The organism is Stutzerimonas stutzeri KOS6, from assembly GCF_000307775.2.
GTDB classification, from domain to species: Bacteria; Pseudomonadota; Gammaproteobacteria; order Pseudomonadales; family Pseudomonadaceae; genus Stutzerimonas; species Stutzerimonas stutzeri_B.
Map to the genome: position 1 here is coordinate 1 of NZ_KK020676.1, position 57,671 is coordinate 57,671.

The following is a 57,671-nucleotide window of genomic DNA, read 5'->3' on the forward strand; positions in this document are numbered from 1 at the left end:
GCCCTGTCAGCGCGGCGCATTCTACTCGAATCCGCCATCCGTGCAACCCTTTTTTTCGCTAACCTTTTGATTTACAAGAGGTTTTGCTTAAGGACTGCGCCGGAAGTGGTGCGCATTATAGGGGCCTGAGAATCAACGTCAACCGTTTATTTCAGTTTTATTCCATTCTTCATTCTGCTGCGCATACCGACGAGCGCGGCGCCCACGACCGGAATACGCGATACAAGCAACAAAGCGGCAATCCCCGCATAGAGGAACCAGCGCGCAGCATCCGCCCGCACCACCCAGAGCATATGCAGCAACGCCACGATCACAATGAGGTAGATCAGCCGGTGCAGGCTTTTCCAGCGCTTCCCGAGGCGGCGCATGCTCCACCGAGAGGACGTCATGGCTAGGATAGTCAGCCCGACAAACGCAAGGGCCCCAACGAAAATGTATGGTCGGTCGCGCAATTCCTCGCCTAAACGCCAGAACTCGCCTCCCAGCAGGAAGAATAGGTAACTCACCAGATGCAGCAGGGCATACGTAAAACACCAAAGTCCGAGCTGACGGCGCACGGCAAGCCAGCCCCCCCACCCCGTCAGCCGCTGCATGGGTCTCATAGAAAGCGTCACGAGCAACAGAACCAATGCGCCCTGCCCAAGATAGTCGACCAGAACCTTTCCGGGATCTGGACCCAACGCGAACTGCCAGGCCAGATACAGCCAGCTCAACGGGACGCTCGCAGCGCAAACGAATACGGCTAGTCGCCACCACGGATAACGCATCAGTAATCCCGGGCGAGATCCATTGAGCTATATAGCCCCGCCACCTGCTCAGCGTATCCGTTGAACAGCAACGTTTCACGGAGGTTAGGGCTGAACAGGCTTCCCGGAAGCCGACGCTCGCGTGCCTGCGACCAACGCGGATGGGACACCTGCGGATTGACGTTCGCATAGAAGCCGTATTCTTGAGGCGCCATCGACTGCCAGGTCGTGGCCGGCTGGTCACGCACGAAACTGATGCGCACGATTGACTTGATGCTCTTGAAGCCATACTTCCAGGGCACCACCAGCCGCAGGGGCGCTCCATTCTGATTGGGCAACACGCGTCCATACATGCCAACGGCTAACAACGTCAGCGGATGCATCGCTTCGTCCATTCTCAAGCCCTCCACATAGGGCCATTCGATCAATGCAAATCCGGAACGGGTGCCTCGCATTTCTTCGGGCCTGTAGGCCGTTTCGAAGCGAATGAACTTGGCTGAGGAGCGTGGCCGGAACTTGCGAATCAGGTCCGCCAGGGGAACCCCCAACCAGGGAATGACCATCGACCATGCCTCTACACAGCGCAGCCGATAGATCCGCTCCTCAAGCCGGCTTTCCGAGAAAAGGTCCTCCAGGGAGTAACGCCCGGGCTGGTCGACCTCACCGTCAATCAGCACGCTCCATGGTTCCACTTTCAAAGCCGAGGCATGACGCGCCGGATCCCCCTTATTGGGGCCGAACTCGTAGAAGTTGTTGTACTGAGAGGCGTCGACAAATGGTGTGATGGCTTCGCCTACCGGAGCCACCGCCTGCCAACGGGCGCTGGCCAGTTTGCCAGTGAACCATTCCGGCGCTGGCGCCCCGGCAACACCGGGATAACGCTCGGTGGCCCTGGCGAGAGCAGGCATTCCGGCGGCAACCCCCGGAAAGCATCGCCCCACCAAGAACCTGCCGGCGACTCAAGTAAGCCGCCTCCGTCGTTACCTCTGACTCCCGGCACTCGCCGGAAGCGGGAATCCTGATAAGCATGGGCTGCTCCGCGTATTGTCTCCGATGGAGCAATACGCGCAGCCGATTCGAAAATCAACCCTCGACACGCTTGCGACGGCGCGACTGGATCAGATACTGCACGGGGCCAGAAACCGCATAGGCGAGGAAAATCAACAGCAGGATGCGTGGCGGATCGCTGAATACGACAGCGAATACGAGCACGACCACCAGAATGGCGACGAAGGGAACGCGCCCTTTCAGGTCGAGATCCTTGAAGCTGTAGTACTTGATGTTGCTGACCATCAGCAGACCGGCGGCCGCGACCATCAATGCAAACAGCATGACCAGCACCAGCGGCAGGTCACCACCACTAATCCCCGCTTCATCAAGCGCCCAGACTGCCCACACCCAACCGGCAACCACACCCGCCGCAGCCGGGCTCGCCAGGCCGATGAACCAGCGTTTGTCCACCTTGCCGATCTGTGTATTGAAACGCGCCAGGCGCAGCGCCGCGCAAGCGACATAGATGAACGCGACGGTAAGACCGACGTTCCCCAGCTCCGACAGCGCCCATTCGTACGCGAGTACCGCGGGTGCCAGGCCGAAAGCCACCATATCCGACAACGAATCGTACTCGGCGCCGAACGCGCTCTGGGTATTGGTCAGGCGCGCCACGCGCCCATCCAGACTATCGAGGACCATGGCAACGAATACGGTAGCTGCAGCCACGTAGAAGTTGCCGTTGATAGCCGTGATGATCGAAAAGAATCCTGCAAAAAGGTTGGCCGTGGTGAACAGGTTCGGCAGGAGATAAATGCCACGATGGCGCACCTTGCGACCATCAGGCTCCTGGGTTTCCTCGACATGCTCATCGATCGGCAGAATGCTCTCTGGCTCGACTGGCTTGTTCGGCTCTTCGGGTTGTTCACTCATGCGCAATCACCTTCTACAACAGGTACGAATAGGTTTGACCAGATCGATAGACCTGCGGTTCAGCCTGGCCAAACCCACGATTTATACCAGAACCCTGGCAGCCGGAATGAAAAAACGCGGCCGTAGCCGCGTTTTCTTGAGCAGGAGAGCGATCAGTTCTTGCTCTTGTCGACGATCTTGTTGGCTGCGATCCAAGGCATCATCGCACGCAGCTTCTCGCCAACCACTTCGATGCCATGGGCCGCGTTGTTGCGGCGGTAGGCTGTCATGGATGGATAGTTTGCTGCGCCTTCGGTGATGAACATCTTGGCGTATTCGCCATCCTGAATACGCTTGAGGGCGTTGCGCATGGCGGCACGAGACTCGGCGTTGATCACTTCAGGGCCAGTCACGTATTCGCCGTATTCTGCGTTGTTGGAGATCGAATAGTTCATGTTGGCGATGCCGCCTTCGAACATGAGGTCAACGATCAGCTTCAGCTCGTGCAAGCACTCGAAGTAGGCCATTTCCGGCGCGTAGCCAGCTTCGACCAGAGTTTCGAAGCCGGCCTTGACCAGCTCGACGCAACCGCCACAGAGAACGGCCTGCTCGCCGAACAGGTCGGTTTCGGTCTCGTCCTTGAAGGTGGTTTCGATAATGCCGGTGCGACCACCGCCGACGCCGCAGGCGTAGGACAGGGCGACGTTGCGGGCATTGCCGGAAGCATCCTGATAGATCGCGATCAGATCAGGGATGCCGCCGCCCTTGACGAATTCGGAACGCACGGTGTGACCTGGCGCCTTCGGGGCGATCATGATCACGTCCAGGTCCGCGCGCGGCACGACCTGGTTGTAATGGATCGAGAAGCCGTGGGCGAAGGCCAGCGTTGCACCATTCTTCAGGTTCGGCTCGATTTCGTCCTTGTACAGGCGGCCCTGGAACTCGTCCGGGGTCAGGATCATCACCAGGTCGGCGGCGGCAACAGCGGCCGGCACGTCACTGACCTTCAGGCCATGAGCCTCGGCCTTGGCAATGGAAGACGAGCCCGGGCGCAGGCCGACGGTAACGTCGACGCCGGAGTCCTTCAGGTTGCACGCGTGCGCGTGGCCCTGGGAGCCGTAACCGATGATGGCGACCTTCTTGCCCTGAATGATGGAGAGGTCGCAGTCTTTATCGTAAGAAACCTTCATGAATTACCCCTGTTGCCGGCCTCGTGGGCCATCTATAAAACGTTGCTGACTGGCGAGACGACACGTCCGACAGCCCGTTAGATACTCAGCACCTTGTCACCACGGGAGATCCCGGTGACGCCACTGCGCACAACTTCCAGGATCGAAGCGGTGCCAACGGCCTGGATGAAACTGTCCAGTTTGTCACTGGTTCCAGCCAGCTGAATCGTATAGACGCTGGTGTTCACGTCGACGATCTGCCCGCGGAAGATGTCGGTGGTGCGCTTGACTTCGGCGCGCTGGGCGCCAGTCGCCTTGACCTTGATCAGCATCAGTTCACGCTCGATATGAGCGCTCTCCGACAGATCAACCAGCTTGACCACTTCCACCAGCTTGTTGAGGTTCTTGGTGATCTGCTCGATCACTTCCTCATGGCCCACAGTGGTCAACGTCAGACGCGACAGGGTCGGGTCTTCGGTCGGCGCCACAGTGAGGCTTTCGATGTTGTAGTTGCGTTGCGAAAACAGCCCGACCACACGAGACAGTGCACCCGGTTCGTTTTCCATCAGCAGGGAAATGATATGTCTCATGATCAGGTCCGCTCCGTCTTGCTCAGCCACATGTCACGCATCGCGCCATCCTTGATCTGCATCGGATAGACGTGTTCGGCGGTATCGACGGCGATATCCAGGAAGACCAGGCGATCCTTCATGGCGAACGCCTCTTCCATCATCGGCTTGAGATCCTTGAGGTCGGTGATGCGCATTCCGACGTGACCATAAGCCTCGGCGAGCTTGACGAAGTCTGGCAGCGACTCCATGTAGGAGTGCGAGTAGCGACTGTTGTACACCATGTCCTGCCACTGGCGGACCATGCCCAGCGCACCGTTGTTGAGGTTGATGATCTTCACCGGCAGGTCGTACTGCAGGCAGGTGGACAGCTCCTGGATGTTCATCTGGATGCTGCCCTCGCCCGTCACAACCGCGACATCGGCTTCGGGGAAGTTCAGCTTCACACCCATGGCCGCCGGCAGACCGAAGCCCATGGTGCCGAGGCCGCCCGAGTTTAGCCAGCGGTTGGGCTTGTCGAACCTGTAGTACTGGCAGGCGAACATCTGATGCTGACCGACATCCGAGGCTACATAGGCCTGGCCCTTGGTCACTTCGCAGAGCACCTCGATGGCGGCCTGTGGCTTGATGATCGAACCATCGCCCTCGTTGTAGGGGAACAGCCGGCCATTGCCGCGCCATTCGTCGATCTGTTTCCACCAGCTGGCGACCGTCTCGGCATTCGGCGCCTGACCAATTTCCTTGACGATGGCGACCATCTCGGTCAGCACACTGTCGACCGGACCGACGATCGGGATGTCGGCCTTGATGGTCTTGGAGATGGACGCCGGGTCGATGTCGATATGGATGATTTTGGCGTTCGGGCAGAACTTCGCAGCACCATTGATCACGCGGTCATCGAAGCGCGCACCGACCGCCAGGATCACATCGGAATGGTGCATGGCCAGGTTGGCGGTGTAGCTGCCGTGCATGCCGAGCATGCCGACGAACTGGCGGTCACTGCCCGGATAGCACCCCAGGCCCATCAGGGTGTTGGTCACCGGCAGGTTGAGCATTTTCGCCAGCTCGGTCAGTTGCGCCGAGGCATTGCCCAGGACCACGCCGCCACCGGCGTAGATAATGGGCCGCTTGGCTCCCAGCAGCAGCTCAGCCGCCTTGCGAATCTGGCCCGAATGCCCGCGCACGGCCGGGCTGTACGAACGCAGCTTGGCCTTCTTCGGATAGACGTATTCGAACTTTTCGGCCGGGTTGGTCATATCCTTCGGAATATCGATGACAACCGGCCCGGGACGCCCGGATTCGGCAAGATAGAACGCCTTCTTCATCACCTCGGGGATTTCCGAAGGATGCTTGATCATGAAGCTGTGCTTCACGATGGGCCGGGAGATGCCGATCATGTCGGTTTCCTGGAAGGCATCGGTGCCGACCATGGTGCTGGGCACCTGACCGGAGATGACCACCATCGGGATCGAGTCCATGAAGGCAGTGGCGATACCGGTGATGGCATTGGTTGCCCCGGGACCGGAGGTCACCAGCACCACGCCAGCCTTACCGGTCGCGCGCGCATAGCCATCGGCCATGTGGGTGGCGGCCTGCTCGTGACGAACCAGAATATGCTCGATGGACTTTTCCTTGAAAAGCGCATCATAGATATGCAGAACGGCACCGCCCGGGTACCCGTAGATGTACTTCACGCCTTCGTCACGCAGGAAGCGGACGACCATTTCAGCGCCGGATAAGAGTTCCACGTTGTTCACCTCTGAAACGCCAGATAGCGATTCCAAGTCGGAGCCGCCAGAAATAGGTTTACTGCCAGCAGGGCATGAGCGACGGTGGTCGCCGACTACGTCAGCCACTGACTGAGCCAGTATTGGAAGAGACCCTGGTGTCGCGGGCTCTCCACCCAGCGCGAGGTAACGCGTTGCGGGTGATGCAGGTCGGCGCGGGTAGCACCTCATGTCTGTCTAGACTGAGCCGGTATCGCTTGCGGCAAGGCGACTCAGGACAGCAAGCCTCGAATTGTTCGGATTCAGCACCAGCAAGTCAAGCTTGCCGTTGTATTTGAGCAATCCTGAGCTGTGACAGGGTGCAGAAGCAGTGCTTCGGCTTTTGGGTATAGTGGCCGCCAGCATCCCACTCCAGCGAAGGTAACAGCATGCGATTCAGGTTTCTTGCGGGCGCCCTGCTACTGGCGCTGTGCGGCGATGTCACAGCCGCACAGGTGTTCAAGTGGGTGGATGCCCAAGGGGTCACGCACTTTGGCGCACAACCGCCAATGGGCCAACAGGCGGAAACCGTCGATACGGTGACCGCGCCAGCGAAAGCCCTCGCCTCGCCAGCGCCCGCCCCGCAGGGTGAAAGCGGGACGGGAGCCGATCAGCAGACCATCGATCGCCAGGTGAAGCAGCAGGTCGCTGCGCAGGAGGCCGAACGCAAGCGCTACTGCGAAACGATGCGCACCAACCTGGCCCAACTGCAGAACAACCCACGCGTACGAGTCGAAGAGAAAGGGGTAACACGGCGCATCAGCGAGGAAGAACGCCAGGCTCGGATTGGCGAAACACGCGAGAAAATCGCCGAAAACTGCGATTGATTCGACATTAGACACCGCATCCGGCAGCAACCGGGTGCGCTAGCAGGTCTCGATCAAGTCATCGAAACGACGCAAGGCCGCCAGCAGGCCTGCCATCTGGGTTTCGCGATAGACAACCTCTGCCATGGCGCAGATTCCGGAAGCCGCCGGCAACGGCCGATCAGCTTCCACGATGGTTTTCATTCGCGGCAGGAAAATCCACTGAAGCCATTGCTCGAACCGAAGCGTATCCACGCAGAACGGCTCGACACTGGCCAGCGCCTCCGGCGTCGGCAACTCGTCATCCCACAAGCCCGACATCCTCAGCTCACGCTCGATCAAGAGCAACTGCTGCGCGACCGCGGGCAGACGCGGATCCATCACAGGCTGACCTTGGCACGCTCACGGGCCTGCGCGGCACCTGCGCTATCACCCTGCCGCTCACGTGCCTGGGCAATCAGCTCCCAGAGACTCGCCTGCAGAGCAGGGCGACCACTGGCATAACTCAGCGCACGCCGCGACAACTGCTCAGCCTGGGTTGCATCCCCCTGAGCCAACCGGACCTGGGCCAGACGATAAAGCACCTGCGGCTCGCGAGGAGCAATACGCTGTGCGCGCTCGAGGCTGGAAGCAGCGCCGTTCAAGTCGCCACCACCCTGCTGCTGTTGCGCGGTGGTCAGCAAGGCAAGCACAGGGCCGTCAAGCTGCTCGTCGGCGGCCAGGCCGCTGCCAGAGGAGGGAATACCGCTGGGCATGCTCGGCTGAGGCGCGCCGGCAGGCGCGGAGATCGATGGCGCAGGCTGCCAGGTGGGCTGTTCCCCGCCTGGAGTGCTGGTCGCCCCTGAAAACGGCACGTCCGGCGCGGCGAAGGTCTCAAGAGGCGCTGAGCGGGTCTGCGGCACCATGACCACCACCCCGGCGTCATCCTGCTGCTGCGGCGCTACCGCGGGTGCCGGAGCCCGATATCCCTGGCGCGCGGCGACCTCTTCAGATACGGGCGCCCCGGCATCGACGACAGGGATCGCCCGCCGATCCACGGAAGCACAGCCCTGCACCAGGACCATTGCCACTACAACAGTCAACCACTGCTTGTTCACCAATTCAGACCTCTTCACTTAGAAAGCACGAGATGCGCCAAAGGCCAAACGGCTACGGCAACCAGCCGCGCACCCAATCCATGACCGACTCGGCCGGCGCCTGGATACCACAGCCAGGGCCGGGAGCCGGTTCGCTGCCGCGAATATAGGGCATCTGCACGGCATCGGGGCAGCGCTGGTCTGTGCCCAGGCCACTTCGCGCATCCACCCAGGCATAGGTCACATTGTCAGGCACCGGCATCTGCAGCGGCAGAGGATCGGCCCGACGCATGAAGTCGGTCCATACTTGCAGCGCGCCCGTGGCGCCTGTCAACGATGTCTTGCCATTGTCATCCCGACCAAGCCAGACCACCGCCAGCACATCCTGGCTGAAACCCGCGAACCAACTGTCACGCGAGTCATTGGTGGTCCCGGTTTTGCCGGCGAGATCGATCGACTGCGGCAGACGATTATATGCAGAGCGCCCCGTCCCCTCGCGCATGACGCGCTGCATGGCGTACTGGGTAAGGTAGATGGCGCCCGGATCGAAGCGCTGCTGAATCTGGAACGGATAGCGCTTGAGCGGCTCGCCATCCGCAGTCAGCACACTGCGGATGCCTCGCAAAGGCGTGTTGAAGCCACCGTTGGCCAGGGTCTGATACATGCCGGCCACCTCGATCGGCCGCAACCCACCGGCCCCGAGCAGCATCGACGGATAAGCCGGCCACTGTGGCGACGCACCTAGCCGCTCAAGTGTCCGGAGCACGTTCGGCACTCCCAGGTCCAGCCCGAGTCGCGCCGTGGACAGGTTGTAGGAATGGGCGAGCGCCTGGTACAGGTAAACCGTACCGTGGGCCTGGCGACCATAGTTTTGCGGCTTCCAGACCTGGCCATCGGCGCCCTTGACCGAGAAGGGCTCGTCTTCCAGCAGGCTCGTCAGGGTGTACTGGCTGGGCTTTTCCAGCGCGGCCAGATAGATCGCAGGCTTGATCAGCGAACCAATCGGACGAGACGCATCGAGCGCCCGGTTGAATCCCGCATAACCTGGCTGGCGGCTGCCCAGCAGCGCCTGTATCTCGCCGGTTTCGGGGTTGGTCACGATCATGGCGCCCTCGACACCCTCGGTGCTCTTGCCAAGCCGTTTGAGGGTTTCGCTCATCGCCTGCTCGGCCTTGAGCTGCAGAACCGGATCAAAGCTGGTGAACACACGCAGCCCCTCTTCAGTGAGGTCCTCCTCGCGATAGTCTTCACGCAGCTGGCGCTTGACCAGATCGAGGAACGCCGGATAGGAGCTGTCCGCCATGCTGCCGCGCTGGGTGACGCCCAGCGCGGCCTGCTTGGCCCGGGCCGCATCTTCGGCGCTGATGACCTGCTGCTCGGCCAGCAGGTCGAGGATCAGATTGCGCCGCTCCAGCGCCCGCTCCGGGTTGCGCCGCGGGTTGTAGTAGGTCGGCCCTTTCACCATACCGACCAGCAGTGCCACCTGAGGCAGCTTCAGCTCGGCCAGCGGCTGTCCGAAGAAATACTGGCTCGCCAGGCCGAACCCATGCACGGCGCGGCGCCCGTCCTGGCCGAGGAAAACTTCGTTCAGATAGGCCTCAAGGATTTCTTCCTTGTCGTAATGCAGCTCCAGCAATACCGCCATCATCGCCTCGGTCGCCTTGCGACTGAGACTACGTTCGCTGGTCAGGTAGAAGTTCTTCACCAACTGCTGGGTGAGGGTACTGCCACCCTGGCGCACCTGGCCGGCTGTCAGGTTGACCCATACGGCGCGCGCGATGGACCTGGGCGACACACCGAAGTGATTGAAGAACTCCCGATCCTCCACCGCGACCAGCGTTTCCACCAGATAGGGCGGCACCTGCTCCAGCTTGATCAGGATGCGGTCCTCGTTGTGCGCCGGATACAACCCGCCGATCAGCACCGGCTCCAGGCGAGCGACCGGCAGGGCGCTGCCGCTGCCGTTACTGAGGCCCGCGACGAAATCGCCGGAGAAGCGCACCCGCATCCGTTGTGATTGCTCGGCACCTTCATAGAACTGGAAGCCGCGGGTGTGCAGCTCGATGTCATTTCCGGCGACCGACGCGCCACCCGGACCGCTGACCGCCCGTTCACGGCGATAGCCCAGCGCGTCCAGTTCGGCCAGAAAATCATTCTTGTCCAGCTTCTGCCCGACGAACAGCTCCAGCGGCCGCGCATAGACTTTTGCCGGGATCGTCCAGCGCTTGCCGGAGAATTTCTCCTGCACAACGGCATCCAGATAGATAGCGAAACCGGCGAGGATCACCAGGCCGACGATGGACAGCTTGAGCGCCCAGCCCAACCAGGGGCGAGCGCCGGCAGAGCGGCGCCGGGGGCGTGTACGAGGGGAGCGAGGTTTAGTCATGGCGGCGCATTATACGCACTTTGCAGCCGGGGACAGACGGCCTCTCAGCGGTTTGCAGCGCAACGCTCAGCGGCCATAATGCCAGCGACTTTTCGACTGTGTGGACTGCTTCGCAGTGGACTCGCACGCCCCGTTCAAGAAATTCAACAAGGAATGACCGTGAGCCAAGCACTGATCGCCGCCCTGCAGAATCCTGCCCTGTACTCGCACCCCACCGCTGATTTTCGAGTCATCGAAACCCACATTTCCTGGGTGATTCTCACCGGCCAGTACGCCTACAAGATCAAGAAGCCGGTCGATTTCGGCTTCCTCAACTTCACCGATCTCGCCTCGCGCAAGCATTTCTGCGAAGAAGAGCTGCGACTCAACCAGCGCATGGCGCCGGAGCTCTACCTGCAAGTACTGCCCATCACCGGATCGCCGGACGCGCCCGAAATCAATGGCTCAGGCGAGCCCTTCGAATATGTATTGCAGATGCGCGAATTCCCCCAAACGCAACTGCTGGCTGACGTGCAGGCACGCGGCGAGCTGACGGATGCGCACATCGACGCATTGGCCGAGCAGATCGCCCGTTTTCACCTGCATACCCCGCAGGTTCCCGCAGGCCATGCATTGAACAGCGCCGAAGCCATCGTCGCGCCGATGCGACAGAACTTCGAACAGATCCGCCCACTGCTCAACGAGGCGGCAGACCTGCAGCAGCTCGATGCACTGGAAGACTGGAGCGAAACCAGCATCGCGCGCCTGCGGCCGCTGCTCGAACAACGCTGTCAGCAAGGCTTCGTTCGCGAATGCCACGGCGACCTGCATCTGGGCAACGCCACGCTGATCGATGGCAAGGTGGTACTGTTCGACTGTATCGAATTCAACGAGCCGTTCCGCCTGATCGACGTCGCCTCGGATGCCGCATTCCTGGCCATGGATCTCGAGGACCGCGGCCTGAAATGCCAGGCCCGGCGCTTCCTCAATGGCTGGCTGGAGCACACTGGCGACTACGCGGCTCTGGCCCTGCTCAACCTGTACAAAGCCTATCGCGCGCTGGTACGCGCCAAGGTCAGCCTGTTCCGCCTGTACCAGGAGCAAGATGCCGTGCAGCGCAAGGTCATCCTGCGCCAGTACCGCAGCTATGCCAATCTGGCCGAAAGTTACAGTGCGATTCCTTCGCGTTTCCTTGCCATCACCCATGGCGTGTCGGCGGTGGGCAAAAGCCATGTCGCGTTGCGCCTCGTAGAAGCATTGGGCGCGGTACGCCTGCGCTCGGATGTCGAACGCAAGCGCTTGCATGGCGAGCAGCCCGAAGCACAGCAAGGCCAGCTCGATGCCGGCATCTATAGCCAACAGGCCAGCGATGCGACCTATCAGCACCTGCACCGCCTCGCCACGAACGCTCTGCAGGCTGGTTTTTCCGTGGTGATCGACGCGGCATACCTGAAACGGCAGCAGCGTCAGGACGCCTGGCAGGCGGCGGAATCCACCGGCGTGCCGTTTCTGATCCTCGACTGCCAGGCGCCCGATGCGGTGATCGCCCAATGGCTGGCCCAGCGTCAGGCCGAGGGCCTCGATCCATCCGATGCGACCATGGAGGTCGTGCATGCCCAGCAAGCCAGCCGCGAAGCACTGAGCGACAGCGAACGGCTGCACAGCCGCCGCGTCGATACGCAGGATGCCAGCAGCCTCGACGAACTGGTCGCTCACATCCGCCAGCAGCTGCCCGGCCTGTAAGCACAAGGCACCGCCGCCGGCAGACCGTGGCGGTGCCTCTATACTTCGTCGGTAGGCCAAACATGGAAAACCGATATGTCTGCAAGCGAATCACGTACACCTGCGCCGGGCAGCGATAGCGTCCAGCTGTTTTCCAGCCGTTCCGATGACTATGCGCGCTATCGACCGACCTACCCCGACGCGCTCTTCGCCTGGCTCGCAGAACAGTGCGAGAGCACCGACACGGCGCTGGATCTCGCTGCAGGCAACGGCCAGGCCAGCTTTCCGCTGAGACGACACTTTCGTCGCGTCCTGGCGTGTGACGCCAGCGCCCAGCAGCTCGAAGCAGGAGGTAACTGGCCGAAGGTGCAATGCTTCGTAGCCGAAGCCGAGCGACTGCCGCTACGCAGCGGCCAGCTCGACCTGCTGGTGGTCGCGCAGGCCTTGCACTGGTTTGCCACGCCGGATTTTTTCGCAGAGGCACGACTCGCCCTGAAGCCACACGGGCTGTTCTGCGCATGGTGTTATAGCCTGCTGGAGGTCTCGACAGATGTGGATGCGATCATCCAGCAGCTTTACACAGATACCCTCGGCGGTTACTGGCCTGCCGGGCGCTCCAGCGTCGATGCCGGCTATCGGGACATCTGCCCGCCCTTTGCCCGCATCGACACCCCGGCGTTTGCGCTCGAGGCGCATTGGAGCCTGACGGAGCTGTTGGGCTATCTGCGCACCTGGTCGGCGGTGAAGAAATGGCAGCAGCGCCATCACCGCGACCCCGTCGCGATGCTTGAACCCCAATTGCTGTCGGCCTGGGGCCCGGCCGAACGACGGCGCCTTGTCGGCTGGCCTTTGCACTTCCTGACAGGCTTCCCAAACCGCTAGTACCGCAAGGACGCCGCCATGCACGACGAACTGCTTTCGCTTCGCAATCTAGGCAAGACTTCGGTCCAGTGGCTGCACGCATCGGGCATTCACACCGCTGCCGATCTTCGGCGCCTGGGCTCGGTCAGTTCCTATCGTGCGGTGAAGGCCCGCGGATTTGGCGCATCGAAGGTGCTGTTGTACGCGATAGAAGGCGCGCTGCGGGACATGCCCTGGCAACAACTGCCGTCGCCTTTGAAGGAAGAACTGAACCGGAACCTGAACGACGCGCACGACAACTAGAGCCAGCTCACAACCTCTGCTCGGCAGGATTTACTCGCTTCGCCAGCCCAGCCTATTGTGCGTCAACGCTTTCTGCCAATCGCCTGCCGCTCGTTCAAGGATTACCGATATGTATTTACTCGGGGAACAACCGGCGTATGCCGATCACCTGACCAGCCGGCTTCAAGCCATTCCCAGCCAGTTGCTGGAGGGCCTGCAGCCATCGGGCCCCAACCTCAAATTCAAACACAGCGACGACCTTTGTGCGGCACTGCCACCCCAGCAACTGTTCATCATCGAGAGCGGCCTGCTGCATGCGCGGGTAGACAGCAAGGCGCTGTTCTACCTTCAGGAAGGAGACCTGGTAGGCCTGCGCCAGCCGGGCGACCAGCCCGAGTGCCGCTACAGCAGCGACGAGCCCGTCAGTCTGGTGCCGTATTCACGTAGTGCGGTGTTCCAGCACATTTATGCCGATGCGCAGCGCCAGGAACTGTTCACCCAGTACCTGATCGGCCATACCGCCTTGCTTGGCGACGCCCTTGCCCGCCTGAAGCAACCGGACATTCGCCCGGCTACCGGCTTCAGGCATTTTGCCGCGCGAGAGGAACTGATCCGTCAGGGTGACGAAGCGGACAATGTGTTCATCATCATCGAAGGCCACGCCGAGGCCATCGTCGACGGGCAGAAGGTGGGGGACGTCCAGAAGGACGAGATTTTCGGCGCCATGGCGGTCTTTACCCGCGAGCGTCGTAGCGCAACGGTGATCGCCTGCGAGCCCTGCAGGGTCATGGTGATTCCCAAGGAGCAATTTCTCGGCCTGACGCAAAGCAATCCACGCATTGCCCATAGCCTGATCGAAAGCATGGCGCGCCGGATCGACCTGCTGAACAAGGAAGTCACCCAGCTGCGTATCGACGTTGCCGTGTAGAAAGAATCCAGCATTCGCAGCGCACGAGTATTTTCACGAAAGGCGGTTGACTCACGAATGAGAATTGTTATTATTATCGCAACTGGTCGCGAGATCAGCCGATAGCTGAGGGCTCAGGCAGTCGATCCTTCAGCTTATCTCCTCATCAGGCTAATCACGGTTTTGACCCGGCTCTGCCGGGTCTTTTTTTTCCCAAAAAAGCCACTGCCTACTGCTTGCGCCTACGCAGCTCCTCGCAATGATCCCGTCCCGACTGTGCTGCCGTGTACCAGACGAAGTCGGCTTGCGCGGCAGTTACCTTCTCCCCCGCCTCGGCCAGCATCAACACGCCGACCGGCATCGTCGCCAGATCATCCACATGCAGCGGAACCCCGAGATCACGCCGCACATGAAATGCGCCTGCCAATAGCATCGCCGGCTTCGGCGCGGCAAGCAGGCGCTCGGCCATCCGCCGGTCACGCTGCTGCTGCACGGCAAGCATCGCCGGCAGTTGCGAGGCGGGCAGCATCCCGCAATGGGAAGTTTCGATCTGAGCGAGCAGCGCGTCCCGCACCGGGGCAGCCGTAGAGGATCGTCCCTCAAGCGCGGGAGCAGATCGATAGACCGACATGACTTCGTCCGGGCCGAGGTTGGCGTGCAGTAGCGGATACTTCTGCGCGAGCGCATGGCTGACCAGCGGCCCGTACAGACTCCAGTCCCAGCCCTTCTGCCAGCCCAGCGCCTCAGGCAGAGCCGAGGGTCTGTGGCCATTACGCATTTCGGCACTTACCGAATCGACGCGCTGCTGCTGTTCAGGCTCGAGCATCTCCAGCAGCAGGCTGCCCTGTTCGCGCTGTCGACCCAGCGCCTGCAGCAGCCAGAGTTGCAAGGCGTGATGGTCCGGATTGTCATGCCGCTCCCCCACCAGCACACCATCATATGCCTGGAGCGCCCTGACCAGTTGCCCTGGCGTCAGGACATGTCCGCTGCGCAGGTCGACAATCACACCGAGGTCGGGATGTTCCCGGCCCTCAGGACTTTGCCAGGCCGGGAGCGGAGGCAGCGACTGGCATCCGCTCAGGAACGCCAATGCAAGCAGCAGAACGATGTGCATGAAGAACTCCTTCAACGGGCAATGATCAGCGGATGACCGCGCTCGGGGTGACGCTCGACCAGTACGTCCAGACCAAACACCGCGTGCAGCGGATCGGCCCGCAAGACCTCGGCCGGCGCGCCTGCAGCCTGTGGAATACCGTCCTTGAGCAGCAGCAGCCGATCACAGTAGCGGGCGGCCAGATTCAGATCATGCAGGATGACCAGCACGGCACACCCCTGCTCGGCGAAACGCCGGATGGCCAGCAAGATGCTGTGCTGATGGGCAGGATCGAGCATTGAAGTGGGCTCGTCGAGCAGCAAAACCTGGTCGCTTCCACCCGGCCACAACTGCGCCAGCACTCGAGCGAGATGGACCCGCTGGCGCTCGCCGCCGGAAAGACTCAGGTAGCTGCGCGAAGCAAGATGCGATGCGTCCGCAGCGGCGAGCGCAGCCCCGACGATACCGGCATCGGCCTCGCGGCCACTGCGGTGAGGCAGGCGCCCCATCGCCACCACATCCGCCACCCGAAAGGCGAAGCCGAGCGTCGAGCTTTGCGGCAGCACCGCCAGGCAGCGTGCCCGCTGCATGTCCGGCCAGTCACGAAGCGGCCTTCCATGCAGAGACACGTTGCCCGCGTAGCACTCCAGTTCGCCAGACAGCGCCCCGAGCAGGGTGCTCTTGCCCGCACCATTTGGTCCGAGCACGCCGAATACCTGGCCAGGGTGCAACTCGAGCGACACGCCCTGCAGTACCCTGCGGGTGCCACGGCACACCACCAGATCCGCGCCGATCAGCATCACACGCGCTCCCGCAGCAGCAGATAGAGGAAGAACGGCGCACCAAGCAACGCCGTGACGATGCCGATCGGCAGTTCGGCTGGCGCGATCAGCAGACGGGCCGCTACGTCGGCAAGCAACAGCAGGCTGGCACCGGCCAGAGCCGATGCCGGCAGCAGCAGACGATGATCCGGCCCCACCAGCAAGCGCATCAGATGCGGCACAACCAGTCCGACGAAGCCTATCAGGCCCGCGGCAGCCACCGCAGCCCCGACGCCCAGCGCCGTACAGATCACCAGCTCACGCTGGACGCGCTCGACATCGAAGCCCAGATGACGCGCCTCCGACTCACCAAGCAGCAGCGCGTTCAATGCGTTGGCCCGTTGTGGCAGCCAGAACGCCACAGCCCCGGTAATCAGCAACAGCGGCCAGAGCCGCGCATAGCTCGCGCCATTCAAGCTGCCAAGGTTCCAGAATGTCAGCGAGCGCAGCGTCGTGTCATCCGCCAGATAGCTGAACAGCCCGACCATGGCACCAGCCAGCGCGGTCAGCGCTATGCCCGCGAGCAACATAGTAGCGACGTGGGTGCGCCCGTCTCGCCGGCCCAGGCGATACACCGCAAGCGTCACTCCAAGCCCACCGACGAAGGCGAACGCGGACAGCACATAGGGCTCCCAGGCCACCGGAAGCTGCGGCAGCATAGTGCCGCCGACAATGGCCAGCGCCGCACCGAGTGCCGCGCCACTCGAGACGCCGACCAGTCCGGGGTCTGCCAGCGGATTACGGAACAGTCCCTGCATGGCAACCCCGCAGAGCGCCAGCACCGCCCCCACTGCACAGCCAAGCAGCGTGCGCGGCAGGCGGATCTGCGCCAGGATCAGCTCGGCCTGCTCCAGACCGTCTCGCTCGACGGGTACTCCGATTAGACGCAGCGCAGCCGCGAGACTATCCCCGAGGGCCAGATTCAGCGGCCCCGTCGCCAATGACAGCCAGATCGCCATCAGCAACAGCAGGCCGAGCATCGGAAAGAGAAGTCGCACGGAAACCAGAGAGCCCATCGGGAGCGACGCCAAGCGGTATGAGCGGCGAAGAATAAGAGGCCACCGCCAGCATCGCCAGTGCGCGGCGGATTATTCGGCTGCACCAGGACGAGCACTGCGGGATAATCGCGGTTCATGCCGGAGGGGCCAGATGATCCGATTGTGTGCGACATCCGACTTGCTCGAGGGCCAGAGCCGAGGCTTCACCCTGGGCGACCTGAAACTGTTGGCGGTCCGCAGGGACGGCCAGGCGTACCTCTACGAGAATCGCTGCCCGCACCGTGGCGTGCCGCTGGAATGGTTGCCCGACCGGTTTCTCGACGACAGCGGCAGCCTGCTTCAATGTGCGACACATGGCGCACTCTTCCTCATCGAGTCGGGCGAATGCGTGGCCGGGCCATGCGCCGGCCAGGCGTTGCGGCGGCTGGACGCGGTCGAGCAGGACGACAGCATCTGGTTGCAAACCGATCGCCTGCGCGGCAGTTGAACGCGGGCACCGCGAGCCAGGCTTGGTTATCATGCCGCCACCGCTTTACCGTGAGATTGCCATGCGTCGCCTGCTGACCCTGCTGCTCCTGCTCTTCGCAATTCCCGCCAACGCCGGCCTGTTCGACAACAAGCCCAGCGTCAGTTTCGGCGGCGCGCTGAACAACAGTGCCGATTTCCTGCCGGTGCGCGAGGCGTTCCGGCTGAGCCTGGTCGAGACGACACCCCAGCAGATCAGACTTCGCTTCGTCGCAGCCGAAGGCTACTACCTGTATCGCCATCGCTTCGCCTTCCAGGCCAGCGAGGCGGACATCAGGATCGGCGAGGCCCGACTACCCGATGGCGTGCCCAAGGTCGACGACTACTTCGGGGAAATCGAAGCCTACTACGGCATCATCGATATCGAACTGCCGGTGACCAACCCGGACAACCGCCCCTTCGTCCTGCAGGTTTCCTATCAAGGCTGTGCCGACAAGGGGCTGTGCTATCCGCCCGAGACCGAGTCGATCCCCATCGGCGAGGGTGCCGCCCCGCCAACCACAGCCGCGACGCCCGGCCAGGCGACCGAGCGCGAACTGTCCTGGCGATCCATTGCCTTGTTCTTCCTCGCCGGTCTCGGCCTGACGTTCACGCCCTGCGTACTGCCAATGCTGCCGATCCTCACTGGCGTGGTCCTGCGCGATCAGCCAGGCGGAACGCGCAGCCTGCTCCTGTCGCTGGCGTACGTTTTGCCTATGGCCGGCGGATTCGCCGTACTGGGCGCCTTGATGGGCGTGTTCGGCGCGGAACTGAATCTGCAGGCTCGCCTACAGTCACCCTGGGTCCTGGTGCCCTTCGCACTGTTCTTCGTCGCGTTCGCGCTGTCGATGTTCGGCGTGTTCGAATTGCGTCTGCCGCAGGCGCTGAGCAGCCGCCTGGACCGCCTCGCTGGCAGCGCGCGCGGAGGCTCGTTCACCGGCGCGGCGCTGCTCGGCGCAATCTCCAGCCTGCTAGTGTCGCCATGCGTTTCGGCGCCCCTGGCCGGTGCGCTGCTCTACATCAGCGCCAGTGGCGACGCACTGGGCGGCGGGTTGAAGTTGTTCGCGCTGGGCCTGGGCATGGGGGCACCGCTGGTGCTGTTCGCCACTGGCGGCGGCGCGCTGCTGCCCAAGAGCGGCCCCTGGATGGTGAACGTGCGCAATACCTTCGGCGTACTGTTGCTGGCCGTCGCGGTATGGATGCTCGAGCGCGTCCTGCCCGGCCCGATCGCGCTGGCCCTGTGGGGCCTGCTGGCCGCAGGCAGCGCGCTGTTTCTCGGCACTCTGGAACTCACCGACAAGTCGCCGCGCCAGAAGCTCGCCCAATTGCTGGGGCTGGCCCTGCTGGTCTATGCGTTGGCGGCCTGGGTCGGTGCGCTGCAGGGCGGCTCCGATCCACTCAGGCCACTGCCCACTGCCGTTCATTCGGTGCCAGGCGATCCGTCGAGCGAAGGCTGGCACAGCATATCGACGCCCGCCGAGCTCGACGCCCAGCTGTCCGCTGCACGTGCCGCCGGTCAACCGTTGATACTCGACTGGTACGCCGACTGGTGCATCAGCTGCAAGGTCATCGAGCGGGAAGTCTTCGCCGACCCACGGATTGCACCACGTCTAGCCGACTATCGCCTGATCCGCTTCGACATCACCGAAAGCAACGCCGCCCAGCGCAGCCTGTTGGACCGCTACAAGCTGTTCGGACCGCCGGCCATCCTGTTCTTCGATCGCAGCGGGGACGAGTTGAGCGAGGTCCGGGTGATCGGCGAGATCGACGCCGCCGGCTTTGGCGAACGCCTGGATCAGGCCGCGACGCTGCTCTAGCACCGGCTCTCGGCCACGGCGGCAGCGGCCGTCATCGCGACCACCGACGCCGCCGCATCATTGCGGCAATCTCCAGACATAATGCGGGCATTTACCGCGATCGCGACATGACTGGACAGTCAGCCCATGCTTGGGGCATAGTTTTTCCTTTCTCGCCACCCAGCCTGTAGCGCGGGTCGGCGCACCTAGAAAAACAAGGAACATGCATGGCCACGTTTCTGGTCCTCCACGGCCCGAACCTCAATCTGCTCGGTACCCGCGAGCCAGGCGTCTACGGCGCCGTCACGCTGGCCCAGATCAATCAGGATCTGGAGCAGCGCGCCCGCGATGCCGGACATCATCTGCTGCACCTGCAGTCGAACGCCGAATACGAGCTGATCGAACGCATCCATGCCGCGCGCAGCGAAGGCGTCGACTTCATCCTGATCAATCCCGCAGCCTTCACGCACACCAGCGTCGCGTTACGTGACGCATTGCTGGCCGTGAGCATCCCATTCATCGAAGTGCACCTGTCCAACGTGCACAAACGTGAACCTTTCCGCCATCACTCCTATTTCTCCGACGTAGCGGTAGGGGTGATCTGCGGCCTTGGCGCCAGCGGCTACCGGCTGGCCTTGGAGGCCGCCCTGGAACAACTCGCTGCTTCCTGAGGGACACCACCGAGTGTCTTGAAGAAGCGAGCAGCAATGCCCTTTGAACTTACCTGGGAGTCAATGCTTCATGGATATTCGCAAAGTCAAGAAACTGATCGAACTGCTGGAAGAGTCCGGTATCGACGAACTGGAAATCCACGAGGGTGAAGAGTCGGTACGCATCAGCCGCCACAGCAAGCAGGTCGCGATGCAGCAGCCGATCTACGCTCAGGCTCCGGCCGCACCGGCACCCGCCCCGGTAGCTGCTGCCCCGGTTGCCGACGCTGCGCCCGCCGCGCCCAAGCTGAACGGCAATGTGGTCCGCTCGCCGATGGTCGGCACCTTCTACCGTGCATCCTCGCCGGAATCCAAGGCGTTCGTCGAAGTCGGTCAGAGCGTTAAGAAAGGCGACATCCTCTGCATCGTCGAAGCCATGAAGATGATGAACCACATCGAGGCCGAGATCAGCGGCACCATCGAATCCATCCTGGTGGAGAATGGTCAGCCGGTCGAATACGACCAGCCGCTGTTCACCATCGTTTGAACCGCGGAGAGCCAGCGATGTTGGAAAAAGTACTGATCGCCAACCGCGGCGAGATCGCCCTTCGAGTCCTGCGCGCATGCAAGGAACTGGGCATCAAGACCGTGGCGGTGCACTCCACTGCCGACCGTGACCTGATGCACGTGTCGCTGGCCGACGAGTCCGTGTGCATCGGCCCGGCCTCTTCCGCCCAGTCGTACCTGAGCATCCCGGCGCTCATCGCCGCCGCCGAGGTAACAGGGGCCGATGGCATCCATCCCGGCTACGGCTTCCTCGCCGAAAATGCCGACTTCGCCGAACAGGTGGAGAAATCCGGCTTTACCTTCATCGGCCCGACCGCAGACGTCATTCGCCTGATGGGCGACAAGGTGTCCGCCAAGGACGCGATGAAGCAGGCCGGCGTACCGACCGTACCCGGCTCCGACGGCCCGCTGCCGGAAGACGAGCAGGAAGCACTGCGCATCGCCCGCGAGGTGGGTTATCCGGTGATCATCAAGGCCGCCGGTGGCGGTGGTGGTCGCGGCATGCGCGTGGTGCACAAGGAAGAGGACCTGATCGCCTCGGCCAAGCTGACCCGCAACGAAGCCGGCGCAGCCTTCGGCAATCCGATGGTTTACCTCGAGAAGTTCCTGACCAACCCGCGCCACGTGGAAATCCAGGTGCTGGCCGACGGCCAAGGTAACGCCATCCACCTGGGGGATCGCGACTGCTCGCTGCAGCGCCGCCACCAGAAGGTGATCGAGGAAGCCCCCGCCCCGCTGATCGACGAAGAAGCCCGCCGCAAGGTCCAGGCCCGCTGCGTCAAGGCCTGTATCGACATTGGCTACCGTGGCGCCGGCACCTTCGAGTTCCTCTATGAAGACGGCAACTTCTACTTCATCGAGATGAACACCCGCGTGCAGGTCGAGCACCCCGTTACCGAGATGGTCACCGGCATCGACATCGTCAAGGAGATGCTGCTGATCGGCGGCGGCCAGAAGCTGTCGTTCAAGCAGGAAGACGTCGTCATTCGCGGCCATGCCGTCGAATGCCGCATCAACGCCGAAGACCCGCGCACCTTCATGCCCAGCCCGGGCAAGGTGAAGCACTTCCACGCCCCGGGCGGCAATGGTGTGCGCGTCGACTCGCACCTGTACGACGGCTACACGGTACCGCCGCACTACGACTCGCTGATCGGCAAGCTGATCACCTTCGGCGCCACCCGCGACGAGGCCATGGGCCGCATGCGCAATGCCCTGGACGAACTGATCGTAGACGGCATCAAGACCAACGCCCCGCTGCACCGCGACCTGGTTCGCGATCCAGGCTTCTGCAAGGGCGGCGTCAACATCCATTACCTGGAGAAGAAACTGGGTATGGACAAGCACTAAGCTGCAAGCTGCAAGCTGCAAGCTGCAAGCTGCAAGCTGCAAGCTGCAAGCTTATGATGCACACCTCTGGAGCGGCCTCGGCCGCTCCTTCTTTTTATTCTTGCAGCTTGAGGCTTGAAGCTTGAAGCTGCTCCCTAAGGGAGCCTCCCATGTCCTGGCTGCAGATTCGACTCGCCATCACCCCCGATCAGGCCGAAGCGCTGGAAGACCAGCTGCTGGATCTCGGTGCGGTTTCCGTGACCTTCATGGACGCCGAGGACCAGCCGATCTTCGAGCCGGACCTCAACACCACCCCGCTGTGGTCGCACACACACCTGCTGGCATTGTTCGAAGCCGACACCGACCCGGACGCCCTGCTCGCCCATCTTCAACTGTTGCGCGGCGGCGAGTTGCCCGAGCATCAGGTCGAGGTGATCGAAGACCAGGATTGGGAACGCAGCTGGATGGACAACTTCCAGCCGATGCGCTTCGGCCGCCGCCTGTGGATCGTGCCGAGCTGGCATGCCGCGCCGGAACCGGATGCCGTCAACCTGCTGCTCGACCCCGGCCTGGCGTTCGGCACGGGCACCCACCCCACCACCGCGCTGTGCCTCGAGTGGCTGGATGGCCAGCACCTCGACGGGCAAACGCTGCTGGACTTCGGCTGCGGCTCGGGGATTCTTGCCATTGCCGGCCTGCTGCTGGGCGCCGCTCACGCGGTCGGCACCGATATCGATATCCAGGCTCTGGAAGCCTCGCGCGACAATGCAGTGCGCAACGGCATCGGCGAGCAGCGCTTCGCGCTCTACCTGCCGGAACAACTGGCACCACAGCCGGCCGATATCGTGGTCGCGAACATACTCGCCGGCCCGCTGGTTACGCTGGCGCCCCGCATCACAGCACTGGTCAAGCCGGGCGGGCGTCTGGCGCTCTCCGGCGTTCTCGCCGAGCAGGCCGAAGAAGTTCGTGCGGCCTACGAACAAGCATTCGAACTCGACCCGACCGCCGAGAAGGATGGCTGGGTACGCATCAGCGGCGTGCGCCGCGCCTGAGCTTGCGACGCTGTCCGCACGGTTGCGCGCCAGCGCCTGCCAATCACTGCCGCTGGCCGACCCGCATGCGCTAGACTAGCCGGCACATTCGCGCGGAACCACGCATGACCAGCTTCATCACCCAGTGCCCCCACTGCAGCACCCGCTTTCGCATCGGCCGCAGCCAGCTTCGCGCTGCGCGTGGAGCAGTCCGTTGCGGGGCCTGCCTTCAGGTGTTCAATGCTGCCCACCAGTTGCTGCGCGATGAGCTCGACCCGACCCGCCCCCTGAGCACGCCACCCGCGGCCCGCAGTGTGTTGCCCCCGGAGCAGAGCGCCAGGCCAGCGGACGTCACCCCTGTATCGCACACACCGGATGACACGCTGTGGATCCATGACGACCTGGATCTGGACAGCCTTGACCTCGACGAAGAACTGGCCAAGCTGGAGCGCCAGGAGCGCGAGCTGTCGAACGACCTGAACGCGCCGGAACGCGACGACGGCACCGCCCTGCCCCTCGAGGCGCAGCCTGCTGCCGCAGCCAGACTCGACGAAAACCGGACCGAACCCCTGCCCGTCGAGCGGAGCGCCACGCAGCCCTCCGCGAGCCGGAGCGACGACACGGTCACCTTTGCACCGGTCACCGCGGATGCGCCCCAGCAACCGGCCCCACTGGCGATGAATGCCCGCCCGCTGTCCGCTGCCAGGGCGCAACAGGCGCATAACGAGCGGATCGAGCCGCAACTGGTGCTAGCGGAACGCGAGCCGCAACCTGCCGAAGCGGTCGCGCCCCTGCTACACGAACCGGACCTGCGCGAGGAACCGCTGTTCGAACTTGACGACGAGCCGCTGCAACTGGACTGGCAGGAGCGCAAGAGCCCATGGCCACGCCGGCTTGGCTGGGGCCTCCTGAACCTTCTTGCGTTGCTCGCGCTGGGCGCCCAGTACGTCATGTACAACTACGACGCGCTGTCACGACAGGCCGAGTATCGCCCGTGGTTCGAGCGGATCTGTCCGACGCTGGGCTGCGAACTGCCGGCATTGGTCGACATCTCGCAGATCAAGAGTAGCAACCTGATCGTGCGCAGCCATCCGGACTTCACCGGAGCACTGGTGGTCGACGCGATCCTTTACAACCGCGCCGCCTTCGCGCAGCCCTTTCCGCTGCTGGAGATCCGCTTTGCCGACCTGAACGGCAAACTGCTCGCCAGCCGCAGCTTCAAGCCCAGCGAGTACCTGTCCGGCGAAATGGCCGGCCAGGCGCAGATGCCACCCCAGGTTCCGATCCACATTGCGCTGGACATTCTCGATCCGGGCGCGAAAGCGGTGAACTACAGCCTGAGCTTCCACTCCCCGGAGTGACGCGATGCCATCCCAGCAAGATCAGACCCGCGACCATTCGACGAGTCGCCGGTCAGGGCCGGCAAACTCCTGGCGATAAGCCCGGCGCTGTTCAGAATTTGTTCAAAACAGCCTTTAACCCGTCATGCGGAGCGGGTATTATGCCCACCCTTTTTTGTAGTCCCGATCGACCAAAGAACCTGTTCAGGATCTGCTGCGCGTCGGCCCTGCTGCGTTAAAACAGGCTTGGAATGCTCATTACATCAGTAAAGTCGCCCGCGACTCCGACCATTCCTCGCCTGTTGATTCGCTGGTGCTCATCCTTCGGCTGTTTCTCCCGTTGGTCGTTGCGCCTTGCAGGACGCTAGCTCGCTAGTTCGTACAGGCTCTAACAAGCAGGCCCCAAGCAGGGAATCTTCATGTCAGCGGTACGCATCGGCCCTTACACCTTGACGAACCGGTTGATCCTCGCGCCCATGGCGGGTGTGACCGACCAGCCGTTCCGCCAGTTGTGCCGCCGCTTCGGCGCAGCCCTGGTGGTCTCGGAAATGCTCACCAGCGACGTGCGCCTGTGGAACAGTCGCAAGTCGCGCCTGCGCATACCGCACGCCGACGAGCCCGAACCGCGCTCGGTGCAGATCGCCGGTGGCGACCCGCAGATGCTGGCCGAGGCCGCACGGCGCAACGTGGAGCTGGGTGCGCAGATCATCGACATCAACATGGGTTGCCCGGCCAAGAAGGTCTGCAACAAGGCCGCCGGCTCGGCGCTGATGCGTGACGAGCAACTGGTCACGCAGATCCTCGAAGCCGTGATCGGTGCCGTGGACGTCCCGGTGACGCTGAAGATTCGTACGGGTTGGGACCGGCAGAACAAGAACGGCCTGGCTGTCGCCCGCATTGCCGAGCAGTCCGGCATCGCCGCGCTTGCCGTTCACGGCCGGACACGCGCCGACCTGTACACCGGCGATGCCGAATACGACACCATCGCCGCCATCAAGCAGGCAGTGTCGATCCCGGTGTTCGCCAATGGCGACATCGATTCGCCGCACAAGGCCGCCCAGGTACTGCGGGCAACCGGAGCGGATGGCCTGCTGATCGGCCGTGCGGCGCAGGGTCGCCCGTGGATCTTTCGCGAAGTGGAGCATTATCTGCGCACCGGCGAGCTGCTGGCGGCGCCGACGCTGGACGAGATCGAAGGCACCCTGCTCGAGCATGTGCAGGCGCTGCATGAATTCTATGGCGAGGTGATGGGAGTCCGTATCGCCCGCAAGCACGTGGGCTGGTATCTCGCAACACTGCCGGGCGCGGGGGACTTCCGCACCCGTTTCAATCATCTGGAAGACAGGGATGCACAGGGCCTCAGCATTCGGCAGTTCTTTGCCGAACAACGCTCAGGGCCTGGCTCGGTGGATGGAACAGAGGTGGCCGCATGACGCTGTTGAATGAAACATTGGTAAGTGGAACAACATCCGTGAGTGACAACCTGAACCTCAAGCAGCACCTGAACACGCCGAGCGAAGCGGGGCAGACGCTGCGAGGCAGCGTCGAGAAAGCGCTGCACAACTATTTCGCCCGCCTCGAAGGTGCCGACGTCACGGACGTTTACAACCTCGTACTCTCCGAAGTGGAAGCACCACTGCTGGAAACCGTGATGCACTACGTCAAGGGCAACCAGACCAAGGCTTCCGAGCTGCTGGGCCTGAACCGCGGCACCCTGCGCAAGAAACTCAAACAGTACGACCTGCTCTGACGCGGCAGCTGGCAGGCGCGGCTGTCCGCACCTGCCGGTTTCGCGGACTCAAGCCTGTAGCCTCTAGGAACCGTCAATGACCGACCAAACCACCCGCCTTCCCGTGCGCCGCGCGCTGATCAGCGTGTCCGACAAGACCGGCGTCGTCGACTTCGCCCGCGACCTCGAAGCCCTCGGCGTCGAGATCCTCTCCACCGGCGGCACCTTCAAGCTGCTGCGCGAGAACGGCATCGCTGCCGTCGAAGTCGCCGACTACACCGGCTTCCCGGAGATGATGGATGGCCGGGTGAAGACTCTGCACCCGAAGATTCACGGCGGCATCCTTGGTCGTCGCGACCTGGACGGGGCAGTGATGGCCGAGCACGGCATCGCGCCGATCGACCTGGTGGCGGTCAATCTCTACCCCTTCGCTGCCACCGTGGCCAAGCCTGGCTGCACCCTGCCGGATGCCATCGAAAACATCGACATCGGCGGCCCGACCATGGTCCGCAGCGCGGCGAAGAACCACAAGGACGTCGCCATCGTGGTCAATGCCGAAGACTATGCGTCGGTGATCGAAAACCTGAAGAACGGCGGGCTGACCTACGCCCAGCGCTTCGACCTGGCGCTCAAGGCATTCGAGCACACGGCCGGCTACGACGGCATGATCGCCAACTACCTGGGCGGCATCGACCAGAGCACCGAGCAGCTCAGCACCGAAGGGCGCAGTCTGTTCCCGCGCACCTACAACATGCAGTTCATCAAGGCGCAGGACATGCGCTACGGCGAGAACCCGCACCAGCAGGCGGCCTTCTATGTCGAAAAGCCGGAAGAAGCCTGCGTCGCCACCGCCAGGCAACTGCAGGGCAAGGAACTGTCGTTCAACAATGTGGCCGACACCGACGCCGCGCTGGAGTGTGTGAAGAGCTTCACCAAGCCGGCCTGCGTGATCGTCAAGCACGCCAACCCCTGCGGCGTCGCGGTGGTGCCTGACGACGAAGGCGGCATTCGCAAGGCCTACGACCTGGCCTACGCCACCGACAGCGAATCGGCTTTCGGCGGCATCATCGCCTTCAACCGCGAGCTGGACGGCGAGACGGCCCAGGCCATCGTCGAGCGCCAGTTCGTCGAGGTGATCATCGCGCCCAAGGTTTCCCAGGCCGCCCGTGACGTCGTGGCCAGCAAGGCCAACGTGCGCCTGCTCGAATGCGGCGAGTGGCCGGCCGAGCGCAGCCCGGGCTGGGACTACAAGCGCGTCAACGGTGGCCTGCTGATCCAGAGCCGCGACATCGGCATGATCACCGAAGCGGACCTGAAGATCGTCACCCAGCGCGCGCCGACCGAGCAGGAAATCCACGACCTGATCTTCGCCTGGAAAGTGGCCAAGTTCGTCAAGTCCAACGCCATCGTCTACGCCAAGAACCGCCAGACCGTCGGCGTCGGTGCCGGGCAGATGAGCCGGGTCAACTCCGCACGCATCGCCGCGATCAAGGCTGAGCACGCCGGCCTGCCGGTACCCGGCGCGGTGATGGCGTCCGACGCCTTCTTCCCGTTCCGCGACGGTATCGACAATGCGGCCAAGGCCGGTATCACCGCAGTGATCCAGCCGGGCGGCTCGATGCGCGACAACGAGGTGATCGCCGCCGCCGATGAAGCCAACATCGCGATGGTATTCACCGGCATGCGCCATTTCCGTCATTGATCCGCTGGTGGATGGCTTCGGCCATCCACCCTGCATGGAACGCCAGACATCGTAGGGTGGGTAACGCTTTGCTTATCCACCGATCGGGCCACCGGCCCGACTCCCCAAGGAGAACGCAATGAACGTACTGATCATCGGCAGCGGCGGCCGCGAGCACGCCCTGGCCTGGAAGGTCGCACAGGACCCACGCGTCGCCAAGGTGTTCGTCGCCCCGGGCAATGCCGGCACCGCGACCGAAGCCAAGTGCGAGAACGTCGCCATCGACGTACTGGCCATCGAACAACTGGCGGACTTCGCCGCCGCCAATGTGCAGCTGACCATCGTCGGTCCCGAAGCACCGTTGGTCAAAGGCGTGGTCGACCTGTTCCGCGCGCGCGGCCTGGACATCTTCGGCCCCACTGCCGCCGCTGCCCAGCTGGAAGGCTCGAAGGCCTTCACCAAGGATTTCCTGGCTCGCCATGCGATTCCTACCGCCGACTACCAGAACTTCACCGAAGTCGAGCCAGCCCTGGCCTACCTACGGGAGAAAGGCGCTCCGATCGTCGTCAAGGCTGACGGCCTGGCCGCCGGCAAAGGCGTGATCGTGGCGATGACGCTGGAAGAAGCCGAGGAAGCCGTACGCGACATGCTCTCCGGCAATGCCTTCGGCGACGCCGGAGCACGCGTGGTGATCGAGGAGTTCCTCGACGGCGAGGAAGCCTCCTTCATCGTCATGGTCGACGGCGAACATGTGCTGCCGATGGCCACCAGCCAGGATCACAAGCGCGTCGGCGACGGCGACACCGGCCCGAACACCGGCGGCATGGGCGCCTATTCGCCAGCACCGGTAGTCACCCCGCAGGTCCATCAGCGCGTAATGGACGAGGTGATCTATCCGACCGTGCGCGGCATGGCTGCCGAGGGCAACGTCTACACCGGCTTCCTCTACGCCGGGCTGATGATCGACCAGGCCGGCAAGCCGAAAGTCATCGAGTTCAACTGTCGCTTCGGCGATCCGGAAACCCAGCCGATCATGGTGCGCCTGGAAAGCTCCCTGGTGCTGCTGATCGAGGCCGCGCTGGCCAGGGCACTGAACAAGGTCGAGGCGACCTGGGATCCGCGCCCGACCGTGGGCGTGGTATTGGCCGCGGGCGGCTATCCCGGCGACTACGCCAAGGGTGATGTCATCGAAGGCCTGGATGCAGCCGCTGCGCTGGATGGCAAGGTATTCCATGCCGGCACCGCACTCGACAGCCAGGGCCAGGTGGTAACGGCTGGCGGACGTGTGCTCTGCGCCACCGCCATCGGTCGCAGCGTTGCCGAGGCGCAACAGCAGGCCTACCGTCTGGCGGAAAAAATCCGCTGGAATGGCTGCTTCTATCGCCAGGACATCGGCTATCGCGCCATAGCCCGCGAGCTGGGCGAAGGCTGAAACACAGCCTGTCACCGGGAATGCGCGCGGCGCCCTGCTTTATCGCTACCGCGCGCATTACAGGCTGACAACGGCATGGCTATAATCCGCCGTCACACTCATGAACGGACTTCTCCAGTGGGTCGGCTCCGGATTGCCATCGTTCTTCTCTTCGGCCTGCTGCTGATCAACCTGATCCCGCTATCGGCCCAGGCATCCGTTGCGCAGTCGCCGACGCCCGCGACGCTGCCCGCCCAAGCCAATTCGACGCCGCAGAACTGGCGCATGCTGATCGACCAGTCCGGCCGGCTGACGCTCGATGAAGTGGTGTCCCAGCGTGCGCTGTTCCAGCGTCTGGACAAACTGTCCTATAGCGCCCCCGCGAGCGACCGTGCAGTCTGGCTGCAGGTCAGCCTGCCGCCACTGACCAAACCGAAGTGGTTGTCGCTGTTCGCACCGCGCGTGCAGTACCTGGATTTCTACCTGCTGCGCGATGGTCAGCTCGAACAGCACGCCGCCACCGGCGAGCTGCGCCCCATCAGTGCACGCCCCCTGCCCAATCGGGCCTATCTGTTCAGCCTGCCCAACGACGGTCAGCCGAGGGAAGCCTACATCCGCCTGCAATCCAGTCATCCGCTGATGACCTGGTTCAGGACCATCGACGAGCGGGGCCTGGTCAGCCAGACCAAGCCCGCCTACCTGTTCGGCGCGCTGTTCGGCGCCCTGGCCCTGTTGACGGTGTACAACCTGCTGCGCTTCGCCTACACCCTCAGCTACACCCATGTCTGGCTGAGCCTGCTGCACGGCGCGCTACTGACCTGCGCCATGGCCAACCTCGGAGTGCTGGCAGTCTGGCTGCCGGGACTGATCTACAGCCAGCCGCTGATTGCCGATCTGTCGGCGCTGGCCGCCAGCTGCGCCCTGCTCGGTTACACGCTGGGGTTTTTCCACCACCGTCGCCGACCCTGGATCACCTGGCTGCTGGGCATCGAATTCAATGTGGTGCTGGCTGTTGCCGCCGGCATCCTGCTGGGCCAGTGGCTCTGGCACAGCTGGCTGATCTACTCGCTGGTGCTGGCGGCCTCGTGCAGCGCACTGCTCGTATCGCTCTATCAGTGGCGCCAGGGTTATCAACCGGCACGGCTGGTGGTGGCCGGGGCGCTGGTATTCAACGGCGGCATGCTGTTCTTCATGCCCATCCTGCTGGGCTTCGATCAGCTCGACCCGGGCTGGCTCACCGGGGGCCTGTTCAGTCTCGCCACCGTCGCAGGGCTGTTGCTCAGCTTCGCCCTGCTCGAACGCCAGCGCCAGCACCAGACCGACAGCCGCACCCAGTACACGGCTGCCGCCGTCAGCAGCGCGGAGCTGAAAACCAAGGCCGACTTCCTCTCCAGGATCAGCCATGAACTGCGTACGCCGATGAATGGCGTGCTCGGCATGAGCGAGCTGCTGCTAGGGACCTCGCTGTCGGCCAAGCAACGCGATTACGTGCAAACGATCCACAGCTCCGGTAATGAACTGCTCAATCTGATCAACGAGATTCTCGATATTTCCAAGCTCGAATCCGGCCAGATCGAGCTCGACGACGTGCAATTCGATTTCAATGCGCTGATCGAGGACTGCCTGAGCATCTTCCGCGCCAAGGCCGAGCAGCAGAAGATCGAACTGATCAGCTTCATCCAGCCACAGCTGCCGCAGGTTGTGGCCGGCGATCCGACACGCCTGCGCCAGACCCTGCTGAACCTGCTGGAAAATGCCTTCAAGCAGACCGACGAAGGCGAGGTGCTGCTGATTGCCGCGGTAGACGGCCCTCTGGACAACCCGCGACTGCGCATCACGGTGCAGGACAGCGGTCGCCCGCTGGAGGCATACGAGCGCGACGCCCTGCTCAATGCAGAGGTGGACAGCCATGACTTCCTCGCCGCCACCCGCCATGGCGGGCGCCTGGGCCTGATCATCGCCCGCCAGCTGGTCCAGCTGATGGATGGCGACTTCGGGATACAGACAGGCACGCCCCACGGCAATACCTTGTGGATCAGCCTGCCGCTGGCCAGCGAAGGATTGGCACAGAACAATGCCGATCTGGACAGCCCGCTGCAGGGCGCCCGCCTGCTGATCGTCGACGACAATGACACCTGCCGCAAGGTTCTGGTCCAGCAATGCAGCGGCTGGGGCCTGGAAGCCAGTGCGGTCGCCTCGGGCAAGGAAGCGCTGGCGCTGCTGCGCACCAAGGCTCACCTGCACGAATACTTCGACGTGGTCCTGCTTGACCAGGACATGCCGGGCATGACCGGCATGCAACTGGCAAGCAAGATCAAGGAAGATTCCAGCCTCAGCCATGACATCCTGCTGATCATGCTCACCGGCATGAGCAGCGCGCCGAGCAAGATCATCGCGCGCAACGCCGGCATCAAGCGCATCCTGGCCAAGCCGGTGGCCGGCTACACCCTCAAGACCACCCTTGCCGACGAACTCGCCCAGCGCCGTCAGCGCAGCCCGCAGCGGCCGACTGCGACAGCGTCCTCCTCGGCTTCGCCCGAGGCTCCGGGTGACTTCCGCATTCTCGTCGCCGAAGACAACAACATTTCCACCAAGGTCATCCGCGGCATGCTGAACAAGCTCAACTTGCAGCCCGATACGGCCTGCAACGGAGAAGAGGCGCTCGAGGCCATCAAGGCCACCCCCTACGACCTGGTGCTGATGGACTGCGAGATGCCGGTGCTGGACGGCTTCCATGCCACGCGCCAGCTACGCGAGTGGGAAGCCCACCATGGCCGGCGGCGCACTCCGGTCGTCGCCCTGACCGCACACATCCTGAGCGAACACCGTGAACGCGCGCGTGAAGCTGGTATGGACGGGCATATGGCCAAGCCCGTCGAACTCTCGCACCTGCGCGAGCTGATCGACCACTGGGTACGCGTCAAGCAGGCCGAGCGCGTCGACTGAGGCGACGCGCGGCAACGCCCTCAGCAGGCTGCGCGCCGCACATCGCTGACCACCAGCCCGCTGTTCGGTTTCGCCGGCATGCGCGACAGGTCGAGGCGCAGGTCCTGTGCCGGCACGGCATACTCCATCGCGCCGGTCAGCATTCGCAACGCCACCTTGAGCAGTTCGATGGCCAGGCGCTCGCCCGGACATCGGTGCCCCTCGGCAGGGTCGCCACCACCCTGGGTGACGAAGCTGAAGGCTGCGCCCCGCCAGTTCACGAAGCGCTCCGGGTCGAACGCGTCGGCAGCCTGCCAGTGACGGGCTTCACGGTTGGTGCCCCACAGATCCAGCAATACGCGCGTGCCCGCCGGAAAATGAAAGCCCTGCCAGTCGAAGCCTTGCCGTACCCGCGCGGCAGCAAAGGGAAAAAATGCATGGAGTCGCCGCACTTCCTGCGCGAAGGGTTCGAGCATGGAGTCGTCGCTGCGCAAGCGCTCACGCCATTGCGGGTGCGCCAGTAACTCCAGTGCACCGTAGATGATGAAGTAGGACACCGCTACCGTCGGGCGCAACAGGTTGAGCAGCTCGACGGCCGCCACATGGCTGTCGAGCACCGAGCCATCCGGATCGCGGTAATGGGCCACGACCATGAGCGGCTTCGCGGGCTCGGCCTGCAACTGGCCGTCGCGAACCTGCTCGACCAGCTGCCGCGCCCACCCATCGGCTTCACGGCGCGCCTTGCGCGCCGCCCAGTGGCGCGCCCCGAGGCTACCGGCGCCGTCGATCATCGTCGCCAGCTGGTCGCGACGAGCCGGCAAATCCGCAGCAGGGAGCGGCACGCCGGCCCAACGGCAGACACTTTCAGTGAGGATCGTCTGCACTTCCGTCAGCAAACAGATGTCGCCGCACGACTGCCAGTTGTCGATCGCCCGGTGCCAGCCTTGCTCGGTCAGGCCGGCCAGTTCTCGACGGCGCCGGCATCCAGCAACTGCATGAACATGCGTTTGCGATGCCGATGTGCCTCACCGTCCAGCCCCTGTACGCCGCCTTGCCCGATCAGGGTCTTCTTCAGCATCCGCGGCATGGCCTGGGCACGCTGCAGATAGCGCTCGTCATAAAAAAGGCGCACCGCCTCTTCGCCGCTCAGGCAGATGGTGTTCTGCATCAGCAAACGTACCTGGAACACGTTGCTGTGCAGCTGCCGACAGCGGTCACGGATGAAGGGGTAGCCTTCGCCTAGCAGCGCCAGAGAGCTTTCCAGATGCTCATCTCGGGGGATCTCGGTCATTGTCGCCTTCCACCAGTCAGGTCTGCAGTCGACCGTCCACGGCTGCCAACGTTGCCGAGCGAGTGCTCCGAAGGCCGGAAAACTGAACAAAACCGGTCGAACGCTGCCGACTATCTGGACCGGTCGTAAACAGGCCGAGGTATCGGCGTGGTGGCGGATCGTGAGATGAACCGCCAGCACGCCCGCGCTATCAGCCACGAGGAGCCACGCGATAATGAAGAGGAGCGATGTCGCCTGGACCCTGATCGGGGTTTCGGCCGTGCTGCTGTCCGGCTATCTGCTGTACCAGGAAGTGCGCAATATTTCGCTGAGCGAGCTGGCCGACAGCCTGCACGCAATCGGCACGCAGCGCTGGCTGCTGGCGGCCCTGGCGACTCTGGGCGCCTACGCTGCACTGGCATGGTACGACCGCATCGCCATGGCCCACCTGGGCAAGAAGATCTCCTGGTGGTTCATCACCCTCTGCTCGTTCACCACCTACGCCCTGGCCCACAACATCGGCGCGTCAGTCTTTTCCGGCGCCCTGGTGCGCTATCGAGCCTACCGCAGTCGCGGTCTGACACCGCAGGAAATCGGCATCCTGATCGTGTTCTGCTCGCTGACATTCGCCCTCGGCGCCCTGCTGGCAGGCGGCATGGTGCTGCTCCTCGAGCCGCAGCTGCTGGACCGGCTCCTGGACAGCGCCAGCTGGGTTTCGACTGCAATCGGTTGCGGCTTGTTGCTGCTGATTGCCCTGTATGTATTCGGCGCCTGGCGTCAGTTGCCGGCCTGGCGGCTGGGCAAATGGCATATCGAATACCCGCGTCTGCGAATCGTCGCCCGCCAACTACTGGCCGGGCCGCTGGAACTGCTCTGCGCGGCGGCGATCATCTACTTCGCATTGCCCGCCGAGAACAATCCGGGCTACCTGACGGTTCTCGGCGTGTTTCTCGCATCGTTCTCACTGGCCCTGCTCTCCCACGCTCCCGGCGGCCTTGGCGTGCTGGAGCTGACCTTCGTCGCCGCGCTGCCGGAGGTGCCGACCGTCGATGTGCTGGCCGCGCTCATCGTGTTCCGCGGGTTCTATCTGTTGCTGCCGTTTGCCATCGCCATGGTGATCGTACTGCTCTTCGAGCACGGCCAGTGGCGCTCAAGGCGAGCCGAGACAACCGATCACTGAGCCGCCCGGCGCCTGCCGCAACCGCGTCCACCGCCGATATCGACGAAGATGGTCTGGCGAAGACGGCCCACACAGGCCATCATGCAGACCTTCCCAGACCAACTCGATGTCATGACCGAAACCGTCCATAGTCACGCCGAACACAAACCGCGCCCACTGATCGATCTGGCCGTAAGCATCCTGATTCCCTCGCTGGTCCTGATGAAGCTCAGTGGCGAAGAGCGCCTGGGTGCCGACGGTGCCCTGCTGCTCGCCCTGGCCTTTCCGCTGGCCTGGGGGCTGTGGGAGCTGGTCAGGTACCGCAAATTCAACTGGATCGCCCTGCTCGGCCTGGTCAGCGTGCTGTTTACCGGCGGCATCGGCCTGCTGCAGCTGGATACGCAGTGGCTGGCTGTCAAGGAGGCCGCCGTGCCGGGGATCATCGGCATCGCCGTGCTTGCCTCCACGCGCACACGCTATCCGCTGATTCGCACGCTGCTGTACAACCCGAAGGTGCTCAACGTGGACAAGATCCACGAACAGCTCGAGCACAACGGTCAGGTCGAACATTTCGAAACCCGCCTGCTGCGGGCAACCTACCTGCTCAGCGGCACCTTCTTCTTCTCCTCGGTCATGAATTACGTACTGGCCAAATGGATAGTCAACAGCCCTGCCGGCAGCGAAGCGTTCAATGCAGAGCTGGGGCGCATGACCCTGCTCAGCTATCCGATGATCGCCATACCCAGCATGCTGATGATGATGGCTATCTTCTTCTACCTCTGGCGCACCATCCACGGCCTGACCGGCCTGCGCCTGGAAGACATCATGGCTGCCTCTGCCCACGAGCAGCGCAACGGCAAATGATGGCGGTCCGGCGCGACCGCCCCGTGCGGGCGGTCGCGGCGGGTCCGAAAGCTGCGCGACGACAGCGATCGCCGTGATCGAATCGATGCCGATGTCGGTAGTCCAGCCGGCCAGCTTCAGCTAGCGCATTCGCCCGTTTCCAGGACGACGGCGCCTCCCTGCGGAGGCGGGACACAGCGCAGGCTCGACTGCGCCAAGGTTCTCAAGCGGCGGTCAGCAGCATCCATATCGGCAAGCTGATCGCGGCCGCCACCGTGGAGAGAAACACCGTGGAGCTCACCGCCCGGGTATCTTCGGAATGCTTGACGAAAGCCAGCACGTTGACCCCGCTCGGACAGGCCGCAAGCAATACCAGCACGTTGCGCGCATCCTGGTTCAGCCCAGGCAACCAGCCACTGAGCCACCAGACCATCGCCGGAAACAGCGCCAGCTTGATCAGCGTCAGCAGCAGTACCGAGCCGCTCGGCCGCAAGCGATAGCGCGACAGGCTGATGCCCAGCACCATCAGCGCACAAGGCAGCGCGGCCTGGGCCAGCCAGCCGACGATGCGCCATACCGGCTCCGGCAGTGCCAGGCCGGAAAGATTCAGCAGCGCCCCCAGCAGCAAGCCGACGATCAGCGGATTGGCCAGATTCTTCAGCAGCGCCGGCCCGCTGACCTTGTCGCCATCGCCAAGCGCCGCGTAGAAGCTCTGCAGTGAAAACAGCACCAGGCTGTGGAAGACCAGAATGGCGAAGACGTACACCAGGCTCTCGGTGCCGAGCAGCGTCGTCACCAGGGGAATGCCGACCAGGACGTTATTGGAATAGGCTGCGGTCAGCCCCAGGGGCGTCGCCCGCCCTTTCATGCGATGCGCGAACGCATTCACCAGCAAGAAGACCAGCAGCACCGGCGCGAAGTAGGCCAGCAGGAGCATCGGCGACATGCCCTCCCCCAGCTCGGCGCGGGCGATACCGTTGAAGAGCACCGCAGGCATGAACAGCTTGAACGTGACGCTGGCCAGCCCCGCCGCGCCTTCGTTGTTCAACCACTGACGCCAACCGAACAGATAACCGAGCGTAATCAGGCCGAAGATCGGCAGGATCGCCAGCACCACTACCATGTTGCCCCTCCTCCCGAGAGCCGAACTTCAGGCCACGCCAAGGCGCGGGGGCGCAAGAATACACGGGTGGGCAGACCTTCGCACGCAGGCCTGACGCCACCGCCAGCGGGTTTGGCTCAGGCCCGGAAGCTGCGCTCGCGAGCGACGCTACGTGCTTCCGACTGATGCAGGGCTGCGAGCACATCGGCCAGGTCGTCCCGCCAGGGCCGAGGCGCCAGGCCGAAGGTCGCCTCGAAGCGACTGCAGTCGAGCACTGACCACGCCGGGCGGCGCGCGGGCGTCGGATACTGCGCGGTCGCGATCGGCGACACTTCCGGCTGGCGGGCGAGCAGCCCCTGGGCCTCACCCTGGCGAAAGATCTCCACGGCGAAGTCATACCAGGAACAGGCCGGCGTGCCGCTGTAGTGATAGATTCCCCAAGTCAGGTCACCGCTGGCGGCATAGCGGCGTGCCAGTTCCAGCAGCACCGAGGCGATGCTGCCGGCCTGGGTCGGACAGCCCTCCTGGTCGCTCACCACGCCCAGCGCATCGCGCTGACGCGCCAGGCGCAACATGGTCTTGACGAAGTTGTGCCCATGCACGCCGTAAACCCAGCTGGTACGCAGGATCAGATGAGCCGCGTGGCTGACCCGGATGGCTTCTTCACCCGCCAGCTTACTCGCGCCATAGACGCCGGTCGGACCGGTTTCATCGATCTCGCGGTATGGTGAATCAGCCTCACCCGAAAAGACATAGTCGGTGGAAATGTGAAACAGCGGGATACCCGCGCGTGCAGCGGCCTCGGCGAGGTTGCGCGCACCCTCGCGGTTTACCGCATAGGCCTGTTCGGCATGGGACTCGGCATTGTCCACATGGGTATAGGCGGCCGCATTGATGATCAACCCGGGACGCTGCGCCAAGGCTGCAGCCACCTGCTCGGGGTGGACGATGTTCAGCTCGGCGCGAGTGGGCGCAAGCACGTCCAGGCCGAAATTTGCCGCTCGCTCGGCCAGCTCCCGCCCAATCTGGCCACCAGCCCCGCAAACGAGGATTCGCATTCTCTATAGCCTCATCGACGACGACCGCGCCAGGCACGGACGTCCGAAATAATCACTGCCAACGACGCCATACACGCTCATCGATTGGCGCCGCCGGATGTGCCATCGAAACGGACAGGAACGACTGTCGACACCGCGGTCAACGGCGGAGCAGAGCCTGCCCATGCATGATGGATGCAATTTCCAGCTTCGTTGAGGCCAGACAGAAGGCACTTTGTTCCCCGCTCAGGGAGAAAAATTTCCCCGTGTCCAACCCGGCTCGGTCAGAGCAGCACCGGCAACGGCCGGCTCAAACGCAACTCCTGCGTCGAAAGTTCGACAGCGTAAGCCAGCACCTCCACGCCTGCGGCTGCGGCATCACGCAGTGCCGCAGCATAGACCGGATCAATTTCCTGGGCAGGGCGCACGGCCTCGACACCACTGATATTGACGCAGTAAAGCTGCACCGCACGCACGCCGGTGCGGGCCAACGCCGCCAACTCGCGCAGATGGCGGGCGCCGCGCGCAGTCACGGCATCGGGGAAAGCCGCCACCGCGGTATCGTCAAACCCCAGCGTGACGCTCTTGACCTCGACATAGGCGGGCATGCCGGCATAGTCGAGGCAGAAATCCACTCGACTGTTCTCCACGCCATATGCCACCTCGCGCCTGAGGGCGGTGAACCCTGCCAGCTCGCCGATCCGCCCATCCAGCAGCGCCTCCTCCACCAACGGATTGGCCCGCGCCGTGTTCACGCAAGCCAGGCGCCCCTGAGGGGTTTCGACCAGTTCCCAGGTTCCCGGCAGCTTGCGCCTGGGGTCGTCGCTGCGCTGAAACCAGACCCGCGCACCTTCGCTCATGCAGTTGAGCATGGAGCCTGTATTGGGGCAGTGGATGCACAGCGCCTCGCCGTCGTCGCTGACGATATCGGCGAGAAAGCGCTTGTAGCGTCGAACCAGACGCCCCCGCTCCAGCGGTTTGGCGAAGCGCATCAGGACTGCCAGCTACGCAGGCCGCGGACGATGCGCTCGACGGCCTGTTGCAGACGCGGCAGGTCCTGGGTGTAGGCAAAACGCACATGATGCCCGGCCTGGAAGCGGCCAAAGTCCAGCCCCGGGGTGATGGCGACGAACTCGGTTTCCAGCATGTGCTGGCAGAACGCATAGGCCTCACCACCAAAGGCGCTGATGTCGGCATAGAGATAGAACGCCCCCTGCGGCTCGACGGCAATGCCGAAGCCCAGTTCGCGCAACGCCGGAAGCAGGAAGTCGCGGCGCCGAGCGAATTCGTCGCGACGCGCCTCGAGAATTTCCAGCGTTGCCGGCTCGAAACAGGCCAGAGCCGCATGCTGGGCCATGCTCGGCGCGCTGATGTACAGGTTCTGCGCCAGCTTCTCCAGTTCCGGCACCGCCGCCGGTGGCGCCACCAGCCAGCCCAGGCGCCAGCCGGTCATGCCGAAGTACTTGGAGAAACTGTTGAGCACGAAGGCGTCGTCGTCGACTTCCAGTACGCTGGCCGCATCCACGCCATAGGTCAGCCCGTGGTAGATCTCGTCGACCACCAGGTGACCGCCTCGCATCTTCAGCGCTGCCGAAAGCCCGCTCAGTTCATCACGATCGAGCAGTGTGCCGGTCGGATTGGCCGGCGACGCGACCAGCGCACCGACGCTGTCACGATCCCAGTAGCACTCGACCAGTTCGGCAGTCAACTGGTAGCGAACCTCCGGCCCTACCGGCACCAGCTGCGCGGCGCCCTCCACCAGCCGGAGGAAGTGCCGATTGCAGGGGTAGCCCGGGTCCGCGAGCAGCCAGTGCCGGCCCGGATCCACCAGCAGACTGGAAGCGAGCAACAACGCGCCGGAGCCGCCGGGAGTAATCAGGATGCGATCGGGGTCAATGGATAATCCATAGCGTTGCGCATAGAAGCCGGCAATCGCTTCGCGCAGCTGCGGCAACCCGCGCGCCGGCGTATAGCGTGTGTGTCCAGCGGCCAACGCGGCCTGGCCGGCGGCGACGATCGGGCCTGCGGTAGAGAAGTCCGGCTCGCCGATTTCAAGATGAATGACGTCGTGGCCTTGAACTTGCAGCTGGTTGGCCCGCTCCAACAGCGCCATGACATGGAAAGGTTCGATTGCGCGGCTGCGCGCGCTGTATGACGAGGTCATCTGACCTTCCTGTTGAGAACGAAACGTGAATTCTACCCAAGGTCCCGATACCGCTGCAGCCACTGTTGGATTGGGGAGTAGCGCACCCCGATGCGATCTGGTAAGTTCGCCCGCTTGCAGCCGCAGGGCCGGCACGGGCCGGCAAGGGACAAATCATCCTGCGCAATGGACATAGCGAGAGGCGTTCATCCATGCCCATTACCAAAGAAACACCATCGAGCAAGCAACTGATTCGCGCCTTCGAGCCCTATAAGGAAAGCAAGGGCGAGGAATACATGAGCGACAAGATGCGCGCCCACTTCACCGGCATCCTGAACAAGTGGAAGCAGGAGCTGATGGAAGAGGTCGATCGTACCGTCCATCACATGCAGGACGAGGCCGCCAACTTCCCCGACCCGGCCGACCGTGCCAGCCAGGAAGAAGAATTCAGCCTGGAACTGCGCGCCCGCGACCGCGAGCGCAAGCTGATCAAGAAGATCGACGAGACGCTGCAGCTGATCGAAGACAACGAATACGGCTGGTGCGACTCCTGCGGTGTCGAGATCGGCATCCGCCGTCTGGAAGCCCGCCCCACCGCCACGCTGTGCATCGATTGCAAGACGCTGGCGGAGATCAAGGAAAAGCAGATCGGTTCCTGATCCCGAACGGGGCGCTTCAGCGCCCCGCTTCATTTTCAGGCCCGGCACATGCGTCATCCGCCTCGCCGTCCCTGATCGCGCCGGCCCCCGCCATGCCCTCTTCCGTGTCACCCAAGCCTGCTCGCTATATCGGCCGTTTCGCGCCGACACCCAGCGGCTACCTGCATTTCGGCTCGCTGATCGCCGCCCTGGCCTCCTACCTCGATGCCCGCTCGGTTGGCGGCCGCTGGCTGCTGCGCATGGAAGACCTCGATCCGCCAAGGGAAATGCCCGGCGCGCAGCGGGCGATCGTCGACACGCTGCAAGGCTACGGCTTCGAGTGGGATGGCGAGATGGTGCGCCAGAGCGAGCGCCACGCCGCGTACAGCGCCGCAATCGAGCGCTTGCTGGATGAAGGGCTGGCATACGCCTGCACCTGCTCACGCAAGCAGCTCGAAGGCCATCACGGCCTCTATCCCGGCTTTTGTCGCGACGCCGGCCACAGCCTGCGCGAAGCCGCGATCCGCCTGCGCGTGCCGGATCGAGAATACGCTTTCAGCGACCGCGTACAGGGCGAGTTCCGTCAGCATCTGGGCCGGGAGGCTGGTGATTTCGTCATCCGTCGCCGCGACGGCCTGATCGCCTACCAACTGGCCGTGGTGCTCGACGACGCCTGGCAAGGCGTCACCGATGTGGTGCGCGGCGCCGACCTGCTCGACTCCACGCCGCGCCAGCTCTATCTACAGGAGCTGTTCGGCCTATCGCAACCGCGCTACCTGCACCTGCCACTGATCATCCAGCCGGACGGGCACAAGCTGGGCAAGAGCTACCGCTCGCCACCGCTGCAACCCCACGAAGCCAGCCCGCTGCTACTGCGCGCGTTGCGTGCACTCGGCCAACAGCCGCCTGCCGAGCTGGACGGCGCGCTGCCCAGGGAAATTCTCGCCTGGGCAAGCGCGCATTGGGATGCCGGCAAGATTCCGCATGTCCATACCCTGGCCGAGGCGCAGCTGCGCTGAAAGCTGGCGGCCGTACACGCGTTCTGCAGGAGCAGGACATGCCTGCGAACCAGGCCCATACGTATGCGTGGCAAGCCATACAGAGTTCTGGCCCAAAGCCTTTTTTGATCAGCCAGCCGGCTGCGCAAAATGAGGCACCTTGCTTCACTCCCCGCGACCATGCCGAACGCGGTAGCCCATCGTCGTTCCCTTGCCGCCTGCTCCGCCTGCCGCCGGGCTTCGAACCCACGCGAGGAACCGACCCCAAGCTGCCTTTCGCAGGCATGGCCCGCTCCTACATCAGGGCGCAAAGGCCCGCCCAAGGGAGTAGGAGATTTCTCATAATTCGCCGCTAGCGCCGGAGCTTCAGGCTTTCGGCTTCTAGCTTCAAGCCGCATCATTTACCATCGCCCCACTTCCGACACGAGACCCGGCATGTATATCTACCGACTGGTGCTGCTCCTGGTGGTGGGGATCTACCTGTTCTCCCCGGCCATCATGGACTGGTGGATCGACCCCAACGGGGCCTGGTATCGGCCCTACGTGCTGTGGCTGATCCTCATCGTGGTGACCTTCATCCTCCAGAGCCAGCGTGATGCAGACGAGCTTTAGCCTGAGCCACCTGATCCTGATCAGCGTCGCCTACCTGATCATGTTGTTCGGCGTCGCCTGGGTCAGCGAACGCGGCCTGATCCCCCGCTGGGTCATCCGCCATCCGCTGACCTATACGCTGTCGCTGGGCGTCTATGCCAGCGCCTGGGCCTTCTACGGCACGGTGGGCCTGGCCTACCAGTACGGCTACGGCTTCCTCGCCACCTATCTGGGCGTCTGCGGCGCGTTTCTGCTGGCCCCCGTGCTGCTCTATCCGATCCTGCGCATCACTCGGACCTATCAGCTGTCCTCGCTGGCCGACCTGGTGGCGTTCCGCTTCCGCAGCACCTGGAGTGGCGCGCTGACCACCATCGTCATGCTGATCGGCATGCTGCCGCTGCTGGCCCTGCAGATCCAGGCGGTGGCCGACGCCATCGGCATCCTCACACTGGAGCCGCTGCAGGAGCGCGTGGCGCTCGGCTACTGCCTGATGATCATGCTGTTCACCATCCTCTTCGGCGCCCGTCACATCGCCACGCGGGAAAAACACGAAGGGCTGGTGTTCGCCATCGCCTTCGAATCGATCGTCAAGCTGGTGACCTTCGGCGCCATCGGCCTCTACGCCCTGTACGCCGTGTTCGGCGGCCCACATCAACTGGAGATATGGTTGCTGCAGAACCAGTCGGCACTGCAGGCACTGCACACGCCGCTGCAGGAAGGTCCCTGGCGCACGCTGCTGCTGGTGTTCTTCGCCTCGGCCATCGTCATGCCGCACATGTATCACATGACCTTTACCGAGAATCTCAACCCGCGCGGGCTGGTCAGCGCCAGCTGGGGCCTGCCGCTCTACCTGCTGCTGATGAGCCTGGCCGTACCGCTGATCCTCTGGGCCGGCCTCAAACTGGGTGTGAGCACCAATCCGGAATATTTCACCCTTGGGCTGGGCATCGCCGCGCAAAGCGAGACGCTGGCATTGCTGGCCTTCGTCGGCGGCCTCTCGGCATCCAGCGGACTGATCATCGTCAGCACCCTGGCGCTGTCAGGCATGGCGCTCAACCATCTGGTGCTGCCGCTCTATCAGCCGTCCAGCGAAGGCAACATCTATCGCTGGCTGAAGTGGACGCGGCGCAGCCTGATCCTCGCGATCATCATGGCCGGCTATGGCTTCTATCTGCTGCTCGGCGCCGAGCAGGACCTCTCCAACCTCGGCATCGTCGCTTTCGTCGCCACCCTGCAGTTCCTTCCCGGCGTGCTTTCGGTGCTCTACTGGCCGACCGCCAATCGCCGCGGCTATATAGCCGGCCTGCTGGCCGGCATCGGCGTCTGGGTGGTGACCATGCTGCTGCCGCTGGTGGGCAACCTGGACGGCTTCTACATTCCGCTGCTCAACGCCGTCTACGTGCTGGATGACACCAGCTGGCACCTGGCGGCGATCGCCTCGCTGGCGGTCAACGTGCTGGCCTTCTCGCTGTTCTCGATTTTCAGCGAGACCAGCCCCGAGGAGCAGAGCGCTGCCGAGGCCTGCGCGGTGGAAAACGTGCGCCGGCCACAACGGCGCGAGCTGATGGCAGCCTCGCCGCAGGAATTCGCCACCCAACTGGCCAAGCCGTTGGGTGCCAAGACCGCCCAGCGCGAAGTGGAGCAAGCCCTGCGCGACCTGCAGTTGCCCTTCGATGAGCATCGCCCCTATGCCCTGCGCCGTCTGCGCGATCGCATCGAAGCCAACCTGTCAGGATTGATGGGGCCCAGCGTAGCGCAGGACATCGTCGAGAACTTCCTGCCCTACAAGAACGGCGCCGAGGGCTACATCACCGAGGATATTCACTTCATCGAGAACCGCCTGGAAGAATATCACTCGCGCCTGACCGGCCTGGCCGCCGAGCTCGACGCCCTGCGCCGCTATCACCGGCAGACCTTGCAGGAGCTGCCCATGGGCGTCTGTTCGCTGGCCAAGGATCAGGAAATCCTCATGTGGAATCGTGCGCTCGAGGAGCTGACCGAGATTCCCGCGCTGCAAGTGGTCGGTTCGCGCCTGTCGACCATCGCCGAACCCTGGCGGAGCCTGCTGAGCGACTTCATCGAACAGCCCGACGAGCACCTGCACAAACAGCGCCTGGCACTCAACGGCCACCGCCGCTGCCTCAACCTGCACAAGGCAGCGATCGCCGAACCGCTGGCGCCGAGCAACAGCGGCCTGGTGCTGCTGATGGAAGACCTGACCGAGACGCAAGAGCTCGAGGATCGCCTGGTACATTCCGAGCGACTGGCGAGCATCGGGCGACTGGCCGCCGGCGTCGCCCACGAGATCGGCAATCCGATCACCGGCATTGCCTGTCTGGCGCAGAACCTGCGCGACGAACGTGAAGGCGACGGGGAGATCGTCGAGATCAGCGGCCAGATCATCGAGCAGACCAAACGCGTATCGCGCATCGTGCAATCGCTGATGAGCTTCGCCCATGCCGGCGAGCGGCAGCACCAGCTCTATCCCGTGAGCCTGGCGCAGGTGACGCAGGATGCCATCGGCCTGCTCTCGCTCAACCGCAATCGCACCGAGGTGCAGTTCATCAACATCTGCGATCCGACGCATTTTGCCGAGGGCGATCCGCAGCGGCTCGCCCAGGTGCTGATCAACCTGCTGTCCAACGCCCGCGACGCATCGCCGCCGGGCGGACTGATCCGCATCAGCAGCGAGATCGCCGAACAGACCGTGTATCTGATCGTCGAGGACCAGGGCAGCGGCATCCCCAAGGAAATTCAGGACCGGCTGTTCGAGCCGTTCTTCACCACCAAGGACCCTGGCGAGGGCACGGGCCTGGGCCTCGCGCTGGTCTATTCGATCATTGAAGAGCATTATGGCCAGATCGATATCGACAGCCCGGCCGACCCGGAAACACAACGCGGCACCCGTTTTCGCATCACCCTGCCGCGGCATGTCGAAGCGTCCCATGCCGTAAGTTGAAGAGGCGACTGCCGTACCGGCCAGGTGCCGGATCTGCCTCCAGACCGTCGAGAGAGTACTGATGTCACACATACTGATCGTCGAAGACGAAACCATCATCCGCTCCGCCCTGCGGCGCCTCCTCGAGCGCAACCAGTACGAGGTCAGCGAAGCCGGCTCGGTGCAGGAAGCACAGGAGCGCTACAGCATTCCGGGTTTCGACCTCATCGTCAGCGACCTGAGGCTTCCCGGCGCGCCCGGCACCGAGCTGATCAAGCTCGCCGAAGGCACGCCAGTGCTGATCATGACCAGTTACGCCAGCCTCCGCTCTGCGGTGGACTCGATGAAGATGGGCGCGGTCGACTACATCGCCAAGCCGTTCGATCACGACGAAATGCTGCAGACCGTGGCGCGCATCCTCAATGATCGCCAACAGGCTGCAGCGATGCCGGCAGCATCCACGCGAAGCACCAGCGGCGCAGCGAGCGGAGCGCCACGGGACGACATTGGCATCATTGGCCACTGCACACCGATGCAGGACCTGTTCAGCAAGATTCGCAAGGTGGCGCCGACCGACTCCAACGTGCTGATCCAGGGTGAGTCGGGCACCGGCAAGGAACTGGTGGCCCGCGCGCTGCACAACCTGTCGCGTCGCGCCAAGGCCCCGATGATCTCGGTCAACTGCGCCGCGATTCCGGAAACCCTGATCGAGTCCGAACTGTTCGGCCACGAGAAAGGCGCCTTCACCGGTGCCAGTGCCGGTCGAGCCGGCCTGGTAGAAGCGGCCGACGGCGGCACGCTGTTTCTCGACGAGATCGGTGAACTGCCCCTGGAAGCCCAGGCACGGCTGCTCAGGGTATTGCAGGAGGGAGAGATTCGCCGGGTGGGCTCGGTACAGTCGCAGAAGGTCGATGTGCGGCTGATCGCCGCGACGCATCGCGACCTGAAAACACTCGCCAAGACCGGCCAGTTCCGTGAAGACCTGTATTACCGCCTGCACGTCATCGCACTCAAGCTGCCGCCCCTTCGCGAGCGCGGCAACGATGTCCTGGAAATCGCCAAGGCGTTCCTGGCCAGGCAGGGCGAACGCCTGAGCGGCGATGACCTGCATTTTTCCCGTGATGCCGAGCAGGCGATCCGCCACTACTCATGGCCAGGCAACGTCCGCGAACTGGAAAACGCCATCGAGCGCGCCGCTATCCTGAGTGAAAGCCCGGAGATCGATGCCGATCTGCTGGGTATCGATATCGAGCTGGACGAACTGGACGATGACTTCGATGAGCCGCTGGGTACCATCCGCGGCGTCGCCAGCGGCAACGAACCGACCGAAGACCTGTCGCTGGAGGATTACTTCCAGCACTTCGTCCTCGAGCACCAGGACCACATGACCGAGACAGAGCTGGCGCGCAAGCTCGGCATCAGCCGTAAATGTCTCTGGGAGCGCCGCCAGCGCCTGGGAATCCCGCGGCGCAAATCGGGCACGACTACCGGCTGAGCTGTTACCGCGACACATGTGCCGTAACAAAAACCGGGAGCATCGGTAACGATGCCCCGGTTTTTTTCGTCCATTTCGCACGCATAAAACGCAAGCCATTGAAATATAAGGGCTTTACAAATATGGCACGGCAAATGCTTACCTAAGAGCACAACAACAATAACAAGCACATCCAACAATAAGAACAAGACGTAACGGCTCCAGCAAAACAACGACAAGAAGGCGGAGGCGCAGCTAACTGATTCTTTTGGAGAGGACTTGCCAAGGGGGTTCGCCCCACGACCAGGCCGAGAACAATAAAAACTGCATCAAGCAGGGCCCGCACTGGTTGGATCGAAGATGAAGGCAAAGTCAGCGACCAAAGAAATCCGTTTGCTATTAGCTCCCAATGTAGGAGCGATCCCGATGGCCACGGCCGAGGGAACAGGCGAACAACAAGAACAGCAACGCCTGAACGACCAATAACAATAAATACAGCACGCGACATCATTCAGAGGGGAGCTTCGGCTCCCCTCAGTGCTATCCGGGTTTGTGCCCCAGCCCGAACTGCGCAAGCCTGATGCCAGGCGAACGCGCCTGAAGGGTGCCGCCGCTCTGTAGCCGTGCCTGCTTCTCGATCCACGACAAGCCTTTTGACACCTCCCCGCGCTTCGTTCACCATCCGACGCTCCCGGTGCTAGAATCCGCACAGGTTTCGCGGCCATTCGCGACACCGGCCCGTCATTCCGCCACACAGTTGCCCCTCATGCTGAAAAAGCTGTTCCAGTCTTTTCGTCTTCCCCTGCGCCGCATCCCGCATCCCCGACGCTCACCTGAAATTCTGTCCAGCCGGCAACATTCGCTGCACCGCAGCGAAATCAGCCGTTATGCGGTCAGTGTGGTCGAGCGACTGCAGCAAGCCGGTTATGAAGCCTATGTAGTGGGCGGCTGCGTGCGCGATCTGCTGCTGCAGCTCAACCCGAAGGATTACGACGTCGCGACCAGTGCCACGCCGGAGCAGGTTCGAGCCGAATTCCGCAATGCCCGCGTGATCGGCCGACGCTTCAAGCTGGTGCACGTGCATTTCGGTCGCGAAATCATCGAGGTCGCCACCTTCCGTGCCAACCATCCGGAAGAAGATGACGACGACGCCAGCCATCTGGCTTCGCGCAACGAGAGCGGCCGCATCCTGCGGGACAACATCTACGGCACCCTCGAAGACGACGCCCAGCGCCGCGACTTCACCATCAATGCGCTGTATTACGATCCAACCAGCGAGCGAATTCTCGATCACACCCGCGGCGTGCATGACATTCGCAACCGACTGATCCGCCTGATCGGCGATCCCGAGCAGCGCTACCAGGAAGACCCGGTGCGCATGCTGCGCGCCGTGCGCTTCGCCGCCAAGCTCGATTTCGAGATCGAACGCCACAGCGCCGAGCCCATCATCGACCTGGCCGACCTGCTCGGAGGCATTCCCTCGGCACGCCTGTTCGACGAAGTACTCAAGCTGTTCCTTGGCGGCAAGGCCGAGCGCACCTTCGAACTGCTGCTCGAGTACGATCTGTTCGCACCGCTGTTTCCCGCCAGTGCCGCGGCTTTGGAACGCAACCCGGAATATGCCGGCACGCTGATCCGCAACGCGCTGGCCAACACCGACCTGCGTATCCAGCAGGGCAAGCCGGTGACGCCGGCATTCCTCTTTGCCGCATTGCTTTGGCCCGCCCTGCCCGCCCGCATACTCGAGCTGCAGGACCGTGGCATGCCGCCGATCCCGGCGATGCAGGAAGCCGCGCACGACATCATCTGGGAGCAGTGCCAGCGCACCGCGATTCCGAAGCGTTTCACCATACCCATGCGCGAGATCTGGGACATGCAGGAGCGTCTCCCGCGCCGCCAGGGTCGTCGTGCCGATCAGCTGCTGGAAAATCCGCGCTTCCGCGCTGGCTACGATTTCCTTCTGCTACGCGAAAGCGCCGGAGAGAAAACCAACGGCCTCGGCGACTGGTGGACCGAATATCAGGAAGTCAGCGACAGCGAACGTCGTAACATGATTCGCGGCCTCAGCAACAAGGAAGAAGCAGGCGGGGCAAAGAAGCGTCGCCGCGGCGGGCGCCGCCGTCTCGGCCCGGGTGAAAACGCCGGCAACCCGGCCGAATAGAATGGAACGGATCTATATCGGCCTGGGCAGCAACCTGGCCGATCCCCAACAGCAACTGCGCGGCGCGCTGCAGGCGATGGCAGAGCTGCCACAGAGCAGGCTCGTTGCGGTTTCCTCTCTATATGCCAGCGATCCGCTCGGGCCGGCCGATCAGCCACGCTATGTCAATGCCGTCGCCGCACTGGACACGAGCCTCGCCCCGCTGACGCTGCTCGACGCCCTGCAGCGCATCGAACTGGCTCATGGTCGCGAACGCAAGGCCGAGCGCTGGGGCCCGCGCACCCTGGACCTGGATATCCTGCTGTTCGGCGACCGACTGATCGACGAGCCACGCCTGCAAGTTCCGCACTACCATCTGCAGGCGCGCGCGTTCGTGCTCTATCCGCTGGCTGAAATCGCACCGCCGAACCTGCTGCTCGCCGATGGTCGTCAGCTCGACGATCTGCTCGCCGCCTGCCCGTTTCTCGGCCTTGAGCGGCTGGACGACGTAACTGTCACCGCTCCGGTAACGAACGTAACGCGCGGGTAACACTCGCGATTGACTTACTCTGTCGCCGCCGGGACTATAAGCGCCCTCTGCCGGCAGCGGCCTGATGCACCCCATCGGTGCGCCGCTCGGCAACTCTGACCTCCGAGGCTCGAAGAGGACGGCACTCATGCCAGACGTAACCCTGACCACGCTGCAAGGGCTCAAGCACAAGGGCGAGAAGATCGTCATGCTGACCTGCTACGACGCCACCTTCGCCAAGACCGCCTGCGATGCCGGCGTGGAGATGCTTCTGATCGGCGATTCGCTCGGCATGGTCCTGCAAGGTCACGACAGCACGCTGCCGGTTACCGTAGCCGACATGGCCTATCACACGGCCAGCGTCAAGCGTGGCAACCGCGGCGCGATGATCGTTGCCGACCTGCCGTTCATGGCCAACGCCACCACCGAGCAGACCCTGAACAACTCAGCACTGCTGATGCAGGCCGGCGCGCACATGATCAAGCTTGAGGGCACGGCCTGGCTGGCCGAGTCCATCCGGCTGCTGGCCGAGCGTGGCATTCCGGTCTGCGCGCACATGGGCCTGACGCCACAGGCAGTCAACCTCTTCGGCGGCTACAAGGTCCAGGGCCGTGAAGAAGCCCAGGCGCAACAGATGCTGGAGGACGCCAAGGCGCTGGAAGCGGCCGGTGCCGCGATGCTGCTGCTCGAGTGCGTGCCCAGCGAGCTGGCTGCGCGCATCACTCAGGCCGTGCGAATCCCGGTCATCGGCATCGGCGCCGGCAGCGGCACCGACGGCCAGGTGCTGGTCCTGCACGATATGCTCGGGCTTTCGCTCAGCGGTCGCGTACCGAAGTTCGTCAAGAATTTCATGCTCGAGCACGGCGACATCCCGTCTGCCATTGCAGGCTATGTAAACGCGGTCAAGGCCGCCGAATTCCCCGCCGCCGAACACGGTTTCTCCGCATGAACATCGTCAAGACCATCGCCGACCTGCGCGCCGCGGTCGCCCGCGCTCGCGGAGAAGGCAAGCGCATCGGCTTCGTGCCAACCATGGGCAACCTGCATGCCGGCCATATCGCACTGGTGAAGAAGGCCGGGCAGCGTGCCAATTTCGTGGTCGCCAGCATCTTCGTCAATCCGCTGCAGTTCGGCCCCAACGAAGACCTGGACAGCTATCCACGCACCCTCGCCGCAGACCAGGACAAGCTGTTCGAAGCCGGCTGTCATCTGCTCTTTGCCCCCAGCGTGGAGGAAATGTACCCGTATGGTCAGGCCCGGCAGACCATCGTCCGTGTGCCGGGAGTATCCGAAGGCCTGTGCGGCGGCAGCCGCCCCGGGCACTTCGACGGCGTTTCCACCGTGGTCAGCAAGCTGTTCAACATGGTCCTGCCTGACCTGGCCGTGTTCGGCCAGAAGGACTTCCAGCAACTGGCAGTCATTCGGACCATGGTTCGCGACCTGAACATGCCGGTGCAGATCATCTCCGAGCCGATCGTACGGGCCGAGGACGGCCTGGCGCTGTCCTCGCGCAATGGCTACCTGACGGCACAAGAGCGCGCCACCGCCCCCGCCCTGTACCGCACGCTGGTCCAACTGAAGGATGCGCTTCGCGGTGGTCGTCGCGACTACGCGACAGTGGCCGCCGAAGGCCTGGAGCAGCTCCGCGCCGCCGGCCTGCGCCCGGATTACCTGGATATCCGCAATGCCGTCGATCTGCAGCCGGTGAGCGCCGCTTCGTCCGAACTGGTCATCCTCGCCGCGGCCTTTCTGGGCAAGACACGACTGATCGACAACCTGCTGGTTGATATCCGAACATCAGCCTGATCCCGGCAGAATGCCTGCAGCCTTGATCGCGTTCGAGGCTTGAGGCACACTCTGCGCCGCTTGCGCACCCGGAGGACCCTGCCATGCACGCCATCATGCTCAAGGCCAAACTGCACCGCGCCCAGGTAACTCACTCGGTGCTCGATTATGAAGGTTCCTGCGCCATCGACGGTGAGTGGCTCGACCTGGCCGGCATTCGTGAATACGAACAGATCCAGATCTACAACGTCGACAACGGCGAGCGCTTCACCACCTACGCCATTCGCGGCGAGGAGGGCTCGAAGATCATCTCGGTCAATGGCGCCGCGGCTCACAAGGCCGGTGTCGGCCATCGCCTGATCATCTGCGCCTATGCGCATTACAGCGAGGCCGAGCTGGCGAACTTCAAGCCCCATGTCCTATACATGGGCGCCGACGGTGAGTTGAGCCACACCAGCAACGCCATCCCGGTGCAGGTCAGCTGACCCCACCGCCAGTCGCTGTCGAACCAAAGCCCGAAGCATCCCACGCTTCGGGCTTTTTCGTTGTACCCGGACGGCATGGCTTCAGGTAGTTGGGGGAACGCGCCAGTACGGGCAGAATAGGCGGAAAAAGCCCGGAACGCAGCGGGGGGTTCCCTGTCTGAGCTATCTCTGATGGCATAGGATGTGCCTGCCTGCTCGGCGCAAGCCGGGCCCGGATAGCATCCGCAGCATTCAGGAGGAGTGCCGGCGCGCCAGCACGGTCATACACATCACTGAATCCTGTTGCCACCGTTACGCACCTCGTTGCACGAACTGCAAGGATTCAGCGGCCTGTCAAAGCAAAGGAAGCCGCATCACCATGAGCTACTACCAGCACCCGCTCGATGTCACCGGCCTGCCGTCCTGGAAGGCTTTGGAAGATCACCGCCTGGCCATGCAGAACTTCAGCATGCGCGAGGCATTCAAGGCCGATCCGACGCGCTTCGAAGACCTGTCGGTTTCCTGCAGCGGCCTGTTTCTCGATTATTCGAAGAACCTGATCGCCCCCGAGACCCGCACCCTGCTGGTGAACCTGGCCCGCGAGGCCGGTGTCGAGCAGGCGGCCCGCGCCATGTTCGAAGGCGAGCGGATCAACGCCTCGGAAAACCGTCCCGTGCTGCACACCGCCCTGCGGCGCCCGATGGGTGAGACGGTGATGGTCGATGGCAGAAACATCATGCGTGACGTGCATACGGCGCTGGCGCAGATGACCGATTTCGTGACCCGTATCCACAACAACCTGTGGCGCGGCTTCAGCGACAAGACCATCACCGACGTAGTGAACATCGGCATCGGCGGCTCCTTCCTCGGCCCACAGCTGGTTTCCGAAGCGCTGCTGCCATTTACCCAGCATGGCGTTCGCACGCATTACCTGGCCAATATCGATGGCAGCGAATTTCGCGAGGTGACCGCCAAGCTCAACGTCGAAACCACCCTGTTCATCATTTCCAGCAAGACCTTCGGTACGCTCGAGACCCTGAAGAACGCCCAGGCCGCGCGCACCTGGTATCTCGGCAAGGGCGGTACCGAAGAGAAGCTCTACCGCCACTTCGTCGCCGTCACCAGCAACAAGCAGGCTGCGATCGAATTCGGCATTCGCGAGAAGAACATCTTCCCGATGTGGGACTGGGTCGGCGGACGCTATTCGCTGTGGTCGGCGATCGGCCTGCCCATCGCGCTGGCCATCGGCATGTCGAACTTCAAGGACCTGCTGTCGGGCGCCTACAGCATGGATCAGCACTTCCTCAGCGAGCCGTTCGAAAGCAACATGCCGGTCCTGCTGGCGATGCTGGGTGTCTGGTATCACAACTTCTGGGGCGCACAGAGCTACGCCTTTCTGCCTTACGACCACTACCTGCGCAATTTCGTCAAACACCTGCAGCAGATGGACATGGAGTCCAATGGCAAGAGCGTGCGTCAGGACGGCACCCCGGTTTCCTACACTACCGGCCCGGTGATCTGGGGTGGCGTCGGCTGCAACGGTCAGCATGCCTATCACCAGTTGCTGCATCAGGGCACACCGCTGATTCCGGCTGACTTCATCGTGCCGGTGGTCAGCCACAACCCGGTGGCCGATCACCAGGAATGGCTCTATGCCAACTGCCTGTCACAGAGCCAGGCCCTGATGCTCGGCAAGACCCGCGAGGAAGCCGAGGCCGAACTGCGGGCCAAGGGCCTCAGCGAAGCCGAGGTACAGCGCCTTGCCCCGCACAAGGTGGTCCCCGGCAACCGGCCGAGCAATACCCTGGTGATGGAAACCATCAGCCCGGGTCGCCTCGGCGCACTGATCGCACTCTACGAGCACAAGGTGTTCGTCCAGGGCGTGATATGGGGCATCAACTCCTTCGACCAGTGGGGCGTTGAACTTGGCAAGGATCTGGGCAAGGCGGTCTACAACCAGATGACCCGCTTCGATGCCTCACCGGCAGAAGACGCCTCCACGCAGGGCCTGATCGACTTCTTCCGCGGTCGTCACCGCGGCTGACCCTGCCGCTCGACCGGACGGTGCCGCACCGTCCGGTCACCCACTTCCTGCGCCCATCTCCCTGCCATCAGCAAGTGGCGAGCAGCAGGCGCCCGATCGGGTAACATCGCCTGCTTCCCAAGCCAGCAGCGCTATCGCCATGGAATTCATCCGTCGCCACATCGAAACGCAGGTGCTCAGCCTCACTGGCCTCGCCCTGGGCGGCATCGACTACGGGACTCCGCCGGGTGATCCTGGCCTGTTCGGCCCCGATTCGGTCTGCTGGCGCGTCCACGGCGACTTCACCTCGATGATGATCGGCGGAATTTCCGCCTTGCTGCTGCAGGCGCTGCATCCCCTGGCCCTGGCCGGCGTGTGGGACCACTCGAACTTTCGCGAGGATTTGCTCGGCCGGCTGCGGCGCACGGGGCAGTTCATTTCCGCGACGACCTTCGGCAGCCACGCCGACGCCGACCGGCTGATCGAGCGGGTCAAGCGGATTCATGCGGGCGTATCCGGTACGGCGCCGGATGGCCGCCCCTATGCCGCATCCGATCCCGATCTTTTGACCTGGGTCCATGTCGCCGAAGTCAGCAGCTTTCTCAAATCGCACTTGCGTTACCTCAACCCGACGCTTTGCGCTGACGAGCAGGACCGCTATTACGCCGAGGTCGCGCTGATCGCCGAACGCCTCGGTGCCCGCGACGTGCCGCGCTCACGCGCGCAAATCGAGACCTACCTGGAACAGGTCCGGCCGCAGCTGCAGAGTGACGAACGCGCACAGGAAATCCTCCGGATACTGCGTACCGCCCCCGCGCCGAGCCCGCTGCTCAGGCCGTTCGGCACACTGATGCTGCATGCGGGCGTCGAGCTATTGCCCGAATGGGCCGCCGCCATGTTCGGCCCGGCACCGGGCGACGCCCGTCGTCGACTGATCCGCACCGGCGTGCGCTGCAGCGCACCGCTATTGCGCTGGGCGGTGCGCAACGGCTCGGTGCATCGTGCACGCCGGCGCATGGGCCTGCCGCCACGCTAGTCGGCCGACTGCCGCAGCGTTTCTTGCTAGACTGCACGCCCTTCCTCATTTCCGAGCCGCCGCGCATGTCGTCTCTAGACCAGGCGCTGCGCGCCGCCTTCGATAGCCGCCGGGTACTGATCGCCGACTTGCATCGGCAGGGCACCGACTGCTACCGACTGTTTCATGGCAGCCAGGAAGGTGCCGCCGGCCTGACTGTCGATCGCTATGGTCCGCAACTGATGGTGCAGAGCTTCCATCAGCCGCTCGACTCGCCCTCGCTACAGTCCATCCATCGTCTGGCCATCGATTTGCTGGGCCAGCCGCTGCAACTCATCTACAACGATCGCTCGCAAAGCAATTCGCGGATCGACCGCAGCAACGCGGTATATCAACCCGAGGAAAGCGCTCTCGAAGATCAGGTCGGCCATGAGTGGGGCTTGCGCTATCGCGTGCGCGGTCGCCACAGCGGTCAGGACCCGCTGCTGTTTCTCGACCTGCGCAACGCCCGCGGCTGGGTCAGGCAGCACAGTACCGGCAAGTCGGTACTCAACCTGTTTTCCTACACATGCGGCGTTGGCCTGTGTGCGGCAGCGGGCGGAGCGCGCGAAGTCTGGAACGTCGACTTCGCCGAACGCAACCTGGCGGTGGGTAAGGAAAACGGCGAGCTGAATCCGCAGTTGCCAGCGATGCACTTCGTTCACTCCGATTATTTTCCGGCGATCCGGCAACTCGCCGGCCTGCCCGTCAGCGCACGGCGTGGCCGCGCGCTGCCGCATTACCCTCGCCTGGCACAAAGGCAGTTCGATCTGGTAGTGCTCGATCCTCCGGCCTGGGCGCGTAGCGCATTCGGCACGGTAGATCTGCTGCGCGATTACCAGAGCCTGCTCAAACCGGCGCTGCTGGCGACCGCGGAAGGTGGCGTACTGATCTGCTGCAACAACCTGGCGAAGGTGCCCATGGAGCAGTGGCGTACGCAAGTCTTGCGCTGTGCGGAGAAAGCCGGCCGCCCCGTGCGTGACTGGCAGGTCGTGCCAACCGCCGCTGACTTCCCCTCACAGGATGGGCTGCAGCCGCTGAAGGTTCTGATTCTGCAGCTCTGAACCGACACCCCTCGGCAGATTCGGGAACCGCATACGCATGCCATACTCCAAGGCAACCATCCGCCAGGAATACTTCCGGACATGCCCAATGGAATGAAGCGTGCGCTCACCGGCGTAGCGCTCGGACTGATCTGCTACAGCCTGCTTGGCTTTCTGATCCTGCCGGGTATCGCCCAGCGCATCGCCAATCAGCAGCTTGCGGCCTACGCAACCGTGCCGGCCAGCCTGCAACGTATCGAGCTCAACCCCTTCAGCCTCGAGCTCTCGCTGTTCGACCTGCGCATCGGCGAGCAGGACGATCGTCAGTTGGCTTTCGAGCGGCTCTTTCTCGATCTGCAGTGGGACAGCCTCTGGCAGCGCACGCTGCACTTGGCGAATGTCGAGCTGATTGAGCCGGACGTCGAGGTGCGCTTCGCCGAGGATGGCACACTCAATCTCGGCCAGCTGTTCGAGGTGCCGGCATCAGAACCGACGACCAGCGAGGACGCTGACATCTTTCCCTTGCGCATGGATCGTCTGCAACTGGCAGGCGGTCGCCTCGCCTTTCGGGACCAGCGTCCGAGCGAGCCGATTGCCCTGGTCTACGAATCGCTGAATTTCGAACTGCACAATCTCGCCACCCGCACTGACGGCAGCGCCGATGCCCGTCTAACAGCCAGCGGGCCGAGCGGTGGGCGCATCGACTGGCAGGGCGATCTCAGCCTGCAACCACTGACATCCAGCGGCCAGTTGCAGATCAGCGATCTTCAGCTCAAGGATCTGTGGCCCTATGTGCGCGATGCCGTGCCGCTGGTACTCAAGGATGGCAGCCTCGAGTTCAGCACGAACTATCGTCTGGACCTCAGCGATGACCTCGCGCTGCGGCTGGAAAATGCCAAGGCCGCACTCGGGCCATTGGCCCTCGACAGCCCCGATGGACGCAAGCTGATCCGCATGGAGCGACTCGAGCTGAGCGAAACGTCGCTGGACCTGGGCAAGCAGCAGGTCAGCATTGGCAAACTGCGCAGCCACAAGCTGGAAACCTGGGCGGCCCGGGAAGCCGATGGAGAACTCGACTGGCAGAAGCTGTTCGCCTCGACCGGCGACAAGGCAGATGCTGACGCGCCGGCCACGGACGACACAGCAAGGAAAGCCGGAGCGCCCTGGCAGGTGTTGTTAGGCGACGCTCAGTTGCGCGACTACCGGGTCCATCTCGTCGATCGTGTCCCGGACGAGGAAGTCGCGCTGGAGCTGGGCCCGCTAGATCTGAACATCAGCGAGTTCGACAGCCTCGGCACCAGCCCCTTCGCCCTCGAACTGGAAACCGGAGTCGGCAAGCAAGGCGCCATCCAGGCCAACGGGCAACTGCAGATGAGCCCCATGAGCGGCAAGCTGGCGGTGACCACGCAAGATATCGACCTGCGCATCGCTCAGGCCTATCTCAGTCCACTGGTCCATCTGGAAGTGCGCAGCGGCCTGCTGGCCAGCGAACTCGAGGTCGAGCTGAGCTCCACCGAGCCATTGGCCTTCAGCGTGCGCGGCAGCGTAGACGCCACTCAACTGCATACGCTGGACACGATCAACAACCGCGATTTCGTCAAATGGCAGCGCCTGCAACTCAACGGTCTCGACTACCAGCACCCGAGCAGCCTGGCAATCGAGCGCGTCGACCTGAGCCAGCCTTACGCCCGCTTCATCATCAACCCGGACCTGAGCACCAACATCAACGACCTGCTGGTCGAGCGCAGTGAGGCGGGGGATGGCAGCGCACGAGCGCAAGAGCCCTCCGAGCCGCTGGCCATCCGTATCGGCGGCATTGCCATTGCCGACGGCTCGGCGAATTTTGCCGACTTCAGCCTGAGGCCGCCCTTCGTCACCGCCATCCAGTCGCTCAACGGTGATATCGGCACCCTGGACAACCGCGAGCAGAAAGCCGCCTCGGTAAATGTCGCCGGCAAGGTGGACCAGTATGCGCCGGTCAGCATCAAAGGCAGCCTGACCCCCTTCGATCCACTGCAGAGCCTCGATATCGCCACGAGTTTCCGCCAGGTCGAGCTGACCACGCTGACGCCCTACTCCGGCAAATTCGCCGGCTACCGGATCCGCAAGGGCCGCCTCAATCTGGATCTGCATTACCGAATCGAGCAGGGCCGACTGAACGCCGAGAACAAGGTCGTTCTGGAGCAGTTGCAGCTTGGCGAGAAGGTCGACAGTCCTGACGCCGTGGATCTGCCTGTTCGGCTGGCGGTCGCCCTGCTCAAGGACAGCCAGGGCACCATCTCCATCGAATTGCCGGTGCAGGGCAACCTGAACGACCCGCAGTTCAGCGTCATGCCAATCGTCTGGCAGACACTGCGCAATCTGGTGGTTCGCGCAGCCCAGGCGCCATTCAAGTTC

At 63.4% G+C, this 57,671-nt stretch carries 50 protein-coding genes and 1 pseudogene (1 of these 51 running past the window's edge); 33 read left to right on the forward strand and 18 right to left on the reverse strand.

From position 1 onward, the window contains the following. Nucleotides 1-146: 146 nt before the first annotated feature. The 6 genes and pseudogenes from msrQ to B597_RS28595 all read right to left on the reverse strand — a co-directional run bounded on the left by msrQ (nucleotide 147) and on the right by B597_RS28595 (nucleotide 6,134). Nucleotides 147-767, reverse strand: coding sequence for a protein-methionine-sulfoxide reductase heme-binding subunit MsrQ (gene msrQ, locus B597_RS28575; RefSeq protein ID WP_003293134.1), 621 nt, complete (start codon nucleotides 765-767; stop codon nucleotides 147-149). Next, nucleotides 767-1,775, reverse strand: a pseudogene (gene msrP, locus B597_RS0223090) (protein-methionine-sulfoxide reductase catalytic subunit MsrP). The gene msrQ and the pseudogene msrP overlap by 1 nt, the downstream one beginning before the upstream one ends. 54 nt (nucleotides 1,776-1,829) lie before the next feature. Beyond that, on the reverse strand, nucleotides 1,830-2,669 hold the full coding sequence (gene pssA, locus B597_RS28580; RefSeq protein WP_003293138.1) for a CDP-diacylglycerol--serine O-phosphatidyltransferase: 840 nt from the start codon (nucleotides 2,667-2,669) through the stop codon (nucleotides 1,830-1,832). A 152-nt stretch (nucleotides 2,670-2,821) separates the two neighbouring features. Next, nucleotides 2,822-3,838, reverse strand: coding sequence for a ketol-acid reductoisomerase (gene ilvC, locus B597_RS28585; RefSeq protein ID WP_003293140.1), 1,017 nt, complete (start codon nucleotides 3,836-3,838; stop codon nucleotides 2,822-2,824). 77 nt (nucleotides 3,839-3,915) lie between these two features. Continuing rightward, a complete protein-coding gene (ilvN, locus tag B597_RS28590) occupies nucleotides 3,916-4,407 on the reverse strand; it encodes an acetolactate synthase small subunit (RefSeq protein ID WP_003293141.1) in 492 nt (163 codons plus the stop codon). Between the two features lie 2 nt (nucleotides 4,408-4,409). Continuing rightward, a complete protein-coding gene (locus B597_RS28595; protein WP_003293142.1) occupies nucleotides 4,410-6,134 on the reverse strand; it encodes an acetolactate synthase 3 large subunit in 1,725 nt (574 codons plus the stop codon). 407 nt (nucleotides 6,135-6,541) lie between these two features. Between B597_RS28595 and B597_RS28600 the strand changes: the two genes are divergently transcribed. Next, entirely contained in the window at nucleotides 6,542-6,979 is a 438-nt protein-coding gene (locus B597_RS28600; RefSeq protein WP_003293143.1) for a DUF4124 domain-containing protein, read from the forward strand. A gap of 39 nt (nucleotides 6,980-7,018) precedes the next feature. Here B597_RS28600 and B597_RS28605 read toward each other — a convergent pair whose 3' ends face one another. The 3 genes from B597_RS28605 to mrcB form a co-directional block, all read right to left on the reverse strand. Further along, nucleotides 7,019-7,339, reverse strand: a complete 321-nt coding sequence (locus tag B597_RS28605; RefSeq protein WP_003293144.1) for a YqcC family protein — start codon at nucleotides 7,337-7,339, stop codon at nucleotides 7,019-7,021. Next, nucleotides 7,339-8,022, reverse strand: coding sequence for a tetratricopeptide repeat protein (locus tag B597_RS28610; RefSeq protein ID WP_003293147.1), 684 nt, complete (start codon nucleotides 8,020-8,022; stop codon nucleotides 7,339-7,341). Before B597_RS28610 ends, B597_RS28605 begins: the two co-directional genes overlap by 1 nt. An 85-nt stretch (nucleotides 8,023-8,107) precedes the next feature. Then, complete coding sequence (mrcB, locus tag B597_RS28615) at nucleotides 8,108-10,420, reverse strand: penicillin-binding protein 1B (RefSeq protein WP_024161736.1); 2,313 nt, start codon at nucleotides 10,418-10,420, stop codon at nucleotides 8,108-8,110. A 159-nt stretch (nucleotides 10,421-10,579) separates the two neighbouring features. On the opposite strand from mrcB, the gene B597_RS28620 reads away from it, so the two are divergent. The 4 genes from B597_RS28620 (at nucleotide 10,580) to B597_RS28635 (ending at nucleotide 14,192) form a co-directional block, all read left to right on the forward strand. Next, nucleotides 10,580-12,142 carry a bifunctional aminoglycoside phosphotransferase/ATP-binding protein gene (locus B597_RS28620; RefSeq protein ID WP_003293149.1) on the forward strand — a complete coding sequence of 521 codons (1,563 nt, stop codon included), beginning with the start codon at nucleotides 10,580-10,582 and terminating at the stop codon, nucleotides 12,140-12,142. A 75-nt stretch (nucleotides 12,143-12,217) separates the two neighbouring features. Next, nucleotides 12,218-13,003 carry a class I SAM-dependent methyltransferase gene (locus tag B597_RS28625; RefSeq protein WP_003293151.1) on the forward strand — a complete coding sequence of 262 codons (786 nt, stop codon included), beginning with the start codon at nucleotides 12,218-12,220 and terminating at the stop codon, nucleotides 13,001-13,003. Between the two features lie 18 nt (nucleotides 13,004-13,021). Continuing rightward, entirely contained in the window at nucleotides 13,022-13,285 is a 264-nt protein-coding gene (locus tag B597_RS28630) for a TfoX/Sxy family protein (protein ID WP_003293152.1), read from the forward strand. A gap of 109 nt (nucleotides 13,286-13,394) precedes the next feature. Further along, nucleotides 13,395-14,192, forward strand: a complete 798-nt coding sequence (locus B597_RS28635) for a Crp/Fnr family transcriptional regulator (protein ID WP_003293154.1) — start codon at nucleotides 13,395-13,397, stop codon at nucleotides 14,190-14,192. Between the two features lie 208 nt (nucleotides 14,193-14,400). Here B597_RS28635 and B597_RS28640 read toward each other — a convergent pair whose 3' ends face one another. The 3 genes from B597_RS28640 to B597_RS28650 are packed head-to-tail and all read right to left on the reverse strand — an operon-like array spanning nucleotide 14,401 to nucleotide 17,101. Beyond that, the gene (locus B597_RS28640; protein WP_003293155.1) at nucleotides 14,401-15,285 is read right to left on the reverse strand and encodes a ChaN family lipoprotein; all 885 of its coding nucleotides are present in this window, start codon (nucleotides 15,283-15,285) and stop codon (nucleotides 14,401-14,403) included. An 11-nt stretch (nucleotides 15,286-15,296) separates the two neighbouring features. Then, nucleotides 15,297-16,067 (reverse strand): heme ABC transporter ATP-binding protein, encoded by a 771-nt coding sequence (locus B597_RS28645; protein ID WP_419184899.1) that lies wholly within the window; start codon nucleotides 16,065-16,067, stop codon nucleotides 15,297-15,299. Next, nucleotides 16,064-17,101, reverse strand: a complete 1,038-nt coding sequence (locus B597_RS28650; protein ID WP_024161737.1) for a FecCD family ABC transporter permease — start codon at nucleotides 17,099-17,101, stop codon at nucleotides 16,064-16,066. Before B597_RS28650 ends, B597_RS28645 begins: the two co-directional genes overlap by 4 nt. Nucleotides 17,102-17,234: 133 nt before the next feature. Between B597_RS28650 and B597_RS28655 the strand changes: the two genes are divergently transcribed. The 12 genes from B597_RS28655 (at nucleotide 17,235) to B597_RS28710 (ending at nucleotide 32,064) form a co-directional block, all read left to right on the forward strand. After that, entirely contained in the window at nucleotides 17,235-17,570 is a 336-nt protein-coding gene (locus B597_RS28655; protein WP_003293160.1) for a Rieske (2Fe-2S) protein, read from the forward strand. 31 nt (nucleotides 17,571-17,601) lie between these two features. Beyond that, nucleotides 17,602-19,404, forward strand: a complete 1,803-nt coding sequence (locus B597_RS28660; protein ID WP_024161738.1) for a protein-disulfide reductase DsbD — start codon at nucleotides 17,602-17,604, stop codon at nucleotides 19,402-19,404. A gap of 206 nt (nucleotides 19,405-19,610) precedes the next feature. Beyond that, nucleotides 19,611-20,054, forward strand: a complete 444-nt coding sequence (gene aroQ, locus B597_RS28665) for a type II 3-dehydroquinate dehydratase (RefSeq protein WP_003293162.1) — start codon at nucleotides 19,611-19,613, stop codon at nucleotides 20,052-20,054. A 70-nt stretch (nucleotides 20,055-20,124) separates the two neighbouring features. Further along, a complete protein-coding gene (gene accB / locus B597_RS28670; protein WP_003293163.1) occupies nucleotides 20,125-20,580 on the forward strand; it encodes an acetyl-CoA carboxylase biotin carboxyl carrier protein in 456 nt (151 codons plus the stop codon). A 17-nt stretch (nucleotides 20,581-20,597) separates the two neighbouring features. After that, nucleotides 20,598-21,947 (forward strand): acetyl-CoA carboxylase biotin carboxylase subunit, encoded by a 1,350-nt coding sequence (accC, locus tag B597_RS28675; protein WP_003293165.1) that lies wholly within the window; start codon nucleotides 20,598-20,600, stop codon nucleotides 21,945-21,947. 149 nt (nucleotides 21,948-22,096) lie between these two features. Beyond that, nucleotides 22,097-22,978 carry a 50S ribosomal protein L11 methyltransferase gene (gene prmA / locus B597_RS28680; protein ID WP_003293166.1) on the forward strand — a complete coding sequence of 294 codons (882 nt, stop codon included), beginning with the start codon at nucleotides 22,097-22,099 and terminating at the stop codon, nucleotides 22,976-22,978. 104 nt (nucleotides 22,979-23,082) lie between these two features. After that, complete coding sequence (locus B597_RS28685) at nucleotides 23,083-24,318, forward strand: DUF3426 domain-containing protein (RefSeq protein ID WP_024161739.1); 1,236 nt, start codon at nucleotides 23,083-23,085, stop codon at nucleotides 24,316-24,318. A 398-nt stretch (nucleotides 24,319-24,716) separates the two neighbouring features. Next, nucleotides 24,717-25,730, forward strand: coding sequence for a tRNA dihydrouridine synthase DusB (gene dusB / locus B597_RS28690; protein WP_003293168.1), 1,014 nt, complete (start codon nucleotides 24,717-24,719; stop codon nucleotides 25,728-25,730). Further along, nucleotides 25,727-26,047: a DNA-binding transcriptional regulator Fis gene (fis, locus tag B597_RS28695; RefSeq protein ID WP_003293170.1), complete on the forward strand. Its 321-nt coding sequence runs from the start codon at nucleotides 25,727-25,729 to the stop codon at nucleotides 26,045-26,047. Before dusB ends, fis begins: the two co-directional genes overlap by 4 nt. 76 nt (nucleotides 26,048-26,123) lie before the next feature. Further along, nucleotides 26,124-27,728 (forward strand): bifunctional phosphoribosylaminoimidazolecarboxamide formyltransferase/IMP cyclohydrolase, encoded by a 1,605-nt coding sequence (gene purH, locus B597_RS28700; protein ID WP_003293171.1) that lies wholly within the window; start codon nucleotides 26,124-26,126, stop codon nucleotides 27,726-27,728. 118 nt (nucleotides 27,729-27,846) lie between these two features. Further along, a complete protein-coding gene (gene purD, locus B597_RS28705) occupies nucleotides 27,847-29,139 on the forward strand; it encodes a phosphoribosylamine--glycine ligase (protein ID WP_003293173.1) in 1,293 nt (430 codons plus the stop codon). A 117-nt stretch (nucleotides 29,140-29,256) separates the two neighbouring features. Continuing rightward, nucleotides 29,257-32,064: a hybrid sensor histidine kinase/response regulator gene (locus B597_RS28710; protein WP_024161740.1), complete on the forward strand. Its 2,808-nt coding sequence runs from the start codon at nucleotides 29,257-29,259 to the stop codon at nucleotides 32,062-32,064. Between the two features lie 20 nt (nucleotides 32,065-32,084). Here the strand turns inward: B597_RS28710 and B597_RS28715 are convergent, their stop codons facing one another. Next, the gene (locus B597_RS28715; protein ID WP_226924955.1) at nucleotides 32,085-32,939 is read right to left on the reverse strand and encodes a cytochrome P450; all 855 of its coding nucleotides are present in this window, start codon (nucleotides 32,937-32,939) and stop codon (nucleotides 32,085-32,087) included. 56 nt (nucleotides 32,940-32,995) lie between these two features. Then, nucleotides 32,996-33,334 carry a cytochrome P450 family protein gene (locus B597_RS47535; protein ID WP_226924956.1) on the reverse strand — a complete coding sequence of 113 codons (339 nt, stop codon included), beginning with the start codon at nucleotides 33,332-33,334 and terminating at the stop codon, nucleotides 32,996-32,998. A gap of 211 nt (nucleotides 33,335-33,545) precedes the next feature. On the opposite strand from B597_RS47535, the gene B597_RS28720 reads away from it, so the two are divergent. Next, the gene (locus B597_RS28720; RefSeq protein ID WP_024161741.1) at nucleotides 33,546-34,493 is read left to right on the forward strand and encodes a lysylphosphatidylglycerol synthase transmembrane domain-containing protein; all 948 of its coding nucleotides are present in this window, start codon (nucleotides 33,546-33,548) and stop codon (nucleotides 34,491-34,493) included. Nucleotides 34,494-34,604: 111 nt separating this feature from the next. Then, complete coding sequence (locus B597_RS28725; protein WP_024161742.1) at nucleotides 34,605-35,336, forward strand: VC0807 family protein; 732 nt, start codon at nucleotides 34,605-34,607, stop codon at nucleotides 35,334-35,336. Between the two features lie 202 nt (nucleotides 35,337-35,538). Here B597_RS28725 and B597_RS28730 read toward each other — a convergent pair whose 3' ends face one another. The 4 genes from B597_RS28730 to B597_RS28745 form a co-directional block, all read right to left on the reverse strand. Beyond that, entirely contained in the window at nucleotides 35,539-36,438 is a 900-nt protein-coding gene (locus B597_RS28730) for an AEC family transporter (protein WP_003293182.1), read from the reverse strand. Nucleotides 36,439-36,554: 116 nt separating this feature from the next. Continuing rightward, nucleotides 36,555-37,475 (reverse strand): dTDP-4-dehydrorhamnose reductase, encoded by a 921-nt coding sequence (rfbD, locus tag B597_RS28735; protein ID WP_003293184.1) that lies wholly within the window; start codon nucleotides 37,473-37,475, stop codon nucleotides 36,555-36,557. Nucleotides 37,476-37,738: 263 nt separating this feature from the next. Next, nucleotides 37,739-38,446 carry a DNA/RNA nuclease SfsA gene (gene sfsA / locus B597_RS28740; protein WP_003293185.1) on the reverse strand — a complete coding sequence of 236 codons (708 nt, stop codon included), beginning with the start codon at nucleotides 38,444-38,446 and terminating at the stop codon, nucleotides 37,739-37,741. Further along, nucleotides 38,446-39,618, reverse strand: coding sequence for a pyridoxal phosphate-dependent aminotransferase (locus tag B597_RS28745; RefSeq protein WP_003293186.1), 1,173 nt, complete (start codon nucleotides 39,616-39,618; stop codon nucleotides 38,446-38,448). The genes sfsA and B597_RS28745 overlap by 1 nt, the downstream gene beginning before the upstream one ends. A 191-nt stretch (nucleotides 39,619-39,809) precedes the next feature. On the opposite strand from B597_RS28745, the gene dksA reads away from it, so the two are divergent. The 14 genes from dksA to B597_RS28815 all read left to right on the forward strand — a co-directional run. After that, nucleotides 39,810-40,256: an RNA polymerase-binding protein DksA gene (gene dksA / locus B597_RS28750; protein ID WP_003284903.1), complete on the forward strand. Its 447-nt coding sequence runs from the start codon at nucleotides 39,810-39,812 to the stop codon at nucleotides 40,254-40,256. Between the two features lie 92 nt (nucleotides 40,257-40,348). After that, nucleotides 40,349-41,254, forward strand: a complete 906-nt coding sequence (gene gluQRS, locus B597_RS28755; protein ID WP_003293187.1) for a tRNA glutamyl-Q(34) synthetase GluQRS — start codon at nucleotides 40,349-40,351, stop codon at nucleotides 41,252-41,254. Between the two features lie 414 nt (nucleotides 41,255-41,668). Further along, nucleotides 41,669-41,845 carry a hypothetical protein gene (locus B597_RS46880; protein ID WP_003284901.1) on the forward strand — a complete coding sequence of 59 codons (177 nt, stop codon included), beginning with the start codon at nucleotides 41,669-41,671 and terminating at the stop codon, nucleotides 41,843-41,845. Then, nucleotides 41,829-44,783, forward strand: coding sequence for a sensor histidine kinase (locus tag B597_RS28765; protein WP_003293189.1), 2,955 nt, complete (start codon nucleotides 41,829-41,831; stop codon nucleotides 44,781-44,783). Before B597_RS46880 ends, B597_RS28765 begins: the two co-directional genes overlap by 17 nt. Nucleotides 44,784-44,844: 61 nt before the next feature. Then, a complete protein-coding gene (locus B597_RS28770) occupies nucleotides 44,845-46,257 on the forward strand; it encodes a sigma-54-dependent transcriptional regulator (RefSeq protein WP_003293191.1) in 1,413 nt (470 codons plus the stop codon). A gap of 745 nt (nucleotides 46,258-47,002) precedes the next feature. Further along, nucleotides 47,003-48,397: a polynucleotide adenylyltransferase PcnB gene (locus B597_RS28775; RefSeq protein ID WP_003293192.1), complete on the forward strand. Its 1,395-nt coding sequence runs from the start codon at nucleotides 47,003-47,005 to the stop codon at nucleotides 48,395-48,397. Between the two features lies 1 nt (nucleotide 48,398). Next, nucleotides 48,399-48,926 carry a 2-amino-4-hydroxy-6-hydroxymethyldihydropteridine diphosphokinase gene (gene folK, locus B597_RS28780; RefSeq protein WP_003293194.1) on the forward strand — a complete coding sequence of 176 codons (528 nt, stop codon included), beginning with the start codon at nucleotides 48,399-48,401 and terminating at the stop codon, nucleotides 48,924-48,926. Between the two features lie 127 nt (nucleotides 48,927-49,053). Next, complete coding sequence (gene panB / locus B597_RS28785; protein ID WP_003293196.1) at nucleotides 49,054-49,854, forward strand: 3-methyl-2-oxobutanoate hydroxymethyltransferase; 801 nt, start codon at nucleotides 49,054-49,056, stop codon at nucleotides 49,852-49,854. Then, the gene (gene panC / locus B597_RS28790) at nucleotides 49,851-50,711 is read left to right on the forward strand and encodes a pantoate--beta-alanine ligase (RefSeq protein ID WP_003293197.1); all 861 of its coding nucleotides are present in this window, start codon (nucleotides 49,851-49,853) and stop codon (nucleotides 50,709-50,711) included. The genes panB and panC overlap by 4 nt, the downstream gene beginning before the upstream one ends. A gap of 83 nt (nucleotides 50,712-50,794) precedes the next feature. Continuing rightward, a complete protein-coding gene (panD, locus tag B597_RS28795) occupies nucleotides 50,795-51,175 on the forward strand; it encodes an aspartate 1-decarboxylase (RefSeq protein WP_003293199.1) in 381 nt (126 codons plus the stop codon). 358 nt (nucleotides 51,176-51,533) lie between these two features. Beyond that, nucleotides 51,534-53,198 (forward strand): glucose-6-phosphate isomerase, encoded by a 1,665-nt coding sequence (pgi, locus tag B597_RS28800; protein ID WP_003293201.1) that lies wholly within the window; start codon nucleotides 51,534-51,536, stop codon nucleotides 53,196-53,198. 139 nt (nucleotides 53,199-53,337) lie between these two features. After that, entirely contained in the window at nucleotides 53,338-54,213 is an 876-nt protein-coding gene (locus B597_RS28805) for an oxygenase MpaB family protein (protein WP_003293202.1), read from the forward strand. Nucleotides 54,214-54,278: 65 nt separating this feature from the next. Next, a complete protein-coding gene (locus tag B597_RS28810) occupies nucleotides 54,279-55,295 on the forward strand; it encodes a class I SAM-dependent rRNA methyltransferase (RefSeq protein ID WP_003293204.1) in 1,017 nt (338 codons plus the stop codon). Between the two features lie 81 nt (nucleotides 55,296-55,376). Next, a protein-coding gene (locus B597_RS28815) for a DUF748 domain-containing protein (RefSeq protein ID WP_003293205.1) crosses the window boundary here: on the forward strand, nucleotides 55,377-57,671 show its 5' portion. The gene runs 594 nt beyond the window's last position; only the first 2,295 of its 2,889 coding nucleotides appear in the window; it begins with the start codon at nucleotides 55,377-55,379; its stop codon lies off the right edge, out of view.

What these genes read in the sequence shown, in the direction of transcription:
- accB (WP_003293163.1), top strand. Translation starts at nt 20,125, where the DNA reads ATGGATATTCGCAAAGTCAAGAAACTGATCGAACTGCTGGAAGAGTCC.
- sfsA (WP_003293185.1), bottom strand. Translation starts at nt 38,446, where the DNA reads ATGCGCTTCGCCAAACCGCTGGAGCGGGGGCGTCTGGTTCGACGCTAC.
- folK (WP_003293194.1), top strand. Translation starts at nt 48,399, where the DNA reads ATGGAACGGATCTATATCGGCCTGGGCAGCAACCTGGCCGATCCCCAA.
- prmA (WP_003293166.1), top strand. Translation starts at nt 22,097, where the DNA reads ATGTCCTGGCTGCAGATTCGACTCGCCATCACCCCCGATCAGGCCGAA.
- dusB (WP_003293168.1), top strand. Translation starts at nt 24,717, where the DNA reads ATGTCAGCGGTACGCATCGGCCCTTACACCTTGACGAACCGGTTGATC.
- B597_RS28650 (WP_024161737.1), bottom strand. Translation starts at nt 17,101, where the DNA reads ATGGGCTCTCTGGTTTCCGTGCGACTTCTCTTTCCGATGCTCGGCCTG.
- gluQRS (WP_003293187.1), top strand. Translation starts at nt 40,349, where the DNA reads ATGCCCTCTTCCGTGTCACCCAAGCCTGCTCGCTATATCGGCCGTTTC.
- ilvN (WP_003293141.1), bottom strand. Translation starts at nt 4,407, where the DNA reads ATGAGACATATCATTTCCCTGCTGATGGAAAACGAACCGGGTGCACTG.
- aroQ (WP_003293162.1), top strand. Translation starts at nt 19,611, where the DNA reads ATGGCCACGTTTCTGGTCCTCCACGGCCCGAACCTCAATCTGCTCGGT.
- B597_RS28625 (WP_003293151.1), top strand. Translation starts at nt 12,218, where the DNA reads ATGTCTGCAAGCGAATCACGTACACCTGCGCCGGGCAGCGATAGCGTC.
- dksA (WP_003284903.1), top strand. Translation starts at nt 39,810, where the DNA reads ATGCCCATTACCAAAGAAACACCATCGAGCAAGCAACTGATTCGCGCC.
- accC (WP_003293165.1), top strand. Translation starts at nt 20,598, where the DNA reads ATGTTGGAAAAAGTACTGATCGCCAACCGCGGCGAGATCGCCCTTCGA.
- B597_RS28605 (WP_003293144.1), bottom strand. Translation starts at nt 7,339, where the DNA reads ATGGATCCGCGTCTGCCCGCGGTCGCGCAGCAGTTGCTCTTGATCGAG.
- B597_RS28660 (WP_024161738.1), top strand. Translation starts at nt 17,602, where the DNA reads ATGCCGCCACCGCTTTACCGTGAGATTGCCATGCGTCGCCTGCTGACC.
- B597_RS28640 (WP_003293155.1), bottom strand. Translation starts at nt 15,285, where the DNA reads ATGCACATCGTTCTGCTGCTTGCATTGGCGTTCCTGAGCGGATGCCAG.
- purH (WP_003293171.1), top strand. Translation starts at nt 26,124, where the DNA reads ATGACCGACCAAACCACCCGCCTTCCCGTGCGCCGCGCGCTGATCAGC.
- panD (WP_003293199.1), top strand. Translation starts at nt 50,795, where the DNA reads ATGCACGCCATCATGCTCAAGGCCAAACTGCACCGCGCCCAGGTAACT.
- B597_RS28730 (WP_003293182.1), bottom strand. Translation starts at nt 36,438, where the DNA reads ATGGTAGTGGTGCTGGCGATCCTGCCGATCTTCGGCCTGATTACGCTC.
- fis (WP_003293170.1), top strand. Translation starts at nt 25,727, where the DNA reads ATGACGCTGTTGAATGAAACATTGGTAAGTGGAACAACATCCGTGAGT.
- ilvC (WP_003293140.1), bottom strand. Translation starts at nt 3,838, where the DNA reads ATGAAGGTTTCTTACGATAAAGACTGCGACCTCTCCATCATTCAGGGC.
- rfbD (WP_003293184.1), bottom strand. Translation starts at nt 37,475, where the DNA reads ATGCGAATCCTCGTTTGCGGGGCTGGTGGCCAGATTGGGCGGGAGCTG.
- B597_RS28745 (WP_003293186.1), bottom strand. Translation starts at nt 39,618, where the DNA reads ATGACCTCGTCATACAGCGCGCGCAGCCGCGCAATCGAACCTTTCCAT.
- B597_RS28810 (WP_003293204.1), top strand. Translation starts at nt 54,279, where the DNA reads ATGTCGTCTCTAGACCAGGCGCTGCGCGCCGCCTTCGATAGCCGCCGG.
- msrQ (WP_003293134.1), bottom strand. Translation starts at nt 767, where the DNA reads ATGCGTTATCCGTGGTGGCGACTAGCCGTATTCGTTTGCGCTGCGAGC.
- panC (WP_003293197.1), top strand. Translation starts at nt 49,851, where the DNA reads ATGAACATCGTCAAGACCATCGCCGACCTGCGCGCCGCGGTCGCCCGC.
- B597_RS47535 (WP_226924956.1), bottom strand. Translation starts at nt 33,334, where the DNA reads ATGACCGAGATCCCCCGAGATGAGCATCTGGAAAGCTCTCTGGCGCTG.
- B597_RS28635 (WP_003293154.1), top strand. Translation starts at nt 13,395, where the DNA reads ATGTATTTACTCGGGGAACAACCGGCGTATGCCGATCACCTGACCAGC.
- panB (WP_003293196.1), top strand. Translation starts at nt 49,054, where the DNA reads ATGCCAGACGTAACCCTGACCACGCTGCAAGGGCTCAAGCACAAGGGC.
- purD (WP_003293173.1), top strand. Translation starts at nt 27,847, where the DNA reads ATGAACGTACTGATCATCGGCAGCGGCGGCCGCGAGCACGCCCTGGCC.
- B597_RS28775 (WP_003293192.1), top strand. Translation starts at nt 47,003, where the DNA reads ATGCTGAAAAAGCTGTTCCAGTCTTTTCGTCTTCCCCTGCGCCGCATC.
- B597_RS28725 (WP_024161742.1), top strand. Translation starts at nt 34,605, where the DNA reads ATGACCGAAACCGTCCATAGTCACGCCGAACACAAACCGCGCCCACTG.
- pssA (WP_003293138.1), bottom strand. Translation starts at nt 2,669, where the DNA reads ATGAGTGAACAACCCGAAGAGCCGAACAAGCCAGTCGAGCCAGAGAGC.
- B597_RS28685 (WP_024161739.1), top strand. Translation starts at nt 23,083, where the DNA reads ATGACCAGCTTCATCACCCAGTGCCCCCACTGCAGCACCCGCTTTCGC.
- mrcB (WP_024161736.1), bottom strand. Translation starts at nt 10,420, where the DNA reads ATGACTAAACCTCGCTCCCCTCGTACACGCCCCCGGCGCCGCTCTGCC.
- B597_RS28600 (WP_003293143.1), top strand. Translation starts at nt 6,542, where the DNA reads ATGCGATTCAGGTTTCTTGCGGGCGCCCTGCTACTGGCGCTGTGCGGC.
- B597_RS28655 (WP_003293160.1), top strand. Translation starts at nt 17,235, where the DNA reads ATGATCCGATTGTGTGCGACATCCGACTTGCTCGAGGGCCAGAGCCGA.
- B597_RS28630 (WP_003293152.1), top strand. Translation starts at nt 13,022, where the DNA reads ATGCACGACGAACTGCTTTCGCTTCGCAATCTAGGCAAGACTTCGGTC.
- B597_RS28610 (WP_003293147.1), bottom strand. Translation starts at nt 8,022, where the DNA reads ATGGTCCTGGTGCAGGGCTGTGCTTCCGTGGATCGGCGGGCGATCCCT.
- B597_RS28765 (WP_003293189.1), top strand. Translation starts at nt 41,829, where the DNA reads ATGCAGACGAGCTTTAGCCTGAGCCACCTGATCCTGATCAGCGTCGCC.
- B597_RS46880 (WP_003284901.1), top strand. Translation starts at nt 41,669, where the DNA reads ATGTATATCTACCGACTGGTGCTGCTCCTGGTGGTGGGGATCTACCTG.
- pgi (WP_003293201.1), top strand. Translation starts at nt 51,534, where the DNA reads ATGAGCTACTACCAGCACCCGCTCGATGTCACCGGCCTGCCGTCCTGG.
- B597_RS28770 (WP_003293191.1), top strand. Translation starts at nt 44,845, where the DNA reads ATGTCACACATACTGATCGTCGAAGACGAAACCATCATCCGCTCCGCC.
- B597_RS28805 (WP_003293202.1), top strand. Translation starts at nt 53,338, where the DNA reads ATGGAATTCATCCGTCGCCACATCGAAACGCAGGTGCTCAGCCTCACT.